Raw genomic sequence first — 57,671 nt, 5'->3', positions numbered from 1 at the left:
CCTTCGAGATCGGCAAGGAGTCGCACATGGCCGCCAGCAGAGGTGGTTTCGCCGGCAAGGTCTTGCGGGTGGACCTGTCCACGGGAAAGATCGGGGTCCAGGATACGATCGAACGCTACGAAGCCGTGCTCGGCGGAGCCGGGCTCGGCTACCGGGTGCTCTGGGACGAGGTTCCGGCCGGGACCGGGCCCTTCGATGCGGCCAACAAACTGGTGTTCGCCGCCGGAGCCCTGGTCGGCACCAGCGTGCCGTGCAACGGCCGCACCACCATCACCACCATTTTCCCCACCTGCTGGCCCAGGCCCCTGGTGGGCTCGGGGCACATGGGCGGGCATTTCGCGGCCAAGCTCAAATACGCCGGCTACGACGCCCTGATCGTGGAAGGCAAGGCCGACAGGCCCGTGTGGCTCATGATCCGCGACGCCAAGGTGGAGATCCGCGACGCCGGGCATCTCTGGGGCAGCGGCATCCGCCGGACCACGCTGGAGCTCAGCCAGGAGATGGGGCCGGACTGCGTGGTGGCGGCCATCGGCCAGGCCGGGGAAAGCCAGGCCCCCATGGGCATGGTCATCAATTCGGTCTCCCACTCGGCCGGCGGCGTGGGCGGCGTGATGGGGGCCAAGAACCTCAAGGCCGTGGCCGTCCAGGGCAGCGGCGCGGTGCGCATCGCCGGGGACAAGGCCGAGTGGGAGAAGCTGGTCAAGTTCCACCTCTCCATCCTGGGCGCGAACAACCAGCACGTGGTGCCGAGCTTTCCCACGCCCCAGGCCGAATACTACAATCCGGCCTCGCGCTGGGTCGGCCAGCCGGGCCGGCGCTGGGGAGCGGCCAAGCCGCCGGTGGAGCTGACCGGCGACATCCACGACCTGAGCCGCATCGTCTACCGCACCAACAGCGCCGCCTTCTTTCTGGGCGAGGAAGCCTGGAAGTACACCGTGCGCGGCAACGGCTGCACGGCCTGCCCCATCCGGTGCCACACCATGCTCCGGGTGCCGTCGGTGACGGTCAAGTACGGCATCCCGGACATGGCCCAGAACACCTGCATCGCCTTGCAGTTCGGCCGGATGTTCTTCAAGGGGCTCATGGCCGGCAAGGGCGGCGAGGCGGCCATCGAGGCCTGCATGGTGGGCATGCACCTGGCCGACGACATGGGCGTGTGGTCCAACTACGGCCAGCTGCAGCGCGATCTGCGCAAGCTCTACGAGGGCGGCTATCTCAAGGCCAGGCTCGGTTCCAAGGAATACGCCTCCATCCCCTGGGACAAGTACGACAGGAACGACCCGGCCTTCCTGCTGGACCTCGTCCCCCGCATCGCCAACCGCCAGGGCGAGCTCGGCGACGTGCTGAGCCGAGGCACGGGCGCGATCTTCGACACCTGGTCCATTCCCGAGTCGGACTGGGCCGACGACCATTCCACGACCTACTGGAAGATGGGGCATCCCAAGCACCACGCCAACGAGGACGACGGCCAGTGCGGGGTGATCATCAACACCCAGTACAACCGCGACGCCCAGTGCCACTCCCACACGAACTTCGTGCGAAACGGCCTGCCTCTGGCCGTCCAGAAGAAGCTGGCCACGGACATTTGGGGCTCCCCGGACGCCCTGGACGCCCCGGGGGACTACACCCCGGCCAACCCGTACAAGGCCAGGCGGGCCAAGTGGTCGCTCATGCGCAAGGAGCTGCACGACGCGCTGGGGGTATGCAACTGGATGGGGCCCTGGGTGGCCTCGCCCCGCTGGGAGCGCGGCTACGCCGGCGACGACAGCCTGGAGTCGAAGTTCCTGAGCTTGGCTACCGGCCGCCCCATGGACCGGGAGGAACTGGACCGGGCCGGGGAACGCATCTTCACCCTGCACCGCGCCCTGACCATCCGGGACATGGGCCAGGTGGACATGCGCGCCGGACACGACACCGTGCCGCCCTGGGTGTTCGAGGACGCCAAGGGGGCCGCGCCCTTCACCAAGGGCACCATCCGCATGGACCGGGCCGACATCGGCCGGGCCATGGATTTTTTCTACGAGGCCATGGGCTGGGACACGGCCACGGGCGCGCCGGGCAAGGCGCGCTACGCCGCGCTCGGGCTCGCGGACGTGGGCGAGGGGCTGGCCGCGGCCGGACTCGTGCCGCAGGACGGGAAATGAGCGCGGGCGACGCGCCCGATCTGGGCAAGGCGATCGTCGAGGCGGTACGCGAGGCCAGCGCCGAGGCGCGGCTGGTCGGTGCCGACGAGGTGGTCGAGCGGCTGCGGGCGCGCGGTTTCGGGGAATGCCTCGATACGGAACCCGAAGTCGATCCGTGCCGGCGCGTGGAGGCCCTGCTGTCCGGCCTGCCCGAAATCGCCTCGCTTGCCAGCCTGTCCGGACGCGCCGTGTACCACGACCCGGCCCTGCTCAGCCGCACCTACGCCCGCATCCTGGACCGCAAGGGAGTCACGGCCCTGCTCATGGCCGAGGAGATCCGGGCGAACTCCCGGGACTACCCCCGGCCCGTGCCCGTGGAACTCTTCGAAGCGCCGCCCTTCGATTTGGCGCCGGAGGCCATCGAAGCCGCCTTCAAGGCCATGGCCGCGAGCGAGGAGTTTCGGGACATCGCCTTCACCACGACTTCCCAGGGGACCGTCTATCTCTTCTCCAGCCTGCACCTGGAGCGCGACTACGCGACGTTTCTGGCGGAACAGGACGAGACCTTTTCTATGAACCCGTGACCCCGGCAGGCACAGGACAGAGAGGGCGGGCCGAACCGGGCCTGTCCCCTCGAAGTTCGGTCGTGGCCAGGTCAGTGTGCATCCCACATCCCGATCTTCCCGGAGTTGAGCGCCATATGCCCGTGGCCCGCCGTCGTCCCCTCCCGTCCGGAGACGGAGGGAGACACGAGGGACAGCGTTGTCCCTCCCCCGCGAAATTCATTCCTTCGAACTACAGCACGCCTTGTCCTTTCCCGCATCGGTGTTCTGCAAGGACTTTACCCCTAGACCATCGATCAAGGCCGGGGACAAGCCCATCGCAAGCTCCGCGCGGACCATGGCCATGAAGGACGCAAGAGGCGGAGAAATCCACTTGCTTTTGTGATGCAGCATCAGCACGGCCACTTCCAAGGTGGGGCTGTCCCAGGGGAGGACCGCCAGGTTGCCGGCGTCAATGTCTTCACGGACTGCCGATGTCGGCAAAATGCTCAACCCCATTCCGTTTCGCAGACAGCCCCGGAGCGCCGCTGCGCTGGAGAACTCCAGGCAGGCCGCCGTATGCACCCCGGCTTCGGCCAGCATGCTTTCGAATATCTTGCGATAGGCGCAATCCGCCGTGCAAAGCAGCAACGTCTCGCCCGCCAGGGCGTCCAGCCCGAAGGGCGTTGCGTTTCGCGCCAGCCGATGCCTTGGTGCGGCCACCAACACCAGTTCCTCCATGCCAAGCGCTTCCACAACGAGGTCGCCGGCCCGAACGCTGTCCGCCAGGAGAAAGGCGAGATCAGTGACGCCCTGGCGCAAGTCATTTTCCAACCCTTCGACAGTGCACGAGATAAGGCGCAGTCGCAAATGAGGATACGCCTCGCGAAACTGCCGGATCACAGGTCCCATCCGCCAGGCGCAAAGGGACTCGGGCACGCGGACGGTGAGCACCCCTCGCGCCTCGGAAGCGCCGGCCACCCAGGCCCTGGCTTCGTCCTCCAGATCCAGGAGCTTGACGGCCATTTGCTGCAGGCGTTTTCCGGCTTCGGTGAGCAGCACGCGCCGGCCGAGGCGTTCGAAAAGGCGGACCTGCAACTCGTCCTCCAAGGCGGCGATGCGCGCGGAAACCGTGGATTGGGCCGCGTGCACCTCCAGCGCGGCCCGATGAAAGCTGAGGTGGCGCGCCACAGCCACGAACGTTCGGACATCACGCAGTTCCACAAGCGCCTCCTGTGCCGGGTCTGTTCGGGATTTCCGATCGACCCCTTCGGATAAATTCGTTGGATTCGATCGAAGACTGTCATTAAGCAGAAATCCAGATCGAAGCAACCGTCGCGCCGGCCTCGTTCCGGCACGGCGCAACCGGAGGGCGAGAGCCATGGAAACGAAAGAAGTGGAACAACGGGCGCAGGCGCTGTTTCAAAGCGGCTTGAACTGTGCCGAAGCGGTGCTGGCGGCTGTCCTCGCCGGCCAGGGGGTCGAGGAATGCGGACAGGCGGCGCGACTGGGGACGGCTTTCGGCGCAGGCGTGGGCCGCAGCAAGGAGGAGATGTGCGGAGCGCTTTCGGGCGGCCTCATCGCGCTGGGGTATCTCCGGGGGCGGCACGGCGGCGCCGAAGGCTGGGACGGCCTGGCGGCCCTGGCGGCCGGCGTGCGCGATCGTTTCAAGGCAATCCACGGCTGCACGTCCTGCGCCTCCTTGCTGGCCCGGTTCGGGCCGCAGGAACGCATGGACAAGTGCATCCGGCTGACGGCCCGGACAGCGGGCCTTTTCCACGACGCTCTCCAGACGCCGGGGGCGGTCGAAACCCCGGCTGCGGCTTGCGGCTGCGCGGCGCGACAGGCGGGGCCGGCGGCAGCCGGGAGCTGTCGCGGGTAGATGCCGCTGCGCATCGCATGGCCCCGGCGACTGTCATCCGGACTGCCAGCCGCCCCCATGGAACAAGCACCATTGGGCTCGCACGGCATCGGATAAGACGAAGGGGACGGACCGGATCCGGTCCGTCCCCTCGAAAATTGGCCAGGCGAGAGGGTTTGAACACCCGGCGTCCTGCTCCCGAAGGGCAAAGCAGAAATATATATTGGAATAATTTGCTTTTCTTGCTTTATGAATAACATTTTCCGGCTGAAATGACCCAGGCCCGGCCCCTGGCGGTTCTGCAGAGGTTAGCCATTGGGGCGGTTATCCAGCCTTTTCAGTGCAAAACCGTCGTGATTTGCCTGAGACGAGGGGAACAGGGGCAGCCCTGGAGCGACTAACGGTCCGGCTATCGACCTGCCGCGAAGCAGCCATTCCGATTGACGAACGAAGCGCTCCGCCAGTTGGATGTCCGTTGAACATAAGCCGCCCGCTTGGCTCTGAGACGATGAGGCATACAGGGAAGCCTCCGGGGATCATAACAAGTGTGAACCTTTGCCGATTGCGTCTCAGCCCTCAGAGTATCATTCCCTTATGTTGACTGTTACCGCAAGCCATGCGATATTTTCTAAATAACGTTATCGTATCCCACGCTTTCGCCAGCGATGCGGGAAGATGCACTCTGCGACACGAGTCGGAGTCATGTTTTCCACCCAGAGACGTCTGCTTTGATATTGTGATTGGACAATTTCAAATGGATATTGACCGTAGAGAAACAGTTACATCGAGGGATACTTAACTTAATTTAGTCCAACAAACAACGGGGGGTTTATGCGCACGTTCTTTTTTGTTGCGGTATTTATCTTCACCGCTTTGTGTTTCCAACATGCCCAAGCTTTTGAGTGCGGAAAACTTGATTTCGGAGCCAATATGAGCGATATCGACGACGGGAATTTTGTATTCTATATGAAAAAGGAAGGCGTGTCCTACTATAATTATGTGGGAGTCTGCCGCCTTCCGGTGCATCAAAAGGCATCTCCAGCCATTGCCTATGCATTTGTCGACGGGAAATACTATGCGAGGATCATCCGTGTCGTCGGCAGGGACAAAAATGACATTCTCGCCGATATGAAGGCAGGCCTTTGCAGTCCGATTACCGTAAAGACCGACGGGAAAGTGAGCTTATACAGATGTGACTTGCCAAACGATGTCGAGTTCAAGTTCAAGTACGACAACAAAACCGGCGAAGCGAAGACGGCTGCCTACAGCAAATCCTTGCGCAACCAGATCGGGAAAAACATCAAAGCCGATCCAGCAAACTTCTCCGAGAAGTAGCATCTCGGTAAAAACGTCGCCAGGGCTGAAGAGAAGAAAGCCTGCGGCGGCGCTGGGCATGGGAACATGCCAAGGAGTGCTCCGTGCCCCTTTTCCGCATGGTGGCCGCCACGGCGGCGCGGCGACCCGAGGCCGTGGCCCTGCGTTGCGGGCCGCGTCACGTCACCTACGCCCGACTGGTCGAAGACGCGGACAAGCTGGCCGCCTGGCTTTCGAGCCTTGGCCTTGCCCCGGGCGACCGGCTTGCCGTTTTGCTCCCGAACTCCATCGAGCTTGTCGCCGTCATCCTGGCCGCCTGCCGGGCCGAACTCGTCCTTGTCCCCCTTTCGCAGGACGCGCCGCCGGCCCGGCAGGCCGAGATCCTCGCCCAGACAGGGGCCAGGGGCCTCGTTGCGGCCTCCGGTTCGGCTGCGGCCATTCCGCCAGAAGCGCGGGAGCAGCTGGCGGCAACGGTCTGCCTCGACGGACCCGAACCGGAGGCCCTCGGGTACGACGCCCTCCTCGCCCATGCCCCAACCGCCCCTGCGCCCCGAAGCACCGTGCCGGACCCGGTCTGCCTGCTCGTTCACACCTCCGGCTCCACCGGCAGGCCCAAGGCCGTGGCGCACACCCAGGAGCGGCTTGCGCGGCGCGTGGACGCCTTCGTCCAAGCCCTGAACATTACGGCCGAGGATACGACGCTGGCCGTGTTCCGTGCCGACCGGCCGGTGGTCCTGGTGGTCCAGGCGCTGGCCGTGCTGCGCCAGGGCGGGACCGTCGTGCTGGCCGAACAACCGGCCCCGGCGGCGTTCTGGCGTCTCTACGGGGAGACCCGCCCCGGGTATTGCCTCGTGATACCAAGCTACGCCAGGGCGCTTTTCGCCGATCCGGCCGCCGCCCGGGTCGACCACTCGCGGCTGCGCTTCTGGCTCAGCGGCGGCGACGCGCCGGCGCCAGCCCTCTACGAGGCGGCCCGGAGAATCACCGGCCGGCCGTATTGCAACCTGTACGGCCTCACCGAGACAGGCCTTGTGGCCGTGGTCACGCCAGACGAAACGGACAGGCCCGGCTGCGTCGGCAGGCCCGTGGGCGACGTGTCGATGCGGCTTGTGGACGACGCCGGGCGGGACGTCCCCGAGGGGAGCCCCGGACGCCTTCTCGTCACCTCGGCCAACATGATGGTCGGCTATTTCAACGACACCATGGGCACGCACCGGGCCATCGGAACCGGCTGGTACGACACGGGCGATCTCATGCGCCGCGACGCCGCGGGCGACTACTGGTTTCTCGGCCGCTGCGGGGACGTCATCGTGCGCCATGCCGTCCAGGTGGCCGCCGCCCTGGTGGCCGACGTCCTGGCCGGGCATCCCGGCGTGGGCGAGGCCGTGGTGGTGGGAGCGCCCGATGTCGCGGCCGGGCAGGTGCCCGTGGCCTTCTACCGGACAAGCGGCCCCGATCCCGGGGCCGAAGCGCTTCTCCGTCACATCGCCGACAGGGTGGACGCCCTGTCCGTGCCCGTGGCCTGCCTGGCTGTCGCGCAGTGGCCTGTGACGCCCCGGGGCAAGACCGACCGGCGAAAACTGACGGCTTTGGCTGTGGAATATCTTGGCCGAGGGAACGGGGACGGCTGAGCGAGCGCCGGCCTTGGGGTGCCGCCGCGGCTTTCCGAATGGGCTCTCGCTGCGTCCTCAAACGTCTTGCGCGTCCCCGGGCAGGGTTCCTGAGGAGGGCTCGGGCAGCCAGCGCGAGGCGAACAGATTGGCCAGGGTGACCAGGAAGGCGACCGCGGCGGCGGCGTAGGCCACCCGGGCGGGATGCGCGGCGACGACCGGAAGAGCGGCGGCCAGCCATTGGGTCAGGGCGGCGAAGCACGATCCCATCATGCGTCCGCCGACGTTGGCCGCGAAGCTCTCGCCCGTGCCCCGCAGGTGCAGCGGGAAGACCCGGGGGAGATAATTCCCCCAGAAGCTGAACTGGCCGATCACGAAAAAACCCGCCAGGAACAGGCCTCCTTCAAAGGCGGGCAGGCTCGTGGCCCCGGCCCAGGCGAAGGTCGCCGGCAAAACGATCGCCGCCGGGATCAGGAACGTCCGCAACAGCCTCCGGCGGCTGACGATCCAGACCGCCAACACCGCCAGGGCGCACCGCCCGGAAAGCCCCCCCATTTCCTGAAACGTGGTCACGCGTGCCGCCATCCCCTGCTCCACCGGGCCGGCGACGCGGCGCTTTTCGGCGATCATGCGCCGCTCGATTTCGTCCTCGCCGCGTCCCGCCGCCGTCCACTGGGCTCGAAGCGCCGCCTGATGCGCTTCGGGAAGAAACGTGTCCTGGGCTTTGGCCACAGCGGCCCGGGTCTCGGGCAGTCCCGGCACGATCTGCGGCGCTTGCAGCAAGGCCCCGAAGGAGGCGGCGAAACTCAGGGTGAACATGCCGGTGACCAGGCAGGTGGTGCGCCGAAGCCCGGGGGAGAACAGGGCGGCCACGCTCGGCCGCGCCAGGCGGCCGGCGCGGCGTTTTTCCAGCCAGGGCGGAGATTCCGGCAGAAAAGGCCTCACCAGAAGAAGCGGCAGGGCGGGCATGAGGCCGGACATGAGCGTGTAGCGCCAATCGGCGTGCGGATTGTCGATGTGCCCGAGAAACGACAGAAAATGCGGGAGGACGATGGGTGGCAAGGACAGCGGCGGCAAGGTGAGCCAGCCAAGGACTGTGATCGGACGGCCGACCGCCAACGATGCCGCAACACCTCCGACCAGGGCCACCAGCAGCCCCCCGACGGAAGAAAATGCCTGCGTGATTCCAAGCACGGCCTCGCGCCGGCGGGGTTCGGGAAAAATTTCGGCCAGCCAAGCCACCGCGGCAACGAACTCCACGCATACGCCGATGAAGACCAGGCATCGCAGGGCAAGCAACATGGGCAGGTTCGTGGCAAATCCTGTCAAGAACGAGGAGATCGCATACAGCATGATGCTTGCGGTCAGTATCCGTTGCCTGCCGCAGCGATCGGCGAGGTAGCCGCCGAGCAGTCCGAAAGCGCCGCCGGCCATGGCCGGGACATAAAAGAGCAGTCCGAACCAGAAAGTGAATTCCGGCGAGCCGGGACGGATGCCGCCGAGTTCCATGAGCGCCGGGCGCACGATGAGCGGAAGCATAAGCAGTTCGTAGCTGTCGAAGAGGAAGCCGCAGGCGGCCACCGTGCAAACAAGCCACTCCCGGGCCGTCAGCCGGAGTGGTTCAAGAGGGGCGATCACTGACGAGCCGGACACACCCGGCAGCGACGTGGCACACTCAACATGACGCTTGGTATCAGAGCATCTCACCAGCAGCAAGAGATGTTGACGTATTCCGAGGCGTTGCGGATAGTCGGCCCAGCGGGGCATGGCCATATGCAGGGCATCCCAAAGGCGATGCCCTTGCTTGAACCGCCTTAACGGAGTGTCTCACGCGCCGACCGCCACGCCTGGGGGCGTGGTTTATCCCGACAGGGAAATGCCGTTGCCGGCGGGGGCCGGGGCGCATCTGACCGAGTCGAGGAGACCTCCAGGAGACGCGCGGCCCTCCTCGCCAAGGCCACGCGCAAGAAGCCGGTGGCCCCCCTGTCCACGGACCCGCGCGATTATGTCCCGCTGGCCCATGAGGCGGCCATCCCCTGGACTCCCGAGGTGGGCGCAGACCCGCTTTGCCTGTGGGGGACGGTCGAGGACGGGCGGATCGTGCCGGCAGTGCGGGAGTTGGTGCAGGTGTAGGCCCTCGGCGCAGTTTTCAGAATTCTGACCAATGGGCGGCCTGTCTCCCTGGCGGAAATGGGCCGCTTTTTCCTTTGCCGGGATCGCCGCCGCTTCAGGCCGATCCACCGACGGGGGGCGCGGCCCGGCTCCCGGGGTTTCCAAGGGAGGGCCTCCCCCCTGCTTTTTCAGCCCGGGGGTCTTGTCGACCTCGCGCTGCGGCACAACCGGCGGATGCGGTCCGGAACGCAGACGCGAAGGGCCCGCGCGATGGGGAAAACGGAAATATCCACGCCGTAAAGCCGCCCGAGCGTCTCTGCGGTGACCACGTCCTCTGGCGGGCCGTCGGCCACGATCCGGCCCTGGCGCAGCATGAGGATGCGGTCGGCCACCCACAAGGCATGGTCCGGGAAATGGGTGGTCATGACGCAGGTATAGCCCTCGGCGCAAAGCTCGCGCAGGATTTCCAGGAACCTGGCCTGATGCCCGAAATCGAGGCCGGTGACGGGTTCGTCGAGGACCAGGGCCCGCGCGCCCTGGGCCAGGGCGCGGGCGAGGAGCGTCAACTGGCGCTGGCCGCCGCTGAGCTGCGTGACGGGCAGCCGCGCCAGATGCTCGATGGAAAAGCGACGCAGGGCGCGCAGGGCGACGTCCACGTCCTCGGCGCTTGGCGGGCCGAAAAAAAACGACTTGGCGGCGCGGCCCATGAGCACGACATCGAGCACGCTGTAGGCGAAAGCGCCCTGGTGGGACTGGGGCACGTAGGCCACGGCCGCGGCCATGTCCCGGGGCGGCGTGGCGTGGGCTTCCCGGCCGCCCACCGTCGCCCTCCCCGCCGTGGGGGCGAGCAGGCCGAGCAGCAGGCGCAGCAGTGTGGTCTTGCCGCAGCCGTTGGGGCCGAGGAGGCAGACGAGTTCTCCGGGGCGCACCGTGAAGGACACGCCCGACAGCACCGGCGTGCCGTTGTAGGAAAAGGCCAGGTTTTCCGCCGCGAAGACGTGCATGTCAGCCCCAGGACCGGCGGGCGTTTCTAAGCACCAGCGGGAAAAAGGGAATGCCGACCAGGGCCGTCAGGATGCCGAGGGGAATCTCCACGCCGAAGGCCAGCCGGGACACGTCGTCCACGAGCAGCAGGTACAGCCCGCCGAGCAGGCCCGCCGTGGGCAAGAGCCGCCGGTTGGACGGGCCGACCAGCAGGCGGCCGGCATGGGGGATGATCAGCCCCACCCAGCCGACCAGCCCGGCGATGGAGACGGTGGCGGCGCTGAGGACCGTGGACAGGGCGATGAGCCAAAACCGCGCCCGGCCCACGGACAGGCCCAGGCTTCGCGCCTGCTCGTCGCCAAGGCTCAGCAGGTCGAGCTGCCGGGAAAAGAGGAACAGCCCGGCCATGCCGAGAACGAACAGCGGCGTCGCCTTGAGGACCGTCTCCTTGTCCGCCCGGGACAGGCCGCCCATGAGCCAGTAGGTGATGGCCGGCAACTGGTTGGTGGGATCGGCCAGGTATTTGACCGCCGAAAGCAGGGCCGTGAAGAGGGCCGTGCTGATGACCCCTCCGAGCACGAGCAGCAGCAGGCGGTCGCCCCGGCTCAGGCGGGCCAGTCCCAGGGCCAGAGCCACGGCGGCGACGCCCCCGGCGAAGGCGCAGCCCTGCACCGCCGTCCAGGGCAGCTCCGCCAGCATGGCGAGGGCCGCGCCGCAGGACGCCCCGGCCAGCACCCCGAGCAGCCCCGGCGACACCAGGGGATTGACGAACATGGACTGGTAGGCCGCGCCCGAGGTGGACAGGGCCGCGCCGATGAGCACGGCCGCCAAAAGCCTCGGAGCCCGGACGTCGCCAAGCACCACGCCGACGAGCCTGGCCTGCCGGGTCGCCGGCCCCGCCGCCGGGTCGCAGAGGTCAAGGACGTAGCGCCATTGGTCGGCCAGGGAGATCGGGTAGTTGCCGACCGTCAGCGACCAGACGGCCGCCACGGCAAGCAGCAGGGCCAGCAGCCAGGGCGCGCCCTGGCTCAGAAAGGCCGCCCGGGCGGGCTTGCCCCGGTCCGCGATCATGGCTTGGCGGCCGCGGCCGGTTCCAGCAGGGTCCGGGCCTCGGCTTCGGTCAGGTCCTTGTCCCAGAAGAGCTTGAAGAACTCCCGGGTCTCCTTGACCATGTCATAGGCGAAGACGTCAGGATAGAGGGCCTGGGCCATCCATTTGAGCGACAGCAGGCGCATGAACGACGGCGGCCGGTCGAACCAGTTGACGGGCCGGGCCTGCAGGCCGAGCACCCGGCCGTCGCGCGCCGCGGGAATGACCTGCCAGGTCGGGGAAGACAGGATGGCGGCCCGGACCTTGGGCGTTTGGGCCACGATCACCTGCGGCGCGTAGCCGATCACCGTTTCCATGGTGACCTTGTCCATGCCGAAGATGCGGCTCGGGGGGGCCCTGTGGACGTTGAGGCCGCCGGCCAGCTCCAGCACCTGGGTATGGAACGAGCCCTGGCCGTCGGTGGAAAGGCCGTCCTCGCCCTCGGCGTAGTAGACGCGCAGGCGCTTGTCCCGGGGGATCTTCGCCACGCCCTGGCGGACGTCGGCCAGGGTTTTCTCGGCATAGGCGGCCAGCGCCTCGCCGCGCGCCTTGTCGCCGAGCAGTTCCCCGAACTGGCGCAGGGCCTTGGGGTAGTCGTCCAGGTCGCGGCTGCCGATGCGCACCACCGGGATGCCGAGGCTGGCGAAAAGGGCTTCGAATTCCTTGTTCACCGGGGCCATGGTGCCGCCGATCACGAGATCGGGCGCGGCCTTGAGCAGGGCTTCCTTGTCCGGGGTCAGGCCCTGACCGAAAAAGCCGCCGAGCACCGGCAGGTCGCGGGCGCAGGCCGGATACCACGCCCTGGCCGCCTCGGTCTGGGGAAAATTCCAGCCCGCCAGCAGACAGGGGTTGATGGCGTAGACCAGCAGCGCCTCGGGCGGGGACAGGGCGTACACGCGCCTGGGCGCGTCGGGCACGGCCACGGCGACGCCGTCGGCGTCGGCAAAGGTCGCGGCCCGGGCCTGGCCCGGAAGGCAGCAGGCCATGACCAGCGCGAGGACCGGGAGCGCATGGAAAAAGGGGAGGAAACGAAAACGCATGGTGACCTCCTTGGGAAGCGGGACCGCGGCGGACGCTCCGCCGGCCGCGGGACGCGGCCCGTCGCGGCCCGCTTGTCCCGGGCATGGGGAGGCGGCGGGCGAGGCGCCCCCGCTCACGGCGGTCATCGGCCGGCCCCGGCCGGCAGGCGGTAGTAGGCCGCGCCCTCGCGGCAGGAACGGCAAAGGGTTTCGTCGCCGACCACGATCTCCCGGCCGTCCATGATGTTCTCGCCGCAACGGTCGCAGGCGCAGGTGCGCACCGGCCGACCGGGCATGTCCTCGGGGCGCAGGTCCACTTCCACCGGCGTGACCAGGAGCAGTTCGTCGTCGGACAGGGTGTCCATGGGCACGTCCTCGTTCCTGGCCTCCGGCCGCTTGGGCCGCAGGGCCACGCGCACGGCGCGCCCGGTTTCCAGGTGGATGAACGTGGCCGCCATCTTGCCGTAGTCGAGCACCTTCATAGTGCGCTTGCCGGGCCGGCAGCCGGTCAGGGCCATGATGGCGTCGGTGGCGCAGCGGTCGATCTCCACGTAGACGATGAGGTTCTTGCGGTCCGCGCCTTTGGGATCGGCGATGCCGATCTCGCGCAACCCCCGCATGGTCATGCGGGTGCCAAGCTCGATGCCCCGGCACACGTCGCCGTGAAACCGGCCGGCCTCGTCCAGAAGTTTCAAATATTGCTCGCGATATTCTTCGTTCATCGGGAACTCCTCGGGCAAAAGCCCCTGTCTAGCCCCGGTCGGGAAAAGGGCCGGGGCGCAAAAGGTTGACCTTGCGCAGGCAGCGGCCGAACAGGGGATACAGGCCGCCGCCTTCGGCGAGGATGTCCAGGGCCTCGTCGGCGTCGGTGACGACCGTGGTGGCGACCAGGGTCACGCCCCGGTCGAACAGGGGGTCGGGAATGAAGCCGGCCGTGGGGCCGGCCACGGCCACGGCCGCGCCGGGAGAGACGGCCGCCAGCAGGCCCGGCAGGGAGTCGTTGGCGATGCTGGCCCCGGTGAAGACGGCGGTCTGGCAGGCGGCCAGGGCCTCGTCCAGGCGGTCGAGGTCCACGATGGAGCAGCCCGCGACCTCGGCCAGGGTTTCCGCCTTGCGGTCCGCCACCGCCAGCGCGGCCGGGCCGAGCCGCAGCAGCCGCTTGATCAGGGGCACCATGGCCCCGACCATGCAGACCCGGCGGTCGGCGACCAGAGGGGCGAAGGCCTCGCCCTCGCCGTCGCCTCCGTCCCGGGCCAGGCTTTCCAGCACCGGCACGGACAAGGCGTTGAGGGCGGCCAGCCGCACGACCGGGGCGAACGGCCCCGCCTCCCGGCCCATGACCACGTCCAGGGCGGCCAGGCCCCGCACCCGGCGCAGGCCGCCGCGCAGGATGCGCCGGCTGGCCCGGGCCACGAGCTCCGGCGGCGTGTAGGCCACGCCGCCCCGCCCGTCGGACAGCCGCACCCCGGTGGCGAACACCCCCACCACCAGCCGCTCGATGCGCAGCTCCCCCACCCCCGGGCCGAGGTGGCGGGACAAGGCCGCCGCCGCTTCCTCGAAGAGCCATTCCCCGGCGGGAAGCGACTCCCCGGACTCCGATGCGTCGTTCATGACGCCTCCTCTTGCCGGCGCGACGTTGCCATGGCCCTGGCCTAGAATTCCAGCTTGATGCCGGCCACGGCGTTGAACGGCGCGCCCGGGTAGTAATAGATGGAGGAATCCGCCGTGCTGTCGTCGCTCGAACGGATGACGGCGATGTAGCGCTGGTCCAGGATGTTCTGGAGATCCAGGGTCAGGGTCACCTTCTTGCTGCCGAGCGCGTTGGGAATTTCGTAGGCCATGGACAGGTCCACGATATGGTAGCCGTCGAGGGACTGCTTGTTCTGGACGTCGCCGTACCGCAGGTCCATGTAACGGTAGGTCGGCGTGACGCTGAGCTTGTCGTATTTGGCGGTCAACCCGAACTTCGCCTGCCACAGCGGCACGTCCGGCACCTGGTTGCCCTTGATGTTGAGGGTGGTGTTGAGCGCCGTGTTCAGGTTCTTGGTGAAGGTGAACCGGTTGTAGGAGCCGGATCCGAAGAGGGTCAGCCAGGACCTGACCTTCCACGAAGCCTCCAGCTCGCCGCCGATGGATTCGGCCTCGGCGTTGGTCTGGCTGTAGGAGCCGCCGACCAGGTTGTCGTAGACGGTGACCTGCTTGTCGTAGTGCCTGGAGTAGTAGAAGGTCGGCGACAGGCTGAAGGTGTCGTTGGCGAAGCGCAGGCCGACGTCGAAATTGTCCGCCGTCTCCAGCTTCATGTCGTCCCACAGGCTCTGGAACGTGATGCCGGCGGCCTGGAACTTGGTCAGGTATTTGGAATAGCCGTTGTAGAACGGCCCCTGGGGCGGACAGGCGTAGGTGCGGCCGTACATGAAGCGGGCCGAGAGCTGGTCGGTCAGGTCGTAGCTGATGCCGGCATTGGGCAGCCAGACGTCCTTGGTGGCCTTCTTCGCGCTCAGGCTCGCATTGGGCGTGAGCAGCGTGTCGAGGACATCGTCGTAGGAACCGTCCGGCACGCCGGTGGTGTTGTAGGCGGTGACGGAAGGGAAATCGACGGACAGGTAGCGCAGGCCCGCGGACAGATGCACCTTGCCGAGGTCGGTCTTGGTCTGCAGAAAGGGCGAATGGAAGATGCGGTCCCCGACCTCGGCCAGGTTGGTCCAGCTGCTGAAGTAGGAACCGTAGTCCGACAGGTTGAAGGTCCGCACGCTGGCCGGCACGGGAGGATACATCGCCAGGTTCTGGTACCAGTAGCCGAGCTTGACGGTCACCGGGTCGAGCTTCTGTTCGAGTTGGGCCAGATAGCCGAACTGCCGCTGCTCGTAGTCCATGACGGTGTAGGTGTAGCCGCTGCCTGTCGACTTGGCGCTGTTGGCGCCCGTATTGTAGCGGCGTCCGTCGTTGCCGGCGTAATACGGCCTGAAGGAAGCCGTGGCTCCCTGCCAGAGCTTGGCCTCGAGCTTGCCGAACACGGACCATTCGTCGAAGTACTGCCGGTTGTAGCCGTAGTAGGCGTAGTCCACGGACGGGGTGCCGGTCATCTCGCCCGTGAAGTCGAAGCCGCGGTAATAACTCTGGCTCCTGGTCTGGGCGTAGGTGAGCGGGCGGTACTCGTCCTGGTTGAACTTGTTGTAGAGGGCGTAGACCTCGAGGTTCAGGCGGTTGTCGAACAGGGGTTGGGCCAGGCCGCCCATGAAGTTCAGGCGTTCGGCGTCGCCCGTGCCGCGCCACTTGTCGGCCAAGGCGTGGGAAAAGGAGCCGAAGACGCGCGTCCCGGTGGCCAGTTCCCCGGAATCCAGCCGGCCGTAGGTGCGGTTGAAATTGTAGGTGCCGATCTTCTGTTCGATGGTCGCCCCCCGCGTGTAGGCGGGGCCCAGGACCTGCATGTCCAGCACGCCGGCGGCGTCGCCGAAGCCGAAGCCCTTGTCGGCCGGGATCGGCCCCCGGTACAGGCTCATGGAATCGATGTTTTCCAGGTCGATGGAGTTGCCCGAGGCGCCGTAGCCCGTGGAGATGCCGATGGGCGCGCCGTTTACGGTCTGGGACAGGCTGCCGAAGGTGAAGGCCGACTGGCCGCGGATGCGGATGTTGGACTCGTTGACCAGCCCGTAGGCGTCCATGGATTCGCTGTTGACCGAAGGCATGAGCTTGTTGAGGACGGCATACGGATTGGCCTGGGCCGGCCCGCCGAACGTCTCGATGGTTTCGCGCGGCAAGGTGCTGACGCTGGCGGGTTCCGATTTGTCCTCCACGATGGGGCCGACCTGTTTCGGCGCCACGACCTCGATGTCTTGAATCCTGTAGTACTCATGTTTCTCTTGGGATTGTTCCGATCCCCCCTCCTGGGCCCGGACCGCTCGCGGCGAACACACGCACGCCGACAACAAGGCCGCGACGCAGATGACACGACAAAACCGCATACTCCCTCCCTCGCAACTTGGTACTCCGACAACCGGAATGCCCGCAGGCCGCCGGCCGCGCGGGAGCTTCTCCCCACCCTCGCCCCCGTCCCTTGGCCCGGCATCCGGTCTTGACGCGCTGCCGGCCGGCGTCGTCGCCGGCCGGACTTCCTCATGCACCCCGCCGCCCAGCCACAGGCGTCCCGCCGCCGGCGCTCCCCAGGACGTTCGCCGCCCCCCCGGGCACGGCGCTCCCGCGCCCCCGCGCGCCGGGCAGCGACCTGTCCGCCGCCCGGCGAAGGGAGACGTCGTCCCCACGTTGCCGCGGGCCGGGCAGCGCCTGTTCCGCGTGTCCAAGCCGGCAGACGACGCCTCCCGGGCGCCGGACCGCTTCGCCGATGGGGTTGCAGACGCGCCCGTAACGCCCCGTCGAGTGCAGCGAGGCTTCAAGCGACAGTCGGACTGTGCTCACCAGCACGCACACCGCATGCTACGGCACAAACAATGGATGTTTTCCCGAAACTGGCATGCACAGCTAGCGATATCCAAACCAATAGTCAATATATCACGAAATATTCACAACGCGTGACTATTGATAAATGCCGACTTTATTACAATACAAATCCACTCTACTGCGACTGAAGACTTTCACTATATTAAATTTACCATATATCTGTTCAATATCTTGAGTCCACAAGTATGATATTGTATCGAAATTGAACCATTAAGAGTCACTTATTGGCCCACAAGTGTCACTCATATTTCCTGCGTCGTGTCAGAATAAAGCCATAACACAGTCCCGGCCTGTCGCCGCCGCGTCTCCGCCGGCGGACTCCCGCCCGTGCGTCGCCGACGCCGTGGCAGGACGCGGCATCGCCCCGGCGCACGGGCCGGAACATGCCCGGGGAAGAAGCGGGACGAAGGGGCAAGGCGCGGCCCGGAGGCGCGCCTTGCCGCCGGGCGGGCCGGGACGATACGGTCAGGCGGAGGCGCTTGTCCGGACACGCCGCCGGTCAGGCGAGCGACGGGACGCCCGGACCCTGCGATCGACCTGCAGGCGGGGAAAGCGTATCGGGGAAGTCTCGTCGAAGAATCGGGCGATTCGCCAGCCCATCGTCAGGCAAATCGTCGCGCGCTTTGCCCCGCGCCCCACGGGACTGCCGCACCAGGGCCACGCCTTTTCGGCGCTCACGGCCTGTCAGGCCGCGCGGGAGGCCGGCGGACGTTTTCTGCTGCGCATCGAGGACATCGCCCCCGGCCGCTGCAGACCGGAATATGCCCAGACACTTATGGAAGACCTGCGCTGGCTGGGCTTGCGCCGGGAGGAGACGGTGCGGTTCGACGCCCATGCTCGGCGGGGTGAGAATATCGGAGGCCCTTACAACAACCAGCAAGAACAACAGGAGCAACGGCATCCAAGGGGATAGCAAGCTCGCGACGTGAAATATCCATCGACAAAAACGCACCAAAATTATTGACATCCATGCGCCCACTATTTGAGTCGGCGCATGGCGTGGGGGGGGGCACTGCCATTTCGTCTTGTCGAAAAACCCCCACAGGGAAAGCTCCTGCGACTTATAGGGGAAACTTCCGATTTCGGCGATTTGACCACGGTGCGATTTGGGATCGCGGCTTGGGCATGACTGGGATGGCGCAATTTGAAAGTCCAGGAATGAACGTTCGCCCGGCACATTGACATCTCCCCGCGGGACAACCATCTTGCGGAGCATGAAAGCTTCCTATGGGCCAGCGTGGAACCTTTCCCCGGTTTTTGACGGGCCTGGGGATCCCGCTCTCGCCAGGGAAATGGCTGATTGCATCGCACTGGCCCAGGAAACGGGCCGGGCTCTGTTCGTCCCGGAGTCATTCCCTGCGCTGCTGCGCGAGCGGGAGGAACTGCTGGCGCGCACGGATCGCATCGCCGCGTATGCCGAACTGTTGTGTGCCGCGTCCTCGCCTGGATCCGATGCCGGCGCCTTGCGTCAGCGGGTCGAGATCTTCGAGCGCCGGGTCAAGGATCAGGCCAGGGTCTTCGAGCTGGCCTGGGCCGGCCTGGACGAGCCCACGGCCAAGTCCTTCCTGGCTGCCTTGGGAGAGCATCCGGCCGGCCACAACCTGGCCAAGTTCCGGCGTTTCGGTCCGCACCTCTTGGACCCTGGGCGCGAAACCCTGCTCTCGAACGCGCTTTGGCCGGCCCGGTCCGCCTGGCTGGCCCAATGGCGGGACTTGGCCGGCATGGCGCAAGCCGGCCGGCTGTTGGGACGGCTGTCCCATCCCCGCAGTTCGACCCGGGCAAGCGCGGCCAGGGCCCTTGGGCGCGGCTTGAGACGCCATCGCGCCTTGTTCGCAGGCGTCCTTTGGGGACTGCTCCTTCTTGAACGCCTGGAGAATACCGCCAGGAACCATCCCCATTGGTCGTTTCGGCGCGCCGTGGAGGAGGAAACCACGCCGCGGGCCGTGGACGGCCTCGTCGCCGGGCTGCGCCGGGGATTTCCCCTGGTGGGGCGCTATTTCAGGTTGAAGGCCAGGCTTCTCGGGCTGGGTGTCCTGGCGGCGCACGATTGTTTGACCCCGCCCGTGCCGGGCTTGGGCCGGGCTGTGAGCTGGCCGGCCGCGCAACGCCTGGCGCTGGCCGCCCTGGGGCGCATCGCGCCCGCGTTGGCCGGGCGAGCCCGGGTCTTTTTCGAGCAGGAGCGCATCGACGCCCCTCCGAGGCCGGGAAAGGCGCCCGGGGCGTTCTGTCGCGGCCTGGGCCCCGGGGAGGTTCCGTTTATTCTGCTCAACGCCTCGGGACGTCCGCGCGACGTGGCCGTGCTGGTCCATGAACTGGGCCACGGGCTGCACCACCTGCTGTCCGACGGTTTGGGGCCAACCGGCGCCCGCCCGCCCTTTGCCCTGTCCGAGGCCGTGGCCGTGTGCGGCGAACTGGCCCTCTCCGAAGAGCGGCTAGCCAGGGCCCGATCGGACAAGGCCCGTCTGGCTGCCCTGTGCCTGCGCCTGGAAGACGACATCACGACGATCTTTCGCCAGGCGGCCCTGCATGCGTTCGAGCACGAAATCCATCTCCGGGAAACCCTGACCGGAGACGATTGCGACACGGCGTGGCTCGCGGTCCAGGAAGAGCTCTACCAGGGGGCCGTAACCGGTCATGAACCTTCCGGATGGGCCGTGACGCCACATTTTTTTGTGGTTCCAGGCTACGTGCACATCTATGCCCGGGCCGGTTGCCTGGCCTGGGCGCTCTGGAAGCGGCGCGAGGCCATGGGCGTCGGGTTCGGAGCCGCGTTTACGGACCTGTGCGCTGCCGGCGGGAGCCGGTCCCTGGCCGCGCTGCTCGAACCCTTCGGTCTTGACCCGGACGCCCCGGACCTCGCCTGCACCGCCCTGGAATGTTTCGAAGCCAACTTGGACCAGGCCGAGCAATTGGCCGGAGGCCTCTGAGGCACCCAACGACCTGACGATGCGGGGCGTTTCCTCGCGGTGCCGCGTGGCTAGGCCGGATACAGCGCGCCGAGGAAATCCATCAGATTGCGCCCCATGATCCCGGCCACGCAGGCTTCGGGATAGCCTCTGGCAAGCAGCGCCCGGGCCAGGTCCTGGAAGCGGGAACAGTCTTCCAGGCCCGCGCACGTTCCGTCGAAGCCGCCGAAATCCGAACCGAGGCCCAGATGGGCCGTACCATGGCACTGGGCCAGATGGTCGATATGGTCCGTTACCGTGTCCACGGACGCCTGGTTGTTCGCCGCGAGGATCTCCGGGGCGAACGTGAGGCAGATCAGACCGCCGCGTTCTACGACCGCGGCTGCCTGTTCGTCCGAGAGGTTGCGGGGCCTGTCCAGAAAAGTCCGCAGTCCGGTGTGCGAAACGAGGAGCGGCCCGGGGTAGTCTTCCACCACTTCCCAGAAGCCCGGCTCGGCCAGATGCGACAGATCAACGGCAAAACCCGCCGCGGCCACGTCGTGGAGCAGAGCCCGGCCCTCGGCCCGAAGGCCGCCGGGACAGACGACGGCATTGCCGTCGGCCAGCCTGTTGCCGCCCACATGGGTCAAACCGGCCAGGCGCACGCCCCGCTCCGTCAGGGAAAACAGGTCCGTTTCCAACAGCGCGTCGCAGTTCTCCACCAGATGGCAAAACCCGGCTGGGCCGGTTTCCTCCTGGAAGATATTTTCCATGGTCGATGCACGGAAAGCCGGTCGCAACGGGGCGGTCATGGCGCCCATGGCCTCCATGAGGCGCGTCAGCCGCGCACTGGCGGTGCCAGGACCATTGAAGCTGTCCGCGATATAGAAGGAGCACACCATGAAGCGCACCGCGCCCGCGCGCAGACCGTCCACGGTCAGGTGTCCGGAGGCGACAGCCGGCAGGGGCAAGGGAGGCGTCTGCTCCAGCAGATGGGTGATGAGGTCCACATGGGCGTCGGCAACGGGATAGGGGCTCACGGTTTCCTCTGGGCGGTCGGGTGGCGATCGACTGGCACTGGCCGGCTTGCCGAGGGGGGGGAGGTCCCCCCCCCCCGGCTTCGGGTTACATCAACGGACCGTGGCAGCTCGGACCATGACAGGCCGGGCCGTGACAGGGCTGCGCCTGCATGCTGGGAGCGTGACAGGCCGGGGCGTGACAGGCGGGGGCGTGACAGGCGGGGGCGTGGCACGCCGGCGCATGGCAGGCCGGAGCGTGGCAGTTGGCGGCCAAAGACGTTTTGTTCTCGATGCGGCTCATTTCCAACATGACGTGTGCACCTCGCGGTTATGAGTTCATGCCACGGCCGCCAGCAACCCCGTGCGCTGGAAAACATCAACGGCATCGCGGCAGTGAGCGACGAAGACGGGCTGTTCCAGGTCCGCGCCATGGCGGGGCCGAAGTTCCTCGGCGATCTGGTCCAGGGTGTGGTCTCCGTCGCATAATTCCAGAACATCCTTGCCGAAGAGATTGACCTTGGTGGCGTCGAGCCGGTTCCCGTCGTGGCTGAAGACCACGGCGCACCGACTGGCGGGATAGTCCCCGCGCACCACGCCGGCCTTCAGGTCGGCAACGATCTTTTCCATATCCATGTCGAAGCAGCCCACGGCCAGTCGCCCGCGCCGCAAGGGTTTCCCCGGATCGGAAGGCCCCGGCGCCAAAGGCGCGCCCGCCGCCTCCAGGGCCAGGGCTTCGTAGCGCAGCAACTGGGGCAGCACCGGCCAGTTCCGGACCAGCGCGGCGTCGAGGAGCGTCCGTGCGAAATCCGGAAAGTGCTGGAGATAGTGCCGGGCGGTCAACGGCCCCTCAAAATCCCCGACGGCGTGAGCGCGCTTCAGGAATTGGAGGAAAAGCCGAGTGGGCGAGACTTGAAGAGCCGTGGCCAGCACATGGAATGTCTTGGGAAAAAAATCGATCATCAAGGGAAATGAGGCGGCCAGGAGGGCCAATTCCTTGAGGTCCATCCCTTGGCAAGGCAGGTTGTAGAAGCTGGAGAACAGGGCCGGATCGGATCCGATGAGGACTTCGTCGCCCGCGAAACGGTGTCCGTCCTGAAATTCCAGGCCCAGGGCGAAATAGGTGTCCACCTCGCGCGCCAGCCGGTCCGCATAGCGCGCATGCAGGGCCGTGCCGGGAAGCACCGTGGGCAGTTGCACGAGGGGACTCACGTTGCCCTGGATGCCGCACTTGAGGGCCAAGGTAAGGGTGGCGTCGATGTCCTGCACCTCTTCCTCGGGGAATCCGATGATGAAGGACAGGGTGGGGGTCATGCCGTGTTCCGTGGTCTCCCGCACCCGTTGGTAAAGCAGGGATTCGTCGATACGTTTGTTGATAAAGGACAGGGTGCGCTTCGAGCCGGAATCGATGCCGTAGCACATGGATTCGCATCCCGCCTGGCGCATGAGGGCGAAGAGCTCCGAGTCCACGGTGTCCAGCCGGGAAATGCAGTGCCAGCCGCATCCGGACAGGCCCGCGTCGATGACGGCCGTGCAGAAGCGGCGAACGTAGTCCTTGTCCGTGGTGAACTGGTCGTAGGAGAGCAGGAAGCACTCCGCACCCTCGTTGTCCCGCAACCGCCGCATCTCGGAGACGAGCCGGTCGACCGAAAAGACCCGGGGGCGTCGGCGCCACATGGCCGATTCGGAGCAATAGACGCAGGCGTGGGGGCAGCCTCGTCCGACTTCGAGGATGGCGATGGCCCGGGGCAGGTCGTAGGCTTGGACGTAGCGATCGAGGCGCGGGGCCAGGGAATACTGTGGCAGGGGCAGATCATCGAGCCGGGGGATGAGTTCGCGCTGTGGTGCGCGAACGATGGTGCCGCTGCGGCGGCTGGTGACCCCGGGGATATCCCAAACGGGCCGCCCGGCGTCCACGGCCCCCACGAGCTCGTTAAAGGTGACTTCCCCCTCGGAACGAACCACGGCGTCGAACTGCGGGAACCGCTCCAGGGTCTGGGTGTCGAGAAAGGACGCATTGTGTCCACCGGCTACGATAAAAAGGCCCGGATCGCGACGTTTGAGTTCCCGGGCCACGCCGATCATCGCGGGGTAGGTGGCGCACTGGGCGGAAAAACCGACCAGCTTGGGGCTGGCGTCGAGAATGCGCTCGGCGCAGGCCTGGTAAAGCCCCGGGCCCAGAGACAGCGAACCTTCCTGAAGTTCGAGAACGGCATCGTGGATCGTGGGTTGTTGCCCGGCAAGGCCGAGCCCTGTGGCCAGGTTGATCAGGCCCAAAGGCGGCAGACTGTAGAGCGATTCCAAGTGGAATGGAGGATATACGAGCGAAACATTCATGCGCGCCCCTCCTGAGAATACACCTTGCGCAGAGGCCTTCAGTTCGGCCTGAAGATTACCAGACTTTCCCCCTACCGCAAGGAATATTAATATAATAGTTTCCTGCTGCGTCCCGGCGTGGTCGACGGTGGGGAGAAATCTTCCTCTCCCAGGTTCGCGCCCAATGCTTTCGCTTTTGGCCCACAGAAAATTTTCCAACAAAAAACGGCCTGCGATTTTCACCGCAAGCCGTTGAAATTATGGTCGGGGCGAGGTGATTTGAACACCCGGCATCCTGCTCCCAAAGGAGCAAAGACGAGTCGTATGCTTTGAAATAATTGTATATTTTTAAAGAGTGGATAACATTTTCCGGCTAAAACGACCCAGGCCCGGCCCCTGGCGGTTATCCAGAGGTTAGCCACCAGGGAGGTTGTCCAGGGGCGGTTCTCGACCTTTTTTTCCGTGTATAGTAATATGAATTTAACGCTGGGCAGGCGATCCCTCCACCGCACCAATCAGTGCGAAGAAATTGCTTTTTATCATTGCCCCCATGCTACGACGATGACCTCTATCTTGGGCAGTTCGTGAAAGCAAACCTACTATGAAAAGAACAAGGTTCGTATTTTCTATTGACATTATAGAACAACAGTGACTAAATGTTGTTGAGCGTACCGACAGCGCTTAAAGATAAGAGATGATAGAGTCGTAGAAGTTCCATGCCTGTATTTTTTTATGAAAGCATGGAAAGCATTGGCGTTAATTAAAATGATAGAAGTTAATTTTAATTGTTTTTAATGGCATTTGTTTAGAGGAAGTTTTTAAATAAAATATGGCGCAGGTTTATATGAAAAGTTTGTTGCTATTTGTACACGGATTGGGAGGTTGTCCACAGAAGACATGGGGAAAGTTTAGTCAGCTAATTTATGAAGACAACGATCTTTCAGATAAGTTTGACTGTGTATTTTTTAAATACAAAACTAGTGTTTGGCCGTGGCCTTTAAAGTATATTGCTAGAGGCCAAGTTTTAGCAGACGCTCTTGATACAAAGATTGTATATGAACTCAATCAATACAAGGACATTGTCATTATTGCTCATAGTCTTGGTGGGTTAATTAGTAAAAGATATATTTTAGATAGAATAAAGTTTCAGGACAATATGATTGTCCGAAAAGTTGTTTTCTTCGCAACACCGCACCTAGGGTCTTCATTGGCTGGTGTAGTTCGAAAAATTTCAATATTTAACCAGCATTTAAAACAACTGTGTAGAGATTCAGAATTTATTGGCATGATAAATCGGGAGTGGAATGCACTTGATACAGGTCAAGTAGAAAAATTAAACATTATTGGATCGGAAGATATAATTGTTAGCCAACAAGAAGGTACGAATATCTATTCGGGAAAATATTGTACAGTCGAAGGCAAAGACCATTGCAGCATAGTTAAGCCAACAAGCGCTGACGATCTTTCCTTTAAGATTGTAAAAAGTTTTTTGCTCGAAACACAGGCTCATCAAGATAGAGTGTTAGGTGCTTTCAAAAACAAGAGTTTAGGTTTTTTAAAAAAAAATATAGAAAATCATAAGTATATAAAAAACATTTATGTTGAATCTAACGATCTAAAAGAACTGGCGCGATGGTTTGCCGATCCTTTATTGTTTTTTGAAAAATATTACAATTCTAGAGCTAGCTTTGAAAGCGTGAGAAGCTATCTAGAAATATTAGGTTTTAGTGGGTTTAATCAGTTGTCTACAAATGTTAGTGAAAATCTTACGCTAACAAGCATCTCTGATTTGTGTGAAAGCGATGTCGTCAAAATAAACAAAAATATACTATTGCTGTCTCGGGTTGGTAAGGTTAATTATGAAGCGATAGAAAGTAATAGCAATTTATCTGAAGAACAAAAATACTATGCAAAACATCGCCGTAGCGATCTTTATCCAGAGTATATAATTGATGATTTAAATTATGAAATCGATGAGCTTAAGCTTTTTACAAAAAATATTTTTATTCTCCTTGCGCCAGCTGGACATGGAAAAACAAACTTTATTTGTGACTTTGCAGAATCAGTTTTTTTTAAAAAAGGCATCCCATGTATACTGTGTTCTGGTGTTGATTTTAATGGTGATGAGAGTATTCTTGATCAAATCAATGGTAGCATACTCAAAGGAACTTTGTCAATCCAAGAGTTTTCAGAAATTTTTTTTAAATCTGACAATAAATATACGTATATTGTGATTGATGGCTTAAATGAAAACAGTAAAACTTTAGAGTTTTCTAAATTGGTTTTTGAGCTTATTTCATCAACCTACAAGACGAAAATAAAGTGCATTTTGACATGTAGGACAGACTGCTTCGATAATTATTACAAAAAAAGACTTAGTGTGCTGGATGAGAATATTTTTATGTATAGAAACATTGTGACCAGATATTCGTACAAAGAAAAACTAAAACTTTTTCATGGATACTTGAAGCATTTTAATATAGAAGTAGAAAATTATACTGATGATGTGTTTGAATCTTTGACAGAAAATCCGCTGTTATTGCGGTTTTTTTGTGAATCATACAAGGGATCGTCTAGCAAAATTACTTCTTTCCCGAATATAGATCATCTTTATAAAGCGGAGATATTTAATTGCTATTATAGAAACAAGCTTAGAGCTATGGATTTGGTCTGTTCCCCAGCAAGTTTTGCCAGGATGCAGGCAAATGATGTTGTTTTAAAAATTGCTCGATATATGGTTGATAATGAGACTTTTAATGACATTCCAATATGTGAATTATTATTTTCTGAAAAAGAACTGGAGTTTCTGCATTTAATACTTGATGAAGATATTATTTTAAAATCAGACAACAAATTGAGTTCTAAGGATTTGTTGAGTCTACCGATTGAAGTCATTAATTTCACTTTTGATGAATTTAGAGATTTTATTCTTTCTGTTTATGTATATACAAGAATGCGCGAAAGTGACTTTGAATATTTTAAGAAGTATTTGCAGCATATTAATGACACTTCTCTCCCGATAACAGAGGGTATTTTTAGGTATTTATTTTATCATATAAAAAAGCAAGGAGACGTCGGGTCGATTGATTTTTTGTGCACTTTAGCTTATTATAAGAGGATACTGTTGCAAGAGTATTATATAATTGAAGATGAGTATTTGGGAAAAAAAGACTTGGATATTCTTCAGAAGTACTTTGTAAAAAATTATTTTGCTGCTGATTTTATTTACCGATCGTTTAGTAGGTCAAATTGTGATATTTATAAAAACTTTAATCTGTCTTTCGTTATTAACAATCTAATTTGCTTGCCTGAAAAAACACTCTGCAAAATTTTGCGAGATAACATTGATAAAAATGAAAGATTTAACTATCGAGAGACATACATAAATCCATCAATGTATATTTCGAAGATTCGGCATGTTGTCGATCGTCTTGACGGTAATTGTGATAATGACATTGTCAAGATATGCTACATCTTGTATATTGTCAGTCCCTATCATTTTAAAGATTTGTTTGGTATTGTCTGTGAGATATTGCAGCGTAATATACTGTTATTGAGCGATGTGCTTGGTTTGTCTGGATTTGTGCGCACGATGAAAGTATCCCAGGCGCATAAAAATTATTTTATTGCTAAATTGTTTGACTTCCCAGTGTTAGAAAGACAAATTGATAAGTATTTAGACACTGTTTCTCATGCAATAGGTTCTGTACCTGATAGGGATATCATTTGTTTTGAATACCAATATGAGCACATCAGAAGGCAAATTGAGGGCGGGTATGAATATATTTTTTAGTCAGATACTTGAGATTGAAGACGACAGTTATTATAGAAAATATTTGCTAAGTTTTGATTATCGACTTACGCGAGATAATTTTTTAAAAAATGCCAAAGTTAAGCAAGGTTCGTTTGCCGAAGAAATTGCTTTGAAATTATACAAGTCTACTGTTGAAAATTCTTTGAATTTAAATTATGATTATGCTAAATTTTATCGTGATGAATTTGATAGCTTTGAAATCTATTTAGGAAGAAAGTTGTTATTTGATGATGATATTATCGAAAAAATTATCTGCCTCGACAGTAATTATATTACGCACTACATTGATTCTGAGGTGCTGCCAAATAGCAGCCTTGTTAATGCTTTTTTCGATAGCGAGATAATACAAGACCCGGGAGCTATTTATAATTATGAAAATTAAAACTGATTTTGTTTCGAATAGTTCCTCGACCACGTATATCGCAGTTATGCCAGATGATCTTACTGAGGAAGACTTTTGTCGTGATCTCGGTATCCAAGGTGTAACGCCAGTGCGAGATTTTTTGGTGTATTTATTCGATAGCATCAGGAATAATTCTGTTTCTTTTGAGGAATACATTGCCAAAAATACTAACGATTGGGCGCTTGAGCTGCCAGTGTCTATAGTAGAAAAAATAAGAAAATTAAAAGAAGGTGGTTGCGCGGTATACATCGGCCATTTTTCAAGTGATGGCAATTTTTTAGAGCAATTCTTTTGCATGTCTTCATTCGAAATAGATTCTGGCAAAATTTATATAAATCTTGTAAATAGTTTTTGGTGAAATATGCTGCTACGTAGAAATGAAAGATCAAAATTTACATCTATTTTTAATCCTAAAAATGGGTGTTTTGTAAGGGTTGAGGACAGTGACTCCGAGGAGCCTTTTTGGGATAGTCTTGGTCCAGAGCTTGTTGATATTTCTATAACAAATTATTGTGAATATTCATGTGGCATATGTTATAAAAAAGAGAAAAACAAGCACAATATGGGAGAGTCTGAATACAACGCTGTGATTGATCAGCTGTCCGCTATTGGGGTGTTTCAGGTAGCTTTGGGAGGAGGAAATCCTAATTTGCATCCAAGGTTTAATCAATTTTTAAAATATGCTTACTCTCATGGGATTGTCCCTAATTATACGACAAATGGTTCGCATTTAACAAATGAAATATTGCTGTCGACTCAGCAATATTGCGGTGTTGTTGGTTTGAGCTACTATTTTCAAGATAATTTCAATGAACTAATGCTTGAATTTCAAAGGTACAAAATTAAAACAAATATACATATCGTTGTGACGCCAAAAAATATTGAATCTATTACTGCTGGTTATTTACAACAAGATGCGTTTAAGTCGGCAAACGCAATAATTTTTTTACGATACAAACCAAAAAAATACTCTTCTGGGTTAAGCGAGTGCAATTTCTCGGTGGGTAATTTGGAAAAATTTTTTTGTGCTGTTGATAGAGCTAGAAAGTATGTGAAGATTGGATTTGATAGTTGTTTTGTCAATTTGATGATTAATTTTTTAACTGTACGAAAAGAGCTTGTTGAGCCATGCGAAGCGGCACGGTTTTCTTGCTATATCTCTGAGTACTTAAGAATGTATCCTTGCTCATTTATGGAAAATTTTGATGAAGGTGTAGATTTGAAAGAAATGTCGATAATGGATTGCTGGCAAAAAAGTTCTATATTTGTTAATGTTCGTGATCGTCTGTTTTTAAATGATTGTACTCCCTGTGCTCTGTTTGATCTTTGCAGGGGAGGGTGTCCAATATTTCATTCTGAATTCCATTGTAAGAATATTGCTTAGACCTAATATTTGGCCTAGATTTGGTTGTTGCTTGGCTTTAATAGGTAGATTTCCCAGGGAATATGATTGCGTTGCATGTCGCGATTTTATCCAATTGCTTTTTCATCATTTTTTATTTTTCCGTGACCACTTCCTCGGCTCTGGGTATCCTCTTGGAAAATCTTCCAATTTCACCAGGAGGATCGCCCAATGAGCCTTGGGGATGCCCAAATTCTTGACCTGAAGGACGCGATCGTTGCCGCTTTTCGGCCCATGGAGAACTTGTTCGTGGTCATGGGCAGTGCGTCCGTGGCCGAGGGCGGCGAGACGGTGAGCTGGTCGGCCCCCAAAGGGACACGTGGGACGTATTTGGCACCTCGTCTGCGGAAAATGAGCGGGGCTGGTGTGTGCGCCGGAAACTGGCTGGCTTAACCTCGGCTTGGCAGTGTGGGTGACTGGGACACATGGGACGCGTCCCGTACCCTGTTTTAAGAAAGCTACGATCCTGCCAGGCTGGAAAGCGTGTAGTCGCATCCTGGGATTGGGGCACGAGAGCCGGTAAACGCCCGCCCGGGTTGGGGGGGGCGGCCCCTTGCCAGGTTATAACATAAATATTATATGACGGGTGCCATGAGCGAATGGGACGCGCATTTCATCAATGAGTTGGCAGAGGCCGAATTCGAGGCCCTCCCTATCGATATCCGGGCGAAACTGACCCGTGCCTTGGATTTGCTGCGGGCAAAGGGGATTACGGTGTTGGTGATGCCCTTGGCCCGACATGTGGAAGGGAAGGTTTGGGAGCTTCGAGCTACAGGGCGAGACGGGATCGGGCGAAGCCTCTACGTGGCCGCGTCGGGGCGGCGTCTCCTGATCCTTCGCTCATTCATCAAGAAAACACAAAAAACTCCGCGCATGGAAATCGAAATAGCCTTGAAGCGGCTTAGCGAGGTCGAGTGATATGGCTACCGTTCCTTTCAGCAGGGTTCGCGATCGAATGATGGCCGACCCTGAGTTTCGGAAAGAATACGACGCCTTGGGAGAGGAATTCGCCCTCATCGAGGCGATGATCGAGGCGCGCACGCAGGCGAATATGACCCAGGCGGACGTGGCCAAGGCCATGGGGGTGAGTCAGCCTCGTGTCGCTCGCATCGAATCCGGAAAGAATGTCTCCCTGGAGACGTTGCGGCGTTACGCCAAGGCGACCGGCGGCAGACTCAAGATCGTCATTGAACCGGGCAACGCGGCACAGCGCCAACTGAGGAAATGATTCAACGAGTTTCTTGGCGTCCCCAAGGGTATTTGAACCCCGCTTAGCGGCGTGAGCGTGGCCAAGTCGGCTCAAGTAGTTTTTATCTACGCCAAAATATTTTTATTTTTCAGTTCCCCACGTTCCAGAAATGCTAAGGGTGCCAGGTGGGATGTGGACATGCGTGTAGACGCCGAGTTGCCGGCGAGGAGGACCATAATTAGCCGAATCGTATACCAAACAGACCGCCGTCTTCAGTAGCATCGGTAAGACGAGTAGGCAGCACATAGTCATTGAGATCGAATCCCTCTATCGTTTCCTTGAAGGCATCGTCCTCATTCATGGTCACGATGTACTGAAATCCCAGATCGTTCGATATCTCCGCACCAAGGCGCAATGCACTGATTACTTGCCGACCGTCAACGCCATCGAACAGATGGCTATCATGGATCAAGAAACCTGGCCCGATCTGACGCTTGGCGCACAAACGCATGAGCATCATATCGAAGCAAAAAATTTGCATGTTTTTGATGCCTTTACTGCGCTGTCCCTGCATCTTGAACTTAAATGATGGTCCGTTGGAGGTTGGGTCGACAGTCATACTGCCAGCCGCCTCATAGAGCCGCTGTGATGTTTCCTCGAAAGCGAGAATAGCTTCGGATAAACGATCTTTTTGCTCAGTAAAGTCACGCCGCAGCCGGATCGTAAGCCGATTTCGCTCGATCTCCAGTTCATTTTTCGTGCCTTCCAACTGCTCAGCAGCTTCAAAGCGCTGCCTGAGATTTTCCACTTCAGACTCCAATCGTCCGAGCTCTCCTTGAAGCTTGAGAAACTGATCTAATGCTCTATGACTCTTGAGGATGTCCATGATTTCAGCGCGTCGTTGATCGAGTTTTGTTTTTTTCCTGTCACGAAACTCAATTCGTAGTTTTGCCGCTTCCAGTTCACTAGACAAGTAGTCCTTTCTATTCCGGACAATAGACTCATGGAAGCTTTTCACATCATCATAGCGACGCGTCACTAGGCCAGGAAGCGCAATCCCTGCTTCACGATAGATGGCTTGCAAATCATCAAAATTGGGAGGAACTTCGGAGGTCAGTGAATCTTCTAACTCCCGAATGGCCTCGAAATCCATGGTGTTAGCATTTACAAGTTCATTGAGCTGACGAGTTAGTCTAGCACTTTCAACTTCCAGCTCCCGATACTCGGGAAGTATCTGAAAACGGGCAATTTCCGTGTAAAGTTTCTGGAGACGGTCTTCCTGTAGGGTTAGCTGGGTTCGTAAATCTGCAGCTTTGCCTATAATCGAACCGAAAGCACCAGCGACTGCAGCTTTGTTCAATTGCGCCAACGTTTTTTCCCGATCGCGGACAGATTGCCAGTCGCGAGCAATTTGCCAGTCCAGTCCAAGCAAGAACATCAGCGCTATCTGCATGTCCCCAGTTTGCTGCATTGCTGCTTGTTTTTCAGGTGTTGTAAAGGCGCTACTTAGTTGGCGACGCGCGAAGTAGGCGAATAACGAACGGAAGGACGGCGGGTTGGCTCCTGCTGTTCGCAAACTGCTCAACCCAAACATGCCCTCGCCTAGACGAGAAATCCAATCTGTCGCAGACAGCTTTACTTTGGTCGTTGCTGGCGGGCTCCCCACGTGAATCTTGGACTTGGTACTGCCGGAACGCTCGACCACTGTACGTGCATCCTTCAGATCGAATTCCATACCGAAAGTGTGCTCGGATAGATCGGGTGTACGAAAAATAGAATCCGGGCCGGCATCAGAGCCTGTTAAAAAATGTACAATTTCAATAAGACTTGTCTTTCCTGCGCGATTGCGAGTTTGTTTGTTGGTTGCATCGGTGGTCTTTTGGGACAGCAATACATTTAATCCGACTCTAAAATCATATAGACCTTTGAATGTGGGCAGTGTGCTGAAAATGTTATGAATCAAGTCGCCCTCCGTGCCACAAGACCGCTTTCGAATGCGATGGCCCCGAGGGCATAAAGAAGATCAAGTGCGAGCAAGAACCAGTCAAAAGTGATTTTCCGTGAACGTGTTGCGGCCAACCCCTCGTCAAACCGTTTCAAGTCCTCCCACAAGGCAGAGACAGTTTTTGGGTACGTCAGGAATGTCAGGATATGACCACCAACGGACAACAAAGCCCGGTCCTGATGGAGATGCTTGGAGGGAAGAATCATATTTTATTTACCGTTTGTGCGTCTTCAAATATTTCACACCGGTCGAATAGATATGCCATGACAGCCAAAACTGCAGCCTTATGATTTGGTGTAATATTCTCTGTCCCGCCTGCCCATGTCTCGATTGCGCCAAAAATGCTGTCAGGGTGTAGCCTAGGTATGACAGCTTTCAGTTCCTCGTATTTATTCTTAAACGCCGAAGCGATTTGTTCGCCATAAACCGGGTTGAAGTAATGGTCGAAAAAATCTTTTACCAATGGAGATTTTCTCATGCCGATTTTTAAGAAATCGGCGACAACTTCCGAGAGGAGATTCGCTTCGATCTTTCCACGCGAAACATCTTTCACTTCACTAGGGGCTGAAACAGATGCCACGGATACATGATCAAGTACTGCCACCAAGGTTACCACGGCTGGAATAATTCGTTGCAATGATTATGGACATGAGGCGCGTTGGGAAATGAGCCTCATGTCCTATTATGCTTGGACAAATAAAGTAAATTTAAGGAAATATTTACTTATGTTGACGAAAATAGGTCATAATTTTTTGATAGCGAGGGTCTTTGTCGGCATCAGGCCAAGATTCCAAAATCATTTTTAAACAATTATTTAATTCTGATGGCGGCCATGGCTGGTCTTGGATGACTTTATTCAATAATCTTAAGGCATCCTTAGGATATTGTTTGCACAAGCCCGATTCTTCTAGAGAAAAAATAACGTCGTAAATGTCTTGAAGTGGCAATAACCAGTTGTGAAGCGTTTCAAGCGCTTCAGGGAATTTACCTCTGGCTTCAATTGATAAGCATGCAAGTTGATTGGCAATTGGCTCAGATACTCTGTCAAGAGATTTTGGCCAGAAGTTGTGCCAAAAAGGGTAAATTCTATGTGCCCAACATTGTTCTCGCTTTTGGTTAGATCCTTGTAGTATATAAAAAAGAGTTTGAGCAGAGTTTTGTAAGCCGTCTTGTGGTAGCGAGTTGATTGCTTGATTCAGTTCTTGGGTGTTAAATATATCATTTAGGTCAAGTGCGGCATACGTTAGGATAGCGGCATACTGCCGACCGTGGTTGCCGAGATCGTTATAATGATATGCTGTTTCAAGAAAGTCTGGCTTCAGGGCTATAAATAAATGCCGATATAGTCGGGGAGACCAAAGAAAACCCGCCCACACTGATTGGGCAACGGATTGGGAAGTTCGCCAATTGAATAAAGGTATTAAATGTTCTTCGGTCCAATTGTGATCTACGCGAAATAGTGCGATAATGTTAGCTGCCAATATAGTTCGTCCATGACGGTAGTGAACTGTTTGTGTGTCGCAAAGATCTGTAAATATAAGTTTGATATTGTCAGGGATGCCTTGATTGTCTTCAGGTTTTTGGAGAAACCAATAATTTAAGATTGCCTGAGTGATATGACCAACGGGGTGATTGATGGCGTCTGCTAGATTTTCATCAAACACCGTGTCGTGAATTTGTTTATAATTTAAGATTGTTTTGCATAATTTCAAAAAAATGAATTCATGGTTCTTAATTGTTTTTGAAAGAGCTTCGATCCACCATGTTGACGGTTCGAATATTTTTTGCACTACATCCTGCGGCATAGTATTTAATATTGGAGCGATATAACGCCAGGCACGATTTATTGTCGCTTCTCCGGCCCACGCGGATAGAGCCTCATGCCAGCGATGAATCGGCCATTGATTTTCTCTGGCCAATACGCATAGTGCGCAAACAGCAACAGGGAAATTGTTTAAGCATCTTTCCTGCCAGTTGTCTTTCTGGAGGGGATGATTGTTTTGTGGACGCTTAAGCCATTCTATAAGATCTCGGCGTTTTGTCGGGGCTTCTTCAATTGTGTAACGTTCTTCATAATCTCTGTCGCCTGTCCCGCCTATCCAAATAGAAAATTCATCACTTTCATCAGTTGCTAGTTCCCAGCTTGGGTTCGATCTATTGATTTCTGTAAAAATAACATTTGCATCTGAACCAAGTTTGCTTCCGCTAGATGCTAGCTTAGCAAGTCTGAGCCATTTCATTCTGGCTGAAGTGTCTTCCCATTCTTTTGGCGTCATGTCATCGCGAAACATTTTACGTGGAGGACCAGACAATATTCCAACTTCTAGTCGACTGCGTGTGTCTTCTCTAAGGTAGGCACCTCGCAATGCAAGTAGGCGTAATGTCTCGCGTCGTGTCTCTATCGACCATAGCCACCAGTTGTCGTTGGATAACAGCCAGTCTACCCATTGATCGTCCAAACTCGCATCTTCTTGCGCTGCGGCAAATAGAGCTAGTCGCTTGAAAGTGGGGTATGGAATTTGCCACCAAGCAGTGGCAACGCTTTTTGATCGACTTGTATTTTGATTTTTTAGTGCTATCCAGGAGTCACGTAATAGTTCAATTAATAAAGACCAATTGTCATGGCTTCGGTTTTGCCTGTGTGGAGCAATCGAAGGTAATTCTAGATACGAAAGATCGTGCAGATCGTCCGCTTTTTCTAGCTCGCGCAATAGATCTAATGCGTCCCGCAATAGGGAGTGAAGGTCGTCCACAAGGTGTGGCAGGGCTGCTTGCCACTTTTCAGACTTGGGTAAATCCTTTGCTGCAGTGTTGATATGGTCCGCAAATAGTACGATTTCCCAGCTTATGTATTGCTTTAAGTTTTTACTTTCTTCGAGTCTTGCAGCCTGACCTTCCCAAGTAAGCCTCTTTTTTAGTAATACGCAAGGGGTGAGGAGTTTACGAAGCTCAACGCGTAGAAATGTTGTGAGCCCATGTGAGTTGAATTTTTTTATCCAATTAAATATAGTATGATGATGTCTAGGTAACTTGATATGTCCTGAAATAAGAATGTCCCAAATCTTTAATGTGATATTATCTGGAATGGACATTGGTGCATTTTTCTTGATACATTCAATCTCATCTATTTTTCCATCTCGGTTGAGCCGGAAAATATAATTGAGGCGGCCATCAATCATTTTGGCAAAGTGATCGTTCAGTTGACAGCCTTGCTCTACTATCCACAATATAAGCTTTGGATCAGCTAAGTGTCGGAGCAGCCAACAGCCAAGATGGTACATAACGGCATCCCATCGGCTGTTTGTATGACCTCCATCTGCCAGCATCATAAAGGGTGCAAGATGATATGGAGTAGGTCGGCATGTTAGGCAAAATCTCAAGTTGCCATCCTGTGGCGCTAGATGTGGCACGCCGAATCTTGGCAGATCGTCTTGGCAATAGCGGTTTTCGCTGAGGTGTTTCAGCCAGTCCAGTGTTGGCACGGGGTCAAAGTTGGCAAAGTACTTTGCTGGTAAACCTGAATCGTGTGAAATGGCCCAAAGCATGCGGCCGACGAAGTCGTCCTGTTTTGTGCTAGCTAATGGCTGTGCTAGTGCGCATTCAAAAACAATTCGTTCCTTGCCACGTACACCATCTCGATAGGTATCCGCCCAAGCCTTAAGAGTTTTGTGTAGGGCGGAATGGTCGTTGCAAACCTCCTGTGCGTGGTAAAGTATTGGTGTCACACCCTTAGCTTCCCATTCGGTGTGGGTTTCGGTTTCCTGCCCAGGTAAGCAGGAACCTAAGGCATATGCCTGGGGTGTGTTTTCCCCAAGCATACGATCAGCCGCGAGTGCATCCATCATGTAGCGCAATACAGGATCATTTATGCTGTATCCAACAAAGCATACGATATAATTACGGAATAATTCGGTGACGAAGCGAGCTGCCCAACGCTCAGTGAGATAAGCAAGGCCAAAGTCGCCACTAGTTAAGACGAGGCGATGCAAGATGCTGCCATCAAGCGGGTCAGAGAGCAGTCCGTGCAGGTATATTACTCCATTCCAGCGACTATTCTTTGGAATAGGCAATAAAGGTGCCGGAAATGTTGGAATGTTAGACTTAGACTTTTTTATTAAGTACTGAAATATACTGTCAAAATTCGTTGTGATCAATCTCGTCATGCCGTCACGATTCTGTGCTAATTGCAGCAGCGCGGCATGAGTATCAGTCGATCCTTTGCGTCTCAACTTTGGTTTTAGAATCTTAGCTAATGCACTCCTGACAGCCAATCGCTGTCCTGGGAAGCGATGTTCTAGCAAGTCCAAGGTAACATCATATTGTCCACGAAGATATGCTTGGTCCTCTATAGGAGTATGTACAGTTCCAAGTGTTTTGTAAATCTGATCTACTAAACCCCTAAACCCTGGTAAGCCAGCGGGATAGGAAATTCCCGCACCACAGAAGAACACAACCCGACCATCTTCGTGGTCCTGAAGCAGCCTTTCCGGTATGTCCGGGCCATCTTTGATGAATTGCATCGTTGCCCTGCCCAGCTTTGACGATGGAAGAAATGGAAAACCAGCTTTTTTTAATAAGAATAACGGGCCGGATATGCATTCGCAAGTCAGGGCAGGGAGCATTCAGCCATCGTGCGGTCATACAGGCAATCGATCCAGATGACCGCCGACAATTATTACCACCTGCCCTGTGACAAGAAGTGCCAAACCATCGCCCGGTTGCCACGGCTGAAAAATCCGGATCAGCGAGCTAGTTATCTGTTGGGCCTCCCGAAAGGGGGGCCCATTTTTTTGCAAGAAGCTTGAAAGGGCCTTGTCCCCGTATTGTCCCATGTGGTACAGCCCGCAGCCTGCCCGTTTGTGGGCCGCATCCTGCCCGAATGTTATCCAAAATTCCCTCGTTATCCTGTATGGTTGGCCGAGAGGTTATCCAACCCGATTATCCAAATGATAAAGGGGATAGGTCGAACACGGCCTATCCCCTTGAAATATATTGGTCGGGGCGAGGTGATTTGAACACCCGGCATCCTGCTCCCAAAGCAGGCGCGCTACCAGTCTGCGCCACGCCCCGACGAAGAGCGCACTGGTTACTGCAACTTCCCGCCCATGGCAAGACGCCGCCGGGCCGTCAGGGCAGGCCCCGCCCGGCGATGGCCGCGCCGCAGGCCACGCACTTGCCCCCGCGCGTCCGGGCCGCCCGAAGCCCCATCCCCTGCCGCTCGATGACCCTCGCCCCGCAGGAAGGGCAATAGGTCGCGCTACGCGCCTCGTCCGGCACATTGCCCACGTAGACGTAATGCAGTCCGGCCTCGCGGCCGATGGCCCAGGCCCGCTCCAGGCTCTCCGCGGACGTGGCCGGCACGTCGCGCATGGCGAAGTCGGGATGGAAGCGCGAAAGATGCCAGGGCGTGTCCGGGCCGAGCTCGCCGGCCAGGAACCCGGCCAGTCGGCGCAACTGCCCTGCGTCGTCGTTGCGCCCCGGGATGAGCAGCGTGGTCACCTCCAGCCACCAGCCGAGCCGGCGCATGTGCGCGAGGTTTTTGAGCACCGGCGACAGCCTGGCCCCGCACACCTCCTCGTAGAAGGCCGGGTCCATGGCCTTGAGGTCGATGTTGGCCGCGTCCACCAGGCCGGCGAGCGCCTCCAGGCAGGCCCGGCTCTGGAAGCCGTTGGACACCAGGATGTTCCTGAGCCCGGCCTCCCGGGCGAGCGTAGCCGTGTCCTGGGCCAGCTCGAAAAAGATCGTGGGTTCGGAATAGGTGTAGGAGATCGAGGCCGCGCCGGACCGCTTGGCCGCCGCCACGAGGTCGGCGGGCGTGGCGCGCTCGCCGGCCACGGCCTTGCCCTGGCGCGGAGGCTGGGACAGGGAATAGTTCTGGCAAAAGGAGCAGGACAGGTTGCAGCCCATGGTGCCGAAGGAAAAGGTCAGGCTGCCGGGCAGGAAATGATAAAGCGGCTTTTTTTCCACCGGGTCGAGGTTGGCCGCCGCCACCCGGTCGTAGACCAGGGTGAAAAGCGCCCCGTCCCGGTTCACGCGCACCCCGCACAGGCCGCGCCCGCCCTCCGGGATGCGGCAAAAATGCGCGCACAGCCGGCAGGAGACGCGACCGTCGGGCAGCTTCTTCCACAATCTTGCCGGATGCATGGCGTCCTCCCGGCGACGTCTCCCGTCGCCTCCCCGAGACCGCCCGGGCGATCTTCGAGGAGAATACGCCGTAAAATATTTTCCCCTGAAAAATACCGCCGTCCCTTTTCAGGGAACACCGCGCTACGAGCCGCCTCCGGACTGGCTCCCGGTCGTCTGGCCGAAGCCGGATTGCCCCGCGCCGAACTGGCCCGAAGAGGTCTGGCCGAAGCCGGACGGTCCTGTGCCGAACTGGCCCGAGGACGTCTGCCCGAAGTTCGTCTGGCCCGGCGAGGCCTGTCCCTGGGAAGCCTGCCCTTGGCTGGACTGTCCCTGGGAGGCCGGCCCCTGCAACGCCTGACCTTGGGATGTCACGCCCTGGTTCGTCTGTCCCCCCGGCCAGCCCGAGGACGTCTGGCCGCCCATGGGCTGGCCGCTCTGGCCGTACTGGCCCGGCTGCCCCCCTTGGCGGCCTTGGCCGCCGCCAGCGCCCTGGCCGCCCTGCCCCGGGCCGGCCTGGGGCTGGCCCGGAACACGCATGCCCGGTTGGCCCATGCCGGGTTGGCCGCCCATGGGCAGGCCCACCTGCGGATAGATGTAGAACGGGCCGGCTTGCGGCTGGTCTTGCGTCTGCTTGGGCCGGGGTCGGACCTCCATGATCACGTTGCCGTCGTCGTCGCGGCCCATGCGCATGTGGTCCACGGTGCCCATGTGGATGTCGCGGCGCGGCGCGTCGTCGTCGCTGTACGAGCCGGCCGGCAGCTCCGGCGGCGGACCGTAGCGCGAAGGCTCCGCGCCGCCGTCGGCCGTGGCCTGCCGGGGGCAGGCCAGGGACAGGCCTGAAAACAGGACGGCCAGGGCCACGGCCGCCGCAGGAAACGGGCGCGAAGGCTTCCCTTGAATTCGGGCCGCAAAAACACTAAAGGAAAATGTTTTCATGTCGCAGTCCTCGCAAGGAGCTCCCCATGGCCGACAGATCGGCAGCCTACAAGGCCGCGGGCGTTGACATCGACGCTGGCAACACCCTGGTTTCGCGCATCAAATCCATTGTGGCCGGCACCTACGGCAAGGGCGTGGTCTCCGACATCGGCGGCTTCGGCGGCCTGTTCAAGCTCGAGGCCGGGGCCTACGAGGAGCCGGTGCTCGTCTCCTCCACCGACGGCGTGGGCACCAAGCTCAAGCTCGCCCATGACTTCGATCGGCACGATACCGTGGGTATCGACCTTGTGGCCATGTGTGTCAACGACATTCTGGTTCAGGGAGCCAAGCCGCTTTTCTTCTTGGATTATTTCGCCACGGGCAAGCTTTCCGTGGACCTGGCCGCCCGGGTCGTGACCGGCATCGCCGAGGGCTGCAAGGAGGCCGGCTGCGCCCTGCTCGGCGGCGAGACGGCCGAGATGCCGGGCTTCTACCCCGACGGGGTCTACGACCTGGCCGGCTTTTGCGTGGGCATCGTGGACAACGCCAGGATCGTCGACGGTTCGAGCATCGGCGTGGGCGACGTCGTCATCGGCATCGAGGCCTCGGGCCCGCATTCCAACGGCTATTCGCTCATTCGCAAGATCCTGGACGCCTCGGGCCTGGGCCCGGACGCCCCTATCCCCCACGCCGGCAAGACCGTGGCCGAGGCGCTGTGCGCGCCCACCCGCATCTACGTCAAGACCGTGCTCAACCTCCTGCGCGACTTCGAGATCAAGGGCATGGTCCACATCACCGGCGGCGGCTTCTACGACAACGTCAACCGCATCCTGCCCCGGGGCGTGGCCGCCCACATCCGCTTCGGCTCCTGGGAGGTCCCGCCGGTCTTCGATTGGCTGCGCGAGCAGGGCGGCCTCACCTGGCCGGAGATGCTGCAGATCTTCAACTGCGGCATCGGCTTCATGCTGGTGGTCGCCCCGGAGATCGCCGGGGACGTCATGCAGCGCCTCAAAGCCCTGCACGAGTACGCCCGCGTCATCGGGCGCATCGAGATCCGCAAGGAAGGGGCCGAGCAGGTCGAGGTGATCTTCCCCAAGGAGCACGCCTAACACCGACGCCCCGTTCGCCGCGCCTGGGCAGTCCGGCGAGAGCGGCCGGTCGCGGAAGCTTTCTTTCCGGGACTCTTCGCCATGCGCGGGCTGGCGCTTGCAGCATCCGGGCCGCCAGGAGGGTTCATGCGCGTCGAACAGGTGATGCACGCCTCGCCGGAGACCCTCACCCCGGACCACCGCGTCGAGGACGCCCTGGCCGTGTACAAGCGCACCGGGGTCAACTGCGTCCCCATCCTCGGGCCGGACGGCGCGCCGGTCGGCATCCTCACCATCTTCCGCGTGGTGGACGCCCTCAAGCAGGGCTTCGGCACGGACGTCGCCATCCGCGAGGTCATGGACCCGAACATCGTGTCCGTGCGCAACGACGAGCAGTTCGAGGTCGTGTGCCATCAGATGCCCATGGAGCGGCTGCTCGTGCTCAACGACCAGAACCGGCTCGTGGGCGTGCTCACCAAGATGGAGCTCATCCGCAAGGTCTACGACGCCTTCGACACGGCCGAACGGCGCACCCACGAGATGCGCCAGATCATCGACTGCGCCATGGACGGCATCCTGGTCCTCGACCACGAGGGTCGGGAGGTCTCCCGCAACCAGCGCTTCGCCGCCCTGGCTCCGGGCTGGTCCGACGACGTCGCCCCGGACGGCGACACGCCAGCCTCGGCCGTGGCCGCCGGCATACGGGCCTGCCTGGCCGGGGGCACGGCCTTCGCCCGGCTGGTGGACGAGGACGGCGGCCGGCGCATGGTGCTCACGGTCTCGCCCCTGCGCGACCCGGACGGGGTCCCCTCCCGCTACGTGGCCACGTTGCGCGACCTGAGCGAAGTCGACGCCCTGCGCCGCGAGGCCGACCGCAAAAGCCGCGAGATCGAGGCCCTGCGCACCTCCCGCTTCGACGACGACCCGCCCGTGGCCGAGAGCCCTTCCATGGTCCGGCTGTTCCAGCAGGCGGCCTGCGTCGGCCGCGTGGACTCCACCATCCTCATCACCGGCGAGACGGGCGTGGGCAAGGAGGTGGTGGCCATGCGCATCCACCGCCACAGCCCCAGGCGCGACGGGCCGCTGATCCAGATCAACTGCGGGGCCATTCCCGAACATCTCCAAGAGGCCGAACTCTTCGGCTACGAGAAAGGGGCCTTCACCGGCGCGGACCGGGCCGGTCGCATCGGCCTGTTCGAGGTGGCCAGCGGAGGCACGCTCATGCTCGACGAGGTCGGGGAGATGGGGCCGGGGCTGCAGGTCAAGCTCCTGCGCGCCCTGCAGGAAGGCGTCTTCCACCGCATCGGCGGGCGCGCCCCCATCCGGGTGGACGTGCGGGTCATCGCCATGACCAACCGCGACCTGCGGCGCATGGTCGCGGAAAAGACCTTTCGCGAGGACCTCTACTACCGCCTCAACGTCGTGCCCCTGGCCGTGCCGCCCCTGCGCGAGCGGCCCGAGGACGTCGTGCCCCTGGCCGAGCGCTTCCTGGCCCAGTTCTCCCGCCGCCTGCGCCGGCGCATCATCCTCACCGACGCCCAGCGCGCCCTGCTCGCCGCCTATCCCTGGCCCGGCAACGTGCGCGAGCTGGCCAACATGATGGAGCGCCTGGCCGTGCTGTCCGGCATGGACGAAAGCGCCGACCCGGTCTGGCAGTCCCTGGCCACGGCCGTCCGCCCGTCCCTGCCCCCTGGTCCGGGAACGGACCACCCCTTGCCCGGCGAAGGCCTGCGCGAGGCCGTGGCCCGCTTCGAACGCGGCTGCCTGGAGACGGCCCTGGCCGCGGCCGACAGCCTGCGCGGCGCGGCCAAGCGCCTCGGCGTCCCCCACACCACCTTGCTGCGCAAACTGCGCGAGCACGGCCTCTCGGTCCGGAAATGAACCACGGTCCGGAAACGGACCGCCGCCCTTTCCTGATTCTCTTCCAGTTACATACTGAAATTATTCGCTTTTTATGTTCTCCGCAGGTTCGTTACGTCACAAGCTCCTTGTGGCCACCATCCTCCAAATCTGCAGCTAACATCCCGAGTAAAAACAATATTCCTTCCTTGGCCCGTTTGTTGTTTCAGGAGGAAACACGTTCTTTTCCGCACAAACGAAGGGAGGATTGCCACTGATGGCGCAAACACGATTCGATCTCGCAGTCATCGGCGGGGGGCCGGCTGGCTACGTCGCCGCCGCCAGGGCAGCCAGGCTCGGCGGCAAGGTCGCCCTGGTCGAGAGAGACGGCCTGGGCGGAACCTGCCTTAACCGGGGCTGCATCCCCACCAAGACGCTCATCCACGGCGCGTCGGTCCTGGCCGCCGTGAGCGGGGCGGCGGCCTGGGGCGTGTCCTGCGGCGGCCGGCCCGTCATGGACCTGGCCGCCCTTCTGGCCAGGAAGGACCAGGTGGTGGCCGGGCTGGCCCAGGGCGTGTCCCGGCTGCTGGCCGCCGCCGGGGTGACCGTCTTTTCGGGCCTGGGCCAGGTGCCCGCCCCGGAAACGGTCACCGTGAGCGGCCCGGGCGGCCAGGAGCGCCTGTCCGCCCGCAACATCCTGCTGTGCCTCGGCGCGCGCCCGACCCTGCCGCCCATCCCGGGCCTGGACCTGCCGGGCGTGGTCACGAGCGACGCCCTGCTCGACGCATCCGACGTCCCGGACACGCTCGCGGTCATCGGCGGCGGGGTCATCGGCATGGAATTCGCCTGCCTCTTCGCCAGCCTCGGCAGCGCAGTCACGGTCATCGAGGCGGCCGAGCGCATCCTGCCCATGGTGGATGAGGAGCTGCAAAAGCGGCTCATTCCCTTGTGGAAGCGCCAGGGCGTGACCGTCGTGCGCGGGGCGGCCGTGTCCGGGATCGTGCCCCGGGGCGACATGCTGGCCGTGCGCCACGCCGGACGCGGCGGGGAAACCGAGACCGTGTGCCGCAAGGTGCTGGCGGCGGTCGGCCGGCGTCCCGCGCCCGTGGACGGCATCGTGGCCCTGCCCGGGCTCGTTCGGGAAGGGCCGTTCGTGGCCGTGGATGCGGGCATGCGCACCTCGATCCCGGGCGTCTTCGCCGCCGGCGACCTGACCCCCGGCCCCATGCTGGCCCACGTAGCCTCGGCCGAGGGCATGGTGGCCGCGGCCAATGCCATGGGGGGAAACGAGGAAATGGACTACGAGGCCATCCCCGCCTGCATCTACACCGTGCCGGAGATCGCCGGCGTGGGGCTGACCGAAGAGCAGGCCGCCGGGCGGGGCCTGGCCGTGGCCGTCGGGCGCGCCACCTACGGAGCCAACGGCCGGGCCCAGACGCTCGGCGAGCCGGTCGGCCTGGTCAAGCTCGTGGCCGACGCCGCCGACGGCCGCATTCTCGGAGCGCACCTCTTCGGCGCCCAGGCCAGCGAGCTGGTGGCCGAGGCCGCCCTGGCCGTGCGAAACCGCCTGACCGTGCGGCAGCTGGCCGCCACGGTGCACAGCCATCCTTCCCTGTCCGAAACCCTCGCCGAGGCGGCCCGGAGCCTGCTCGGCGAACAGTCGCACGCGGCCTGAGGGGATCGCGCGCGAAACGGAGTGCGCCATGCAAAACTACACGCTCTGGATGTTCGGCCTGGCCCTGGCCTACACCATCCTGCTCGTCACTTTAGGGCACATCATGAAGCGGCGGGCCAAGAAGGGCGACGATTACTTCGTCGGCGGCCGCTGCTTCGGGCGCTGGACGGTGGCCTTTTGCATCACCGGCCTTTTTTCCGGCTCCACCTTCATCGCCATCCTGGAACTGGCCTACCTCAAGGGCGTCTCGGCCATGTGGTACGGCGTGGCCGAGATGAGCCACGTGCTCATCATCGCCTTGGTCCTCATCGGGCCCTTCCGGCGCAAGATGATGGTCACCATCTCCGGGCTCATCGGCGACAAGTACGGCCGGATGGCCAAGGCCATCGCCGGGGCCATCACGGCCTTCACCTTCCCCATGTGGTCCGTGGCCACGGCCCTGGCCTTCGCCTCCTGCATCAACGCCATCACCGGCATCGACCTCATGACCGCGGTCATCATCACCGCCGCCCTGCTCTACGTGTTCCTGCAGGCCGGCGGCATGTGGTCCGTGGCCATGACCCAGACGGCCAACTTCTTCGCCTACATGGCCATGTTCCTGGTCGGCGGCTACGCCGTGCTGGTCAACCCCGGCCTGGGGGGCCTCGGCGCCTTCCTGGCCGAAAAGCCGCAGTTCGCGAACATGTCGGGCGTGGGCCTGCAGACCATCCTGGCCTGGTTCGGCACCTTCTGGATCAACGTGCTCCTGGCCCAGGCGGCCTTCCAGATGTCGCTGTCCTGCCGCACGCCCGACGAAGGCCGCAAGGGCCTTTTCATCGCCGCCGGCTTCAACGTCATCTTCATCGTCATGGGCATCGTCATCGGCATCGCGGCCGCGGCGGTCATGCCGGGCAACGCCCGGGGGTTGGTCGCCGTGCCCAAGTACCTCATGGCCAACATGCCCGCGCCCCTGGTCGGCATCTTCACCCTCGGCATCTGGGCCTGCGCCCTGGGCTGGGGCGCGCCGTGCCAGTTCTCGGGCGCGACGAGCCTCGGCAAGGACGTGGGCAGCGCGCTCAACCCGGCCGCCTCGGACGCCGACCTCGTGCGCTACACCAAGTGGTCCCTGGTCCTTCTGACCGTGCTCATGGTGGTCTTCGGCTACATGCGCTCGGAGCAGGCCGCCTGGTGGAACATCTTCGCCTGGACGGCGCGCAACGGCTCCACCTTCGCGCCCGTGGTGGCGGCGCTCTTCTGGCCCCTGGCCGGCCGGCGCGGCGCGACCTGGGCGCTCGTGGCCGGGTTCGCCTCGGGCCTGCTCTGGAACCACCTCGGCGGCTGGTCCGTGGCCCACTTCTACCTCAACACCCACCCGGTCTGGGTGGCCATGGGCGTGAACATCTCGACGCTGACGCTCATCACGCTCTTCGACGGCGGCTGGAGCTTCGTCACGCCGCAAAACGGCAAGCGCTGGCTGCGCGACATCGGCGTCGGCGGCGCGGCGGTCTTCGCCGTGGCGAGCTTCGCCGCCGCGGACTGGCTGCGGACCACGGGCCTGATCGGCATGTTCCTGTTCATCATCATTCTGTTCCTGTGGCTCGTCACCATCGCCTGCACCGCCCCGCGCGAGCAGGCCGTGGCCATGGCCCGGGCCAACTGACGGCGACGGACGCAACCAACGGAAAACAAAAAAGGAAGTACCGCCATGTATACCGTGAACGTGCAGTGGAAGGGGCAGATGCGCTTCGACGGAACCGACGCCGAAGGCCGCGTGGTGGCCATGGACGCCTCGGCCGTCTACGGCGGGGCCAACGAGGGCATCCGGCCCATGGAGCTCATGCTCATTTCGCTGGCCGGCTGCACCGGCATCGAAGTGGGCCACGCCATGAACAAGATGCGCCTGGGCTACGACTCCTTCGCCATCTCGGTGGAGGCCGAGCGCCAGGAGGCGATCCCGCAGGTGTTCACCGTCATCCGCGTGCACTACGCCGTGACGGGCGAGGGCCTGACGCTCGAGAAGTTCCGCAAGGCCTTCGAGCTGGGGGCCATCAAGTATTGCTCCGTGGCCAACATGGTCAAGCAGGCCTGCGAAGTGGCCTATTCGTACAGCGTCAACGGCCAGCGCCAGGAGTACCTGCCGGCCGGGGAATAACCCCCTCCCGCCCCGGGCCGGACGCGCCGCACGGCGCTTGCCCGGCCCGGGGCCCTTTTTCGCCGCGGGCATGCCCCGCCAAGGAGGAAGCACCATGCAGGATTCGCCCGAAATCAGCCTCCCGGACGACCGGCGCTACACCACCGAACACATCTGGGTCATGCCGGACGGCGGCGAGGTGGCCTGCGGCATCACCGACTTCGCCCAGTACCAGCTCGGCGAGGTGGTCTACGTGGGCCTGCCGGCGCTCGGGGCGTATTTCGCCGCCGGCGAGAGCTTCGGCACGGTGGAGTCCATGAAGTCGGCCAACGAGCTGTACATGCCCGTGGCCGGGGTGGTGGCCGGCGTCAACACCGTGCTCGAGGACCTGCCCGACCTCGTCAACGCCGAGCCCTACGCCGACGGCTGGATCATCCGGGTGCGGCCCGATGCCCCGGACGACGCCGAGGACCCCGAACTGCTCCTGGACCAGGCCGGCTACCGCGCCTTCCTGCGCACCCTCGGCCAGGGGAAATAGGCCGCTACGCCCCGTTTCCCCGTCGGGCGGACAGCGGGGCCTCTCCCCCTTTTCGCCCCTTGCCGCCCGGCTCCTGCCCTGCCCCCTGATAACGCGCCTGTCTTATCAGGGGGCGATTTATTGATATGCCTGTTTCAGGAACACGGCACTACCGCCTGGCCGCCACCGCCGTCATGACGCCCGCGCCGATGAGCGCGCCGCCGCCCACGCGCCGCAGCCGCCGCACGAAGCGCGCATCGCGGATGCGGCCGCCGAGGCTGCCGGAGAGCAGCGCATAGACGGCGGTGTTGACCGCGCCAAGGGCCACGAAGGTCGCGCCGAGCAGCACCAGCTGCGGCAGGGCCGGGCTGGAGGGGCTCACGAACTGGGGCAGGAAGGCCACGAAAAAAAGCAGCGTCTTGGGGTTGAGGACGGTGACGGTGAAAGCGCGGGCGAATTTGCGCCCGGCCGGGCAGGGAGTCGGGGACGCGGCCACGTCGTCGGCGCGCAGCATGCCGATGCCGAGCCAGACGAGGTAGAGCGCGCCCACGAATTTGACGCAGACGAAGGCGGCGGCCGAGGCGGACAGGATCGCGCCGAGGCCGGCCAGGGAGCCGGCGCAGGCCACGGCGTCGCCCAGGCACACGCCGGCCACCAGGGACCACACGGACGTACGCCCCTCGGCCAGGCCGTAGCCGACGACCATGAGCACGGTGGGGCCGGGAAAGACGAGGAGTAGAGACGCTGCGGCCACGAAGGCCAGGTAGAGGGGGATGGTCATGGCGGACTCCTTCGCCGCCGGATTACCCCTTCTCCCCGCGCGCGTAAACGCCGCAGCGGCGGCAGTCGCCGCAGCCGGCGGGCGGGCATTTGGCCGTGGGCACGCCCTCGCGGTAGCGCTCCCACTCGCGCCACAGGAAGTCGCGCGAGACGCCCACGTCCACCACGTCCCAGGGGAAGACCTCGTCGCGGGGGCGGTCGCGGTCGAGGTAGGCGGCCACGTCGCCGTCCCAGGTCTTGAGCGCCCGGCGAAAGCTCCCCGCCTCCAGGGCCTTTTCGACGAGCCCGAACAGGGCCGCGTCGCCCCGGGCGAGAAGCCCTTGCAGACGGGCGGCCGAGGCGTTTTCCACCTCCACCTTGAAGCCCTTCAGCGGCTTGGCGGCGGCGCGCACCCGGGCGTAGGCCGCCTCGATGGCCGCCTCGGAGGCCATGGGGGCCCACTGCATGGGCGTTGCGGGCTTGGGCACCAGGGGATTGACGGAGAGCGTGGCATGGGCCACGCCCCGCTTGCCCACGCCGATGGAAGCGGCCTCGGCGATTTGCCCAAGCAACGGCGCGAGGGCCTCGAAATCGGCCTCCTCCTCGCCGGGCCAGCCGACGATGAGGTAGAACTTCAAGTGGTTGACGCCGTGCTTGCCGGCCAGGGACACGGCGCGGAGCAGCGCCTCCACGGACAGGCGCTTGTTGGCGGCACGGCGCAGCCGGTCGCTAGGGGCCTCCAGGGCCAGGGTCAGGGTGCGAAGGCCGGCCTCGCGAAGGACGGAAAGGAGTTCCGGGGTGACGCCGTCGGCCCGGACGGAGGACAGGGAGAACTTCGTGCCCCGCGCCTTCAGCCAGCCGAGAAACGGCAGCAGGTCCGGCCAGTCCGTCAGCGCCGTGCCCACGAGCCCCACCTTGCGCGGCGAGACGTCCTCGATGAGCGCTTGGAGGTCGGAAAGCCTGGCCTGGCGCGGCGGGCGGTAGACGTAGCCGGCGGCGCAGAAGCGGCAGCCGTAGGGGCAGCCCCGGTTGACCTCGACCAGGAACATGTCGCGGAAGGCGGCGTGGCCGGAGACGAAGCAGGAATGGACCGGCTCGGCCAGCACGGCCGGGGCCTCGGCGCAGCGGGCCACGGTGCGGGCCACGGGCGTTTTCGTGCGCCCGGGCGCGAGCACGCCCGGCAGGCCGGCCACGGCGTCAAGGCACGCGGCCTTGTCGGCACCGGCGAGGGCGGCGCGGCGCAGCCTGTCCATGACCTGGGCCAGCCCGGCCTCGGCCTCGCCGACGTAGAGCAGGTCCAGCGCCGGCAGGATGGGCGCGGGATTGATGAAGGAAAGCGGCCCGCCTCCCATGACGATGGGAAAGTCGGGCCGCGCCTCGGCTCGCAGGGGGATGCCCGCGGCGACCAGGGCCGCCGCCACGGGCAGGTAGTCTTCCTCGTAGCACAGCGAAAAGGCGACCACCGGGAACCGGGCCAGGGGGAGGCCGGAATCCTCGGCGACGGGCGGCCGGTCCGGACGGCAGAACACGCGCTCCACGGCCAGGGCCGGATTTTCCGTCAGCAGTCGCCAGGCCGCCTGCCAGCCCAGGGCCGAGAGCGCCAGGGCGACGTCGCCCGGCACGGCCAGGGCCACGGGCAGCCGACCGCCGAAATCGCGTATATCGGGCCTGTCCAGCCCGAAATGGACCCTCGCCCGCGTCTTTTCGCTCAAAGGTCCTTCCAGCCGTCCCGGGGCGCCGGGGCTCCCCGGACGGAGCCGGCGCAAAGGGACGAGCCCTCCGCGCCCGGATCGCATCTCCGGAAACGAAGGGGAGCACTCCCGTCGGCAACAGGTTCAACCGACCCTGCCCCCGAAAATACCGGCGTCTTTTTTACGGACGCCCCGCTAATCCGCCTGCATGCGGATGAAGGAGGGAATCTCGAACTCCTCCTCGTCGAAGAGGAACTCCTCCTCGCCGGCGGGCTGGGCCTTGATGGCGCTCTGGGACAGGGCGGCCTCGGGGTTGCCCTTCTTGCCGCCTTTGCGCAGGTAGGCCGGGATGTTGTAGTCGTTGGCCTGCTGGCTGGACAGCACGCGCATGCTGCGCGGGCTCTGCACGCCGCCGCCTCCGCCGCCGCCTCCGCCCATGGGCGGGGTGGCCGGCTTTTGCCGGGACAGGCTGGTGATCACTTCCACGGACTTCTGCTGCTCCTCGCGCTTCTGGGCCGGCGCGGCGTCGCGCTGCATGGCCGATTCGATGCCCGTGGCGATGACGGTGATGCGCATCTCGTCCGTGGCGTCGGGGTCGAAGACGGTGCCGAAGAAGACTTTGGCGTCCTCGTGCACGGCCTCGGTGATGGTGGAGGCGGCTTCGTCCACTTCCTCGATGGTGAGGTCCGGGCCGCAGGTGATGTTCATGAGCACGCCGCGCGCGCCGTCGATGGTGACGTCTTCGAGCAAGGGGCTGGTGATGGCCTTGAGCGCGGCCTCCCGGGCGCGGGACTCGCCGCGCGCGGTGCCGAAGCCCATCATGGCCAGGCCCATCTCGCTCATCACGGCCTTCACGTCGGCGAAGTCCAGGTTGATCAGGCCCGGGACCATGATCAGGTCGGAGATGCCCTTGACCGCGAAATAAAGGATCTCGTCGGCTTTTTTGAGCATCTCGATGAAGGTGGCCTTCTTGGAGGCCAGCGACAGCAGGCGGTCGTTGGGAATGGTGATGATGGAGTCCACCACGTCCCGAAGGGCCTGCACGCCCTTCTCGGCCGAGAGCAGGCGTTTCTTGCCCTCGAAATAGAAGGGTTTGGTGACCACGGCCACGGTGAGCGCCCCGGCCTCCTTGGCCACCTGGGCCACGACCGGGGCGGCGCCGGTGCCGGTGCCGCCGCCCATGCCGGCGGTGACGAAGACCATGTCGCAATCGCCGATGGCGGCGCGGATGGCGTCGATGCTCTCCAGGGCGGCGTCGCGGCCGACGTCGGGGTTGGCCCCCGCGCCGAGGCCCTTGGTGAGCTTCTCGCCGAGTTGGATGCGGTATTCGGCCTGGGACTTCTGCAAGGCCTGGATGTCGGTATTGGCGGTGATGAAGGTCACGCCGGACATGGCGGAACAAATCATGTTCTCCACGGCGTTTCCGCCGCCGCCGCCGCAGCCGATGACCTTGATGCGGGCGTTGGAGCCCTGGTCAAGTTCCAAATATTCCATCTTCTAATCTCCCCCTAGCGAATCTCCCTGTGAATCCCCCGAAAGGCCAGCCACTCGCAGACTACTTCACGTCCACGAACCATTTCCGCATCCTCCCCAGAATGCGGTTGAAGACATTCTCGTCGCGGATACGAAACCGCTGTTCCACGCCTTCCTTTTCCGCGCCGAACATGAGCAGCCCCACCGCCGTGGCGTACATGGGGCTGTTGACCACGTCCTTGAGGCCCCCGACCTTGTCCGGGTAGCCGATGCGCGTGGGCAGGTTGAATATCTGTTCGCCCAGTTCCTGGATGCCCTCGATCAGCGCCGTGCCGCCCGTAAGCACCACGCCCGCGCCGATCTGGTTCTTCATGCCCGAGCGGATGAGCTCCTGGTCCACCAGCGCCAGCATCTCCTCCACGCGGGGCTCGCATATCTCGGCCAACACCTGTCGCGAGAGTCGGCGGGGCTCCCTCCCCCCGACGCTCATGACCTCGATGACCTCGTCTTTTGGCACCATCTCGGCCAGGGCGCAACCATACTTGATCTTGATCTTTTCCGCCGAGGCCATGGGCGTGCGCAGGCCAAAGGCGATGTCGTTGGTCAAATTGGTGCCGCCAAGGGCCAACACCGCGGTATGCTTGATGGAATCATTGGCGAAAATGGCCAGATCCGTGGTGCCGCCGCCGAGGTCCACCAAGGCCACGCCGATTTCGCGTTCCTCGCCCGTGAGCACGGCCTTGGACGAAGCCAGGGATTCGAGCACGATGTCCGAGACGTCCAGGCCCGCCCGGTGGCAGGAACGGATGATGTTCTGGGCGCTGGTGACCGCGCCGGTGACGATGTGCACGCGCACTTCCAGGCGCACGCCGGCCATGCCCAGGGGGTCGGCGATGCCGCGCTGGTCGTCGACGATGAATTCCTGGGGCAGGATGTGGATGACCTCCCGGTCGAGCGGTATGGCCACGGCCTTGGCCGCGTCGATGACCCGCTCGATGTCCCGGGGGCCGACCTCGCCGCCCTTGACGGCGATGACCCCGTGGCTGTTGAAGCCCTTGATGTGGCTGCCGGCGATGCCGGCGTAGACCGAGCGGATCTCGCACCCGGCCATGAGCTCGGCCTCTTCGAGGGCCTTCTTGATGGATTGCACGGTCTGCTCGATATTGACCACCACGCCCTTGCGCAGACCCGTGGAGGGGCTGGTGCCGATGCCCACCACGTCCACGCCCTCGGGCGAGAGTTCGCCGACGACCACGCAGATTTTGGTGGTGCCGATATCGAGTCCGACAATAAGTTCCGACCTGGCCATAAACCGCTCCCTGAACGTTTCCACTCGCGGCGTCGGTATCGCCCGCGCTCGGTTCTACGTCAAACGCGCGACGATTTCATGTCCTAAATCGCCCCCCCCGGAGCGAGCAGGACCCCCGATGCCGCCGTTTCCCGCTCCTTGGTCCCCTAGCCTCGTATCCTCAAAGCACAAGCGGACGGAGTCAAAGCACAACGTTCTTAAAAATTTGACCTTCCTTGAAGGATGCCAGGCACCTTTCAAGACCGTAACCCTAGCCTTGCGACATTTCCCCCGAATTGCCGCGTTTCTCCACCCAGACCTTGTCCCCCTCGGAGGTGATGAGCCCGACCTTGTCCAGCTCCCCGCGCCGGCGCAGGTCCGTCCAGACGAGGTTCATGCGCGAAAGATTGCGCCGCCATTCCTTGGAGCCCAGGCACAAAAGGATGCCCGGGTCCATGAGGCGGATCTCCAGGCCCCGGCCCCAGCTGAGGCGCAGCCAGGCGATCTGCCCGAAGTCGAAGGGGACCTGGTGCTCGGCCACGGCCCGACGCAGATCGGCCAGCAGGGCCAGATGCTTTTCCATGCCGGCCTCGACCTCGATCTGGGGCAGCGAAACGAACTGCCCGGGCTCGACCTTGTCGATGATGCGTCCGACCTCATCGGCGTAATAGAGGGTTCCCTGATACTGCACAAGATAGGAAGGGGCCTTTTCCTTCACATCGATGACGACGGTCCCAGGCAAAACGCGCTTGACGGACACCGAATCCACCCAGGGCTCCCGGGCCAGCTCGGCCCGCATGCGGTCCATGGACAGCGACAGCACGTTGACCCCGGGGGTCAGCCCGGCCAACTGCCGGATATGCTCCTCGGAAAGCCGGGAACAGCCCGTGACCGTGGCGCTTTGCAGGGCGAAATAGTTGATGGTGGTCAGCCAACGGTAGCCGGCCAGCAAGGCCACGCTCACGGCCAGCACCAGCGCCCCCATGAAGGCCATGGACACGGCCCGGGTGAAAAGCCGCCCCACCCCGCCGATGCTCACCGCCGGCAGGCGCAGGGTGCATTCGCCGCGGGAATTGCGGTTGCGGTTCCCCTTGGATTTGACCACCCGGCTCTTGACCGTCACGCGCGGCGTCGCGCCCGCATAGCCGTTGCGGCGTTTCTTGCTCGCTCCTCCCACCCCCAGTCCGGAAAGCGTTCCGACCCTGACGTTCATGGCGTCACCCTCACTTCCAGTTCCAGTTCATGTCCGCTTTTCTCCCGCACGGCCTCCCTTGCCGACGCGAGGAGCGAAAGCGCCTCCCTGCCCGTACCTCCACCGAAATTCACCAAAAAGTTGGCGTGTTTCTCGGAAAACCCCATGCCTCCAAGCCGCTTGCCGCGAAACCCGGCCGCCTCGAGCAGCTTCCAGGCCGCCTCGCCCGGCGGATTCTTGAACACGCACCCGGCCGTGGCCGCGGTGATGGGCTGGCTGGCCTTTTTCTGCTTCAGGTGGGCGATCATCGCCTGGCGGATGGCGATGGGCTCGTCCACCTCGCAGTCGATCTCGGCCTCCAGCACCACGAAAAATCCCGCTACGCCAGTGAGCGCGAACCGCCGGTAGGCGGTGGAAAACCCCTGGCGCGAAATCCAGGCCAGACCCGTCTCCGGCGACCAGACCCGCACCCGGGCCAGGACCTCGCCCATGGCCTCGCCGTAGGAACCGGCGTTGCCGGCCACGGCCCCGCCCACGCTCCCGGGCACGCCGACCAGTCCGCCGAGGCCGGCCAGGCCCTGGGTGGCCAGCCAGGCCACCAGCCGCTGGAGCTTGACCCCGGCCCCGACCCGCACCCGGATCTTGCCTTCGGGCCGCTCGTGCAGGATCACGGGCTCGCCCGCGAGGCGAGGGCTCACGATCACCAGCGGCACCTCGCCGTCCCTGGCCAGGACGTTGCTGCCGCCGCCCAGCACGAAGGGCGCGCCGCCCTGTCCGGCCAGGACGTCTCCCAACCCTTCGGCCTCCTCGGGCCGGGTGAAGACGACTTCCGCCAGGGCGCGTCCGCCCAGGCGCAAGGTGGTCCGGTCCGCCAGAAGCGGCCCGGGCCTGAGCTCAAGCGGCACCACCCGCCTCCAGGTAGTGCGCGCCCACCTGCCAGATGCTGCCCGCGCCAAGGGTCATGAGCACGTCGCCCGGGCGCAGGATTCCGGGCAGCGCCGCCTCCATGGCCGCGAAATCGCGGTAGTAGGACACGTCCGTCCTGCTCACCTGCCGGATGCCCTGGGCCAGACTCTCGCCGCTGACTCCCGGGATGGGCGCTTCCGAGGCCGGGTAGATCTCGGTCAGAAGCAGGCTGTCCGCCCCGGCGAAGCAGGTGCAAAAAGCGCCGAAAAGCGCCTTGGTGCGCGAGAACCGGTGGGGCTGGAAGGCCACCACCAGCCGGCGGCCGGGGTAGACGGCCTTGGCCGCGGCCAGGGTCGCCTTGATCTCGGCCGGATGGTGGCCGTAGTCGTCGATGACCGTGACCCCGGCGCGCTCGCCCTTGCGCTCGAAGCGCCGACCCACGCCGCCGAACTTGGCCAGGGCCTCGGCGATGACCGGCACCGGGATCCCGGCCTCGATGGATATGCCTATGGCCCCCAGGGCGTTTTGCACGTTGTGGCGGCCGGGGTGATTGAGGCGCATCTCGCCGAGGTCGTTGCCGTCCAGGCTCACGCGGAAGCGGCTGGCGTCGCCGGTCTCGAGGACCGTGCCGCGAAGCCGGGCCTTCTCCCCGAAGCCGTAGGACAGCACGGGGCGGTTGACCCGGGGCAGGATGCGGGCCACGCCCGGGTCGTCCAGGCAGACCACGGCCACGCCGTAGAACGGGATGCGATTGAGAAATTCCACGAAGGCGTCGTCGATGGCTTCGATGCCCGCGTAGTGGTCCAGGTGGTCGGCGTCCACGTTGGTGACCACCGAGGCGATGGGCGACAGGCACAAAAACGAGCCGTCGGATTCGTCGGCCTCGGCCAGCAGGTACTCGCCCTGGCCCAGACGGGCGTTGGCCCCGTAGGCGTTGAGGCGGCCGCCGATGATGACCGTGGGGTCGAAGCCGGCCTCGGTGAAGATGGTGGCCAGAAGCGAGGTGGTGGTGGTCTTGCCGTGGGTGCCGGCCACGGCGATGCCGGTGCGCAGGCGCATGAGCTCGGAGAGCATTTCGGCCCGGGGGATGACCGGGATGCCGCGCTCGCGGGCGGCGGTCACCTCGGGATTGTCCGCGGCCACGGCCGTGGATTTGACCACCACGTCGGCCTCGCCGAGGTTCTCCCGGCCGTGGCCGATGGAGATGTTCGCGCCAAGGCCCCCCAGGCGCTTGACGGCCGCGCCCATGGCCAGGTCCGAACCCGAGACCTCGTAGCCGAGGTTCAGGAGCACTTCGGCGATGCCGCTCATGCCCGAACCGCCGATGCCGATCATATGGATCTTGCGGACCTTGGTGCGCATGGCCCCGGGGCCGCAAGCCGCGTTGGCGTGGATGGTCATTTCGCGCCTCCCCCCGAGGAGGCCAGCCGCAGCAGCGCCCCGGCCACGGCGTCGGCCGCGTCCGGCAGGGCGGCGGCGGCCGAGGCCCGGGACATCGCCTCCAGGCGCTGCGGGTCGTTTAAAAGTTCGAGAAGCATGGCCGCCAGGTCGACGCCCGGCAGGTCCTTCTGGGCCACCACCACGGCCGCGCCGGAGCGGGCCAGGTAGTCCGCGTTGACGGACTGGTGGTCGTGGGTGGCGAAGGGAAAGGGAATGAGCAGGCACGGCTTGCCGGCGGCCGTGGCCTCGGCCAGGGTGGTGGCCCCGGCCCGGGCCAGGACGAGGTCGGCCGTGGCGTAGGCCTCGGCCATGTCCTCGATGAAGTTTTCGAGAATCACCCTGGGCGCGCCGGGGGCGTCGGGACGCGCCGCCATGACGGCGGCGAGGCGGCCGCGCATGCGTTCGAAATCCGCCCGGCCGGCCTGGAGGCGCACGCCGACGCCGGCGTCGAGCAGCCGGGGCAGGATGTCGGCCACGGCGTCGTTGACGGCCCTGGCCCCCTGGCTGCCGCCGAGCACGAGCAGGCGCCTGCCTTCCCCTTCCGACGCGGCGTGGGCTCCGGATGCGATGCCGCCCCGGATGGGGTTGCCCAGGCGCTCGGTCTTTTTGGCCGGGAAAGCCCCCTTTTCGTCGGGGTAGGTGACGCAAACGAGGTCCACGAAGCGGCCGAGGACCCGGTTGGTCACGCCCGGGACGCTGTTTTGCTCGTGGATGGCCGTGGGGATGCCCATGAGCCGGGCGGCGGCCACAGGGATGAACCCGGCGTAGCCGCCGAAGCCGGCCACCACGTCGGGGCGGGCCTTGCCGAAAAGCCGCACGGCCAGACCGAAGGCCTTGAGCATCCAGAAGGGCGCGGCCAGGGCGCGCAGCCCCCGGCCGAAAACGCCGCTGGCCGGCAGGCCGACGAAGGGCAGGCCCGCCTTGGCGGCCAGCGCCCCCTCGGGCCCCTGGCCGCCGACGAAGAGGACCTCGGCGTCCGGGCGGCGGGCGCGCAAGGCCTCGGCCACGGCCAGGGCCGGGAAGATGTGGCCGCCGGTGCCGCCCGTGGTCAGCACGATGCGCGTCATGTCCGTGCGCTCCGCGAAAGGTTGAGCAGGATGCCCACGCACAGGAAGCAGGAAAGCAGGTTCGAGCCGCCGTAGCTCAGAAACGGCATGGCCACGCCCTTGGGCGGCACGCAGCCGAGCACCACGGCCAGATTGAGCAGAAACCCGAGCCCGAGCACCAGGGCCATGCCGTAGGCCGTGAACCGGTCGCGCAGGTCGTCCTGGGCCAGGGCCACCCGGAAGGAACGCCACAGCAGGATGCCGATGCAGATGAAGACGATGGAGATGCCGATGAACCCCAGCTCCTCGCCGAGCACGGCCATGATGAAGTCGTTGTGGGCCTCGGGCAGGTAGAAGAGCTTCTGCTTGCCCGCGCCGAAGCCCGCTCCGGCCACGCCGCCCGAACCGAAGGCGTAGAAGGACTGCACGAGCTGGTAGCCGACGTTCTGCGGGTCCTTGAAAGGATCGAGGAAGGCGAACCAGCGCTTGAAGCGGTAGGGCGAGGAGGCGATGAGAAGCCCCATGGCCCCGACGCCGAACATCATGGACACGGCCAGGTAGGTGATGCGCGTGCCGCCGACCAGGCTCATGAGAAAAAAGAGCATGCCGAGAAAGACCGCGCCGCCGAAGTCGGGCTGCAGCAGCAGGATGAGGCCGAGAAAGCCCGTGACCATGACCGGCGGAATGAAACCCACGGAAAAGGAGCGGATGAGCTTCTGCTTCTGGCTGAAGAAATAGGCCAGGTACATGACCAGCACCACCTTGGCCAGCTCCATGGGCTGCAAGGTGGCCGGTCCCAGGTGCATCCAGCGGCGCGCCCCGCCGGCCTTGACCGAAAAGGGCGGCACCAGGGTGAGGACGAGGAGACCGATGATGGCGAAAAGCCAGAGGTAGACCGGCCCGTGGAGCACCCGACGCGGCATGTAGGCGCAGATGGTCATGAGCCCCAGGCTCACCATGGCGAACAGGGCCTGGCGCTGGAAGAAATAATAGCGGTTGCCGTTTAAGCGCTCGGCCATGACGCCGCTCGAGGAAAAGACCATGACCAGGCCAAGGCCGGCCAGCATCAGGGCCGCGCCCAGAAGCCACAAGTCGAAGCGCCCGGGCAGCCTGCTTTCCGCCGTGGGCACGCGCACCGTGCTCATGCCTTTTCTCCCGCGTCCCTGTCCATGGGCAGGCCGGCGAACACCCGCTGGAAGTCCCGGCCCCGGGCCTTGTAGCCGTCGTAGAGGTCGAAGCTGGCCGTGGCTGGGGACAGGAGCACCACGTCGCCGGGCCGGGCGTCGGCGTAAAGCCGCGTCATGGCCGCCTCGAGGGTGGGTTCGTGGAAAAGGGGCACCTGACCGGCCCAGGCCGCCTCGAAGACCTCGCGGTTGGCCCCGAAAAGCCCGACCGCGGCCACGCGCTCGCGTAGAAGGGGCAAAAGCGCGGCCAGGTCGCCGCCCTTGAACACGCCGCCGGCGAGCA

44 protein-coding genes, 1 tRNA gene and 1 pseudogene are annotated in these 57,671 nt (G+C 61.7%); 19 read left to right on the top strand and 27 right to left on the bottom strand.

Going from position 1 to position 57,671, the window contains the following annotated elements; genetic code table 11:
* The first annotated feature begins 26 nt into the window (after positions 1-26).
* Together Q1K70_RS12355 and Q1K70_RS12350 are read left to right on the top strand one after the other, a co-directional pair.
* A complete protein-coding gene (locus Q1K70_RS12355) occupies positions 27-2,144 on the top strand; it encodes an aldehyde ferredoxin oxidoreductase (protein ID WP_300159951.1) in 2,118 nt (705 codons plus the stop codon).
* Positions 2,141-2,707: a hypothetical protein gene (locus tag Q1K70_RS12350; protein ID WP_300159949.1), complete on the top strand. Its 567-nt coding sequence runs from the start codon at positions 2,141-2,143 to the stop codon at positions 2,705-2,707. Before Q1K70_RS12355 ends, Q1K70_RS12350 begins: the two co-directional genes overlap by 4 nt.
* A gap of 198 nt (positions 2,708-2,905) precedes the next feature.
* Here Q1K70_RS12350 and Q1K70_RS12345 read toward each other — a convergent pair whose 3' ends face one another.
* Entirely contained in the window at positions 2,906-3,889 is a 984-nt protein-coding gene (locus tag Q1K70_RS12345) for a LysR family transcriptional regulator (RefSeq protein ID WP_300159948.1), read from the bottom strand.
* Positions 3,890-4,046: 157 nt separating this feature from the next.
* Here Q1K70_RS12345 and Q1K70_RS12340 point away from each other — a divergent pair, with 157 nt between their 5' ends.
* The 3 genes from Q1K70_RS12340 to Q1K70_RS12330 all read left to right on the top strand — a co-directional run bounded on the left by Q1K70_RS12340 (position 4,047) and on the right by Q1K70_RS12330 (position 7,471).
* On the top strand, positions 4,047-4,547 hold the full coding sequence (locus Q1K70_RS12340; RefSeq protein WP_300159945.1) for a C-GCAxxG-C-C family protein: 501 nt from the start codon (positions 4,047-4,049) through the stop codon (positions 4,545-4,547).
* Between the two features lie 810 nt (positions 4,548-5,357).
* Complete coding sequence (locus Q1K70_RS12335) at positions 5,358-5,861, top strand: hypothetical protein (RefSeq protein ID WP_300159942.1); 504 nt, start codon at positions 5,358-5,360, stop codon at positions 5,859-5,861.
* An 83-nt stretch (positions 5,862-5,944) separates the two neighbouring features.
* On the top strand, positions 5,945-7,471 hold the full coding sequence (locus tag Q1K70_RS12330) for a class I adenylate-forming enzyme family protein (RefSeq protein WP_300159939.1): 1,527 nt from the start codon (positions 5,945-5,947) through the stop codon (positions 7,469-7,471).
* A 57-nt stretch (positions 7,472-7,528) separates the two neighbouring features.
* Here the strand turns inward: Q1K70_RS12330 and Q1K70_RS12325 are convergent, their stop codons facing one another.
* The 7 genes from Q1K70_RS12325 to Q1K70_RS12295 form a co-directional block, all read right to left on the bottom strand.
* On the bottom strand, positions 7,529-9,223 hold the full coding sequence (locus Q1K70_RS12325; RefSeq protein WP_300159936.1) for an MFS transporter: 1,695 nt from the start codon (positions 9,221-9,223) through the stop codon (positions 7,529-7,531).
* 527 nt (positions 9,224-9,750) lie between these two features.
* Complete coding sequence (locus tag Q1K70_RS12320) at positions 9,751-10,566, bottom strand: ABC transporter ATP-binding protein (protein ID WP_300159933.1); 816 nt, start codon at positions 10,564-10,566, stop codon at positions 9,751-9,753.
* 1 nt (position 10,567) lies between these two features.
* The gene (locus tag Q1K70_RS12315; protein ID WP_300159930.1) at positions 10,568-11,617 is read right to left on the bottom strand and encodes an iron ABC transporter permease; all 1,050 of its coding nucleotides are present in this window, start codon (positions 11,615-11,617) and stop codon (positions 10,568-10,570) included.
* Positions 11,614-12,675 carry an ABC transporter substrate-binding protein gene (locus tag Q1K70_RS12310; protein WP_300159928.1) on the bottom strand — a complete coding sequence of 354 codons (1,062 nt, stop codon included), beginning with the start codon at positions 12,673-12,675 and terminating at the stop codon, positions 11,614-11,616. Before Q1K70_RS12310 ends, Q1K70_RS12315 begins: the two co-directional genes overlap by 4 nt.
* Before the next feature lie 122 nt (positions 12,676-12,797).
* A complete protein-coding gene (locus Q1K70_RS12305; protein WP_300159925.1) occupies positions 12,798-13,376 on the bottom strand; it encodes an FmdE family protein in 579 nt (192 codons plus the stop codon).
* A gap of 28 nt (positions 13,377-13,404) precedes the next feature.
* Positions 13,405-14,265, bottom strand: coding sequence for a DUF364 domain-containing protein (locus tag Q1K70_RS12300; RefSeq protein ID WP_300159922.1), 861 nt, complete (start codon positions 14,263-14,265; stop codon positions 13,405-13,407).
* 41 nt (positions 14,266-14,306) lie between these two features.
* Positions 14,307-16,475, bottom strand: coding sequence for a TonB-dependent receptor (locus Q1K70_RS12295; RefSeq protein ID WP_300159919.1), 2,169 nt, complete (start codon positions 16,473-16,475; stop codon positions 14,307-14,309).
* Positions 16,476-17,344: 869 nt separating this feature from the next.
* Here Q1K70_RS12295 and Q1K70_RS12290 point away from each other — a divergent pair.
* Both Q1K70_RS12290 and Q1K70_RS12285 read left to right on the top strand, forming a co-directional pair.
* On the top strand, positions 17,345-18,022 hold the full coding sequence (locus Q1K70_RS12290) for a glutamate--tRNA ligase family protein (RefSeq protein WP_366521700.1): 678 nt from the start codon (positions 17,345-17,347) through the stop codon (positions 18,020-18,022).
* Between the two features lie 379 nt (positions 18,023-18,401).
* Positions 18,402-20,036, top strand: a complete 1,635-nt coding sequence (locus tag Q1K70_RS12285; protein ID WP_300159913.1) for a M3 family metallopeptidase — start codon at positions 18,402-18,404, stop codon at positions 20,034-20,036.
* Positions 20,037-20,086: 50 nt separating this feature from the next.
* Here the strand turns inward: Q1K70_RS12285 and Q1K70_RS12280 are convergent, their stop codons facing one another.
* A complete protein-coding gene (locus tag Q1K70_RS12280; protein ID WP_300159908.1) occupies positions 20,087-21,034 on the bottom strand; it encodes a membrane dipeptidase in 948 nt (315 codons plus the stop codon).
* Positions 21,035-21,349: 315 nt separating this feature from the next.
* A complete protein-coding gene (locus tag Q1K70_RS12275) occupies positions 21,350-23,347 on the bottom strand; it encodes a radical SAM protein (RefSeq protein WP_300159906.1) in 1,998 nt (665 codons plus the stop codon).
* Positions 23,348-24,170: 823 nt separating this feature from the next.
* Here Q1K70_RS12275 and Q1K70_RS12270 point away from each other — a divergent pair.
* The 6 genes from Q1K70_RS12270 to Q1K70_RS12245 all read left to right on the top strand — a co-directional run bounded on the left by Q1K70_RS12270 (position 24,171) and on the right by Q1K70_RS12245 (position 30,173).
* Positions 24,171-27,119: a hypothetical protein gene (locus Q1K70_RS12270; RefSeq protein ID WP_300159903.1), complete on the top strand. Its 2,949-nt coding sequence runs from the start codon at positions 24,171-24,173 to the stop codon at positions 27,117-27,119.
* Positions 27,070-27,522 (top strand): hypothetical protein, encoded by a 453-nt coding sequence (locus Q1K70_RS12265; protein ID WP_300159901.1) that lies wholly within the window; start codon positions 27,070-27,072, stop codon positions 27,520-27,522. Before Q1K70_RS12270 ends, Q1K70_RS12265 begins: the two co-directional genes overlap by 50 nt.
* Entirely contained in the window at positions 27,512-27,901 is a 390-nt protein-coding gene (locus Q1K70_RS12260) for a hypothetical protein (protein WP_300159898.1), read from the top strand. The genes Q1K70_RS12265 and Q1K70_RS12260 overlap by 11 nt, the downstream gene beginning before the upstream one ends.
* Positions 27,902-27,904: 3 nt before the next feature.
* The gene (locus Q1K70_RS12255; protein ID WP_300159895.1) at positions 27,905-28,927 is read left to right on the top strand and encodes a hypothetical protein; all 1,023 of its coding nucleotides are present in this window, start codon (positions 27,905-27,907) and stop codon (positions 28,925-28,927) included.
* Positions 28,928-29,536: 609 nt separating this feature from the next.
* Entirely contained in the window at positions 29,537-29,863 is a 327-nt protein-coding gene (locus Q1K70_RS12250; protein ID WP_300159893.1) for a type II toxin-antitoxin system RelE/ParE family toxin, read from the top strand.
* 1 nt (position 29,864) lies between these two features.
* Positions 29,865-30,173, top strand: coding sequence for a helix-turn-helix transcriptional regulator (locus tag Q1K70_RS12245; protein ID WP_300159890.1), 309 nt, complete (start codon positions 29,865-29,867; stop codon positions 30,171-30,173).
* A gap of 199 nt (positions 30,174-30,372) precedes the next feature.
* Here the strand turns inward: Q1K70_RS12245 and Q1K70_RS12240 are convergent, their stop codons facing one another.
* The 7 genes from Q1K70_RS12240 to Q1K70_RS12215 form a co-directional block, all read right to left on the bottom strand.
* On the bottom strand, positions 30,373-32,097 hold the full coding sequence (locus Q1K70_RS12240) for an ABC-three component system protein (protein WP_300159887.1): 1,725 nt from the start codon (positions 32,095-32,097) through the stop codon (positions 30,373-30,375).
* Positions 32,094-32,345, bottom strand: coding sequence for an ABC-three component system middle component 6 (locus tag Q1K70_RS22145; protein WP_366521698.1), 252 nt, complete (start codon positions 32,343-32,345; stop codon positions 32,094-32,096). Before Q1K70_RS22145 ends, Q1K70_RS12240 begins: the two co-directional genes overlap by 4 nt.
* The gene (locus Q1K70_RS12235) at positions 32,342-32,743 is read right to left on the bottom strand and encodes an ABC-three component system protein (RefSeq protein WP_300159885.1); all 402 of its coding nucleotides are present in this window, start codon (positions 32,741-32,743) and stop codon (positions 32,342-32,344) included. Before Q1K70_RS12235 ends, Q1K70_RS22145 begins: the two co-directional genes overlap by 4 nt.
* Positions 32,744-32,858: 115 nt before the next feature.
* Positions 32,859-36,659 (bottom strand): anti-phage defense-associated sirtuin Dsr1, encoded by a 3,801-nt coding sequence (dsr1, locus tag Q1K70_RS12230; RefSeq protein ID WP_300159882.1) that lies wholly within the window; start codon positions 36,657-36,659, stop codon positions 32,859-32,861.
* A gap of 473 nt (positions 36,660-37,132) precedes the next feature.
* Positions 37,133-37,209: transfer RNA gene (locus Q1K70_RS12225), tRNA-Pro, on the bottom strand.
* Between the two features lie 57 nt (positions 37,210-37,266).
* The gene (amrS, locus tag Q1K70_RS12220) at positions 37,267-38,283 is read right to left on the bottom strand and encodes an AmmeMemoRadiSam system radical SAM enzyme (RefSeq protein ID WP_300159879.1); all 1,017 of its coding nucleotides are present in this window, start codon (positions 38,281-38,283) and stop codon (positions 37,267-37,269) included.
* Positions 38,284-38,406: 123 nt separating this feature from the next.
* Positions 38,407-39,126, bottom strand: a complete 720-nt coding sequence (locus tag Q1K70_RS12215) for a hypothetical protein (RefSeq protein WP_300159876.1) — start codon at positions 39,124-39,126, stop codon at positions 38,407-38,409.
* 101 nt (positions 39,127-39,227) lie between these two features.
* On the opposite strand from Q1K70_RS12215, the gene purM reads away from it, so the two are divergent.
* The 6 genes from purM to gcvH all read left to right on the top strand — a co-directional run bounded on the left by purM (position 39,228) and on the right by gcvH (position 46,430).
* Entirely contained in the window at positions 39,228-40,289 is a 1,062-nt protein-coding gene (gene purM, locus Q1K70_RS12210; RefSeq protein ID WP_300159873.1) for a phosphoribosylformylglycinamidine cyclo-ligase, read from the top strand.
* 126 nt (positions 40,290-40,415) lie between these two features.
* The gene (locus Q1K70_RS12205; protein ID WP_300159870.1) at positions 40,416-42,149 is read left to right on the top strand and encodes a sigma-54-dependent Fis family transcriptional regulator; all 1,734 of its coding nucleotides are present in this window, start codon (positions 40,416-40,418) and stop codon (positions 42,147-42,149) included.
* Positions 42,150-42,384: 235 nt separating this feature from the next.
* A complete protein-coding gene (gene lpdA / locus Q1K70_RS12200) occupies positions 42,385-43,782 on the top strand; it encodes a dihydrolipoyl dehydrogenase (RefSeq protein ID WP_300159867.1) in 1,398 nt (465 codons plus the stop codon).
* Positions 43,783-43,810: 28 nt separating this feature from the next.
* Positions 43,811-45,421 (top strand): sodium:solute symporter family protein, encoded by a 1,611-nt coding sequence (locus tag Q1K70_RS12195; protein WP_300159864.1) that lies wholly within the window; start codon positions 43,811-43,813, stop codon positions 45,419-45,421.
* Between the two features lie 45 nt (positions 45,422-45,466).
* Entirely contained in the window at positions 45,467-45,913 is a 447-nt protein-coding gene (locus tag Q1K70_RS12190) for an OsmC family protein (RefSeq protein WP_300159862.1), read from the top strand.
* A gap of 94 nt (positions 45,914-46,007) precedes the next feature.
* Entirely contained in the window at positions 46,008-46,430 is a 423-nt protein-coding gene (gene gcvH, locus Q1K70_RS12185) for a glycine cleavage system protein GcvH (RefSeq protein WP_300159859.1), read from the top strand.
* Between the two features lie 148 nt (positions 46,431-46,578).
* Here gcvH and Q1K70_RS12180 read toward each other — a convergent pair whose 3' ends face one another.
* The 10 genes and pseudogenes from Q1K70_RS12180 to Q1K70_RS12135 form a co-directional block, all read right to left on the bottom strand.
* Positions 46,579-47,190 carry a LysE family translocator gene (locus Q1K70_RS12180; RefSeq protein WP_300159856.1) on the bottom strand — a complete coding sequence of 204 codons (612 nt, stop codon included), beginning with the start codon at positions 47,188-47,190 and terminating at the stop codon, positions 46,579-46,581.
* 22 nt (positions 47,191-47,212) lie between these two features.
* Positions 47,213-48,880, bottom strand: a complete 1,668-nt coding sequence (locus Q1K70_RS12175) for a radical SAM protein (RefSeq protein ID WP_300159853.1) — start codon at positions 48,878-48,880, stop codon at positions 47,213-47,215.
* A gap of 174 nt (positions 48,881-49,054) precedes the next feature.
* Positions 49,055-50,353 (bottom strand): cell division protein FtsZ, encoded by a 1,299-nt coding sequence (gene ftsZ / locus Q1K70_RS12170; RefSeq protein ID WP_300159850.1) that lies wholly within the window; start codon positions 50,351-50,353, stop codon positions 49,055-49,057.
* 61 nt (positions 50,354-50,414) lie between these two features.
* The gene (ftsA, locus tag Q1K70_RS12165; protein ID WP_009109895.1) at positions 50,415-51,641 is read right to left on the bottom strand and encodes a cell division protein FtsA; all 1,227 of its coding nucleotides are present in this window, start codon (positions 51,639-51,641) and stop codon (positions 50,415-50,417) included.
* Positions 51,642-51,891: 250 nt separating this feature from the next.
* Positions 51,892-52,833 carry an FtsQ-type POTRA domain-containing protein gene (locus Q1K70_RS12160; RefSeq protein WP_300159839.1) on the bottom strand — a complete coding sequence of 314 codons (942 nt, stop codon included), beginning with the start codon at positions 52,831-52,833 and terminating at the stop codon, positions 51,892-51,894.
* Positions 52,830-53,717: a UDP-N-acetylmuramate dehydrogenase gene (gene murB / locus Q1K70_RS12155; RefSeq protein WP_300159837.1), complete on the bottom strand. Its 888-nt coding sequence runs from the start codon at positions 53,715-53,717 to the stop codon at positions 52,830-52,832. Before murB ends, Q1K70_RS12160 begins: the two co-directional genes overlap by 4 nt.
* Positions 53,707-55,080: a UDP-N-acetylmuramate--L-alanine ligase gene (gene murC, locus Q1K70_RS12150; protein WP_300159957.1), complete on the bottom strand. Its 1,374-nt coding sequence runs from the start codon at positions 55,078-55,080 to the stop codon at positions 53,707-53,709. Before murC ends, murB begins: the two co-directional genes overlap by 11 nt.
* Before the next feature lie 35 nt (positions 55,081-55,115).
* Entirely contained in the window at positions 55,116-56,225 is a 1,110-nt protein-coding gene (gene murG / locus Q1K70_RS12145; RefSeq protein ID WP_300159835.1) for an undecaprenyldiphospho-muramoylpentapeptide beta-N-acetylglucosaminyltransferase, read from the bottom strand.
* Positions 56,222-57,349, bottom strand: coding sequence for a putative lipid II flippase FtsW (gene ftsW, locus Q1K70_RS12140; RefSeq protein WP_300159832.1), 1,128 nt, complete (start codon positions 57,347-57,349; stop codon positions 56,222-56,224). The genes murG and ftsW overlap by 4 nt, the downstream gene beginning before the upstream one ends.
* Positions 57,346-57,671 (bottom strand): annotated as a pseudogene (locus Q1K70_RS12135) (UDP-N-acetylmuramoylalanine--D-glutamate ligase); the annotation flags it as partial. The pseudogene Q1K70_RS12135 and the gene ftsW, both read right to left, overlap by 4 nt.

The sequence above is a fragment of the Solidesulfovibrio sp. genome (assembly GCF_029978005.1).
In the GTDB taxonomy this organism is placed as follows: domain Bacteria; phylum Desulfobacterota; class Desulfovibrionia; order Desulfovibrionales; family Desulfovibrionaceae; genus Solidesulfovibrio.
The sequence above is the reverse complement of the archived record's forward strand: the minus strand, read 5'-3'. Positions and strand labels throughout refer to the sequence as shown.

Coding starts and splice junctions, on each gene's coding strand:
- Q1K70_RS12355 (WP_300159951.1), top strand. CDS start 27: ATGGCCGCCAGCAGAGGTGGTTTCGCCGGCAAGGTCTTGCGGGTGGAC.
- Q1K70_RS12350 (WP_300159949.1), top strand. CDS start 2,141: ATGAGCGCGGGCGACGCGCCCGATCTGGGCAAGGCGATCGTCGAGGCG.
- Q1K70_RS12340 (WP_300159945.1), top strand. CDS start 4,047: ATGGAAACGAAAGAAGTGGAACAACGGGCGCAGGCGCTGTTTCAAAGC.
- Q1K70_RS12335 (WP_300159942.1), top strand. CDS start 5,358: ATGCGCACGTTCTTTTTTGTTGCGGTATTTATCTTCACCGCTTTGTGT.
- Q1K70_RS12325 (WP_300159936.1), bottom strand. CDS start 9,223: ATGGCCATGCCCCGCTGGGCCGACTATCCGCAACGCCTCGGAATACGT.
- Q1K70_RS12320 (WP_300159933.1), bottom strand. CDS start 10,566: ATGCACGTCTTCGCGGCGGAAAACCTGGCCTTTTCCTACAACGGCACG.
- Q1K70_RS12315 (WP_300159930.1), bottom strand. CDS start 11,617: ATGATCGCGGACCGGGGCAAGCCCGCCCGGGCGGCCTTTCTGAGCCAG.
- Q1K70_RS12310 (WP_300159928.1), bottom strand. CDS start 12,675: ATGCGTTTTCGTTTCCTCCCCTTTTTCCATGCGCTCCCGGTCCTCGCG.
- Q1K70_RS12305 (WP_300159925.1), bottom strand. CDS start 13,376: ATGAACGAAGAATATCGCGAGCAATATTTGAAACTTCTGGACGAGGCC.
- Q1K70_RS12300 (WP_300159922.1), bottom strand. CDS start 14,265: ATGAACGACGCATCGGAGTCCGGGGAGTCGCTTCCCGCCGGGGAATGG.
- Q1K70_RS12285 (WP_300159913.1), top strand. CDS start 18,402: ATGGCTGATTGCATCGCACTGGCCCAGGAAACGGGCCGGGCTCTGTTC.
- Q1K70_RS12275 (WP_300159906.1), bottom strand. CDS start 23,347: ATGAATGTTTCGCTCGTATATCCTCCATTCCACTTGGAATCGCTCTAC.
- Q1K70_RS12270 (WP_300159903.1), top strand. CDS start 24,171: ATGAAAAGTTTGTTGCTATTTGTACACGGATTGGGAGGTTGTCCACAG.
- Q1K70_RS12265 (WP_300159901.1), top strand. CDS start 27,070: ATGAGCACATCAGAAGGCAAATTGAGGGCGGGTATGAATATATTTTTT.
- Q1K70_RS12260 (WP_300159898.1), top strand. CDS start 27,512: ATGAAAATTAAAACTGATTTTGTTTCGAATAGTTCCTCGACCACGTAT.
- Q1K70_RS12255 (WP_300159895.1), top strand. CDS start 27,905: ATGCTGCTACGTAGAAATGAAAGATCAAAATTTACATCTATTTTTAAT.
- Q1K70_RS12250 (WP_300159893.1), top strand. CDS start 29,537: ATGAGCGAATGGGACGCGCATTTCATCAATGAGTTGGCAGAGGCCGAA.
- Q1K70_RS12245 (WP_300159890.1), top strand. CDS start 29,865: ATGGCTACCGTTCCTTTCAGCAGGGTTCGCGATCGAATGATGGCCGAC.
- Q1K70_RS22145 (WP_366521698.1), bottom strand. CDS start 32,345: ATGATTCTTCCCTCCAAGCATCTCCATCAGGACCGGGCTTTGTTGTCC.
- dsr1 (WP_300159882.1), bottom strand. CDS start 36,659: ATGCAATTCATCAAAGATGGCCCGGACATACCGGAAAGGCTGCTTCAG.
- amrS (WP_300159879.1), bottom strand. CDS start 38,283: ATGCATCCGGCAAGATTGTGGAAGAAGCTGCCCGACGGTCGCGTCTCC.
- purM (WP_300159873.1), top strand. CDS start 39,228: ATGGCCGACAGATCGGCAGCCTACAAGGCCGCGGGCGTTGACATCGAC.
- Q1K70_RS12205 (WP_300159870.1), top strand. CDS start 40,416: ATGCGCGTCGAACAGGTGATGCACGCCTCGCCGGAGACCCTCACCCCG.
- lpdA (WP_300159867.1), top strand. CDS start 42,385: ATGGCGCAAACACGATTCGATCTCGCAGTCATCGGCGGGGGGCCGGCT.
- Q1K70_RS12195 (WP_300159864.1), top strand. CDS start 43,811: ATGCAAAACTACACGCTCTGGATGTTCGGCCTGGCCCTGGCCTACACC.
- Q1K70_RS12190 (WP_300159862.1), top strand. CDS start 45,467: ATGTATACCGTGAACGTGCAGTGGAAGGGGCAGATGCGCTTCGACGGA.
- gcvH (WP_300159859.1), top strand. CDS start 46,008: ATGCAGGATTCGCCCGAAATCAGCCTCCCGGACGACCGGCGCTACACC.
- Q1K70_RS12180 (WP_300159856.1), bottom strand. CDS start 47,190: ATGACCATCCCCCTCTACCTGGCCTTCGTGGCCGCAGCGTCTCTACTC.
- ftsZ (WP_300159850.1), bottom strand. CDS start 50,353: ATGGAATATTTGGAACTTGACCAGGGCTCCAACGCCCGCATCAAGGTC.
- ftsA (WP_009109895.1), bottom strand. CDS start 51,641: ATGGCCAGGTCGGAACTTATTGTCGGACTCGATATCGGCACCACCAAA.
- Q1K70_RS12160 (WP_300159839.1), bottom strand. CDS start 52,833: ATGAACGTCAGGGTCGGAACGCTTTCCGGACTGGGGGTGGGAGGAGCG.
- murC (WP_300159957.1), bottom strand. CDS start 55,080: ATGCGCACCAAGGTCCGCAAGATCCATATGATCGGCATCGGCGGTTCG.
- murG (WP_300159835.1), bottom strand. CDS start 56,225: ATGACGCGCATCGTGCTGACCACGGGCGGCACCGGCGGCCACATCTTC.
- ftsW (WP_300159832.1), bottom strand. CDS start 57,349: ATGAGCACGGTGCGCGTGCCCACGGCGGAAAGCAGGCTGCCCGGGCGC.